At 40.2% G+C, this 51805-nt stretch carries 46 protein-coding genes, 2 pseudogenes and 1 riboswitch; of the genes and pseudogenes, 28 read left to right on the top strand and 20 right to left on the bottom strand.

Annotated features, from left to right (window positions below):
- The first annotated feature begins 1141 nt into the window (after positions 1-1141).
- Positions 1142-1504, top strand: a complete 363-nt coding sequence (locus tag EKM98_RS06035; RefSeq protein WP_164512662.1) for a MerR family transcriptional regulator — start codon at positions 1142-1144, stop codon at positions 1502-1504.
- A gap of 2 nt (positions 1505-1506) precedes the next feature.
- The gene (locus EKM98_RS06040; RefSeq protein ID WP_125981274.1) at positions 1507-2151 is read left to right on the top strand and encodes an NAD(P)H-binding protein; all 645 of its coding nucleotides are present in this window, start codon (positions 1507-1509) and stop codon (positions 2149-2151) included.
- Positions 2152-2492: 341 nt separating this feature from the next.
- On the opposite strand, the gene EKM98_RS06045 is transcribed toward EKM98_RS06040, so the two are convergent.
- The 4 genes from EKM98_RS06045 to EKM98_RS12290 all read right to left on the bottom strand — a co-directional run bounded on the left by EKM98_RS06045 (position 2493) and on the right by EKM98_RS12290 (position 4578).
- Positions 2493-2855: a rhodanese-like domain-containing protein gene (locus EKM98_RS06045; RefSeq protein WP_125981276.1), complete on the bottom strand. Its 363-nt coding sequence runs from the start codon at positions 2853-2855 to the stop codon at positions 2493-2495.
- Positions 2848-3390 (bottom strand): MarR family winged helix-turn-helix transcriptional regulator, encoded by a 543-nt coding sequence (locus EKM98_RS06050; RefSeq protein ID WP_225418532.1) that lies wholly within the window; start codon positions 3388-3390, stop codon positions 2848-2850. The genes EKM98_RS06045 and EKM98_RS06050 overlap by 8 nt, the downstream gene beginning before the upstream one ends.
- A 455-nt stretch (positions 3391-3845) precedes the next feature.
- A complete protein-coding gene (locus EKM98_RS06055) occupies positions 3846-4448 on the bottom strand; it encodes a DUF554 domain-containing protein (RefSeq protein WP_263853842.1) in 603 nt (200 codons plus the stop codon).
- The gene (locus tag EKM98_RS12290; protein WP_404802941.1) at positions 4378-4578 is read right to left on the bottom strand and encodes a DUF554 family protein; all 201 of its coding nucleotides are present in this window, start codon (positions 4576-4578) and stop codon (positions 4378-4380) included. Before EKM98_RS12290 ends, EKM98_RS06055 begins: the two co-directional genes overlap by 71 nt.
- Before the next feature lie 440 nt (positions 4579-5018).
- On the opposite strand from EKM98_RS12290, the gene EKM98_RS06060 reads away from it, so the two are divergent.
- From EKM98_RS06060 to EKM98_RS06080, 5 genes are all read left to right on the top strand, one after another.
- On the top strand, positions 5019-5960 hold the full coding sequence (locus EKM98_RS06060; protein WP_125981279.1) for an alpha/beta fold hydrolase: 942 nt from the start codon (positions 5019-5021) through the stop codon (positions 5958-5960).
- 589 nt (positions 5961-6549) lie between these two features.
- Positions 6550-8370 (top strand): AAA family ATPase, encoded by a 1821-nt coding sequence (locus EKM98_RS06065; protein WP_125981281.1) that lies wholly within the window; start codon positions 6550-6552, stop codon positions 8368-8370.
- A gap of 18 nt (positions 8371-8388) precedes the next feature.
- Positions 8389-8970, top strand: coding sequence for a hypothetical protein (locus EKM98_RS06070; protein ID WP_125981282.1), 582 nt, complete (start codon positions 8389-8391; stop codon positions 8968-8970).
- A 216-nt stretch (positions 8971-9186) separates the two neighbouring features.
- Positions 9187-9582: a hypothetical protein gene (locus EKM98_RS06075; RefSeq protein WP_125981284.1), complete on the top strand. Its 396-nt coding sequence runs from the start codon at positions 9187-9189 to the stop codon at positions 9580-9582.
- 275 nt (positions 9583-9857) lie between these two features.
- A complete protein-coding gene (locus EKM98_RS06080) occupies positions 9858-10511 on the top strand; it encodes an SDR family oxidoreductase (RefSeq protein ID WP_125981285.1) in 654 nt (217 codons plus the stop codon).
- Between the two features lie 341 nt (positions 10512-10852).
- Here EKM98_RS06080 and EKM98_RS06085 read toward each other — a convergent pair whose 3' ends face one another.
- A complete protein-coding gene (locus EKM98_RS06085; protein WP_125981287.1) occupies positions 10853-11062 on the bottom strand; it encodes a helix-turn-helix domain-containing protein in 210 nt (69 codons plus the stop codon).
- A 9-nt stretch (positions 11063-11071) separates the two neighbouring features.
- Entirely contained in the window at positions 11072-11551 is a 480-nt protein-coding gene (locus EKM98_RS06090; RefSeq protein ID WP_125981289.1) for a DUF2975 domain-containing protein, read from the bottom strand.
- A 293-nt stretch (positions 11552-11844) separates the two neighbouring features.
- Between EKM98_RS06090 and EKM98_RS06095 the strand changes: the two genes are divergently transcribed.
- The 4 genes from EKM98_RS06095 to EKM98_RS06110 all read left to right on the top strand — a co-directional run bounded on the left by EKM98_RS06095 (position 11845) and on the right by EKM98_RS06110 (position 17097).
- The gene (locus EKM98_RS06095) at positions 11845-13614 is read left to right on the top strand and encodes a CocE/NonD family hydrolase (RefSeq protein ID WP_125981292.1); all 1770 of its coding nucleotides are present in this window, start codon (positions 11845-11847) and stop codon (positions 13612-13614) included.
- 130 nt (positions 13615-13744) lie between these two features.
- A complete protein-coding gene (locus EKM98_RS06100; protein WP_125981294.1) occupies positions 13745-14653 on the top strand; it encodes a LysR family transcriptional regulator in 909 nt (302 codons plus the stop codon).
- A 310-nt stretch (positions 14654-14963) separates the two neighbouring features.
- Complete coding sequence (locus EKM98_RS06105) at positions 14964-15530, top strand: PadR family transcriptional regulator (protein ID WP_125981295.1); 567 nt, start codon at positions 14964-14966, stop codon at positions 15528-15530.
- The gene (locus tag EKM98_RS06110; protein ID WP_125981297.1) at positions 15517-17097 is read left to right on the top strand and encodes an MFS transporter; all 1581 of its coding nucleotides are present in this window, start codon (positions 15517-15519) and stop codon (positions 17095-17097) included. The genes EKM98_RS06105 and EKM98_RS06110 overlap by 14 nt, the downstream gene beginning before the upstream one ends.
- A 346-nt stretch (positions 17098-17443) precedes the next feature.
- Here the strand turns inward: EKM98_RS06110 and EKM98_RS06115 are convergent, their stop codons facing one another.
- On the bottom strand, positions 17444-18427 hold the full coding sequence (locus EKM98_RS06115; RefSeq protein ID WP_125981299.1) for a choloylglycine hydrolase family protein: 984 nt from the start codon (positions 18425-18427) through the stop codon (positions 17444-17446).
- Between the two features lie 226 nt (positions 18428-18653).
- Between EKM98_RS06115 and EKM98_RS06120 the strand changes: the two genes are divergently transcribed.
- From EKM98_RS06120 to EKM98_RS06130, 3 genes are all read left to right on the top strand, one after another.
- Positions 18654-19094: a MarR family winged helix-turn-helix transcriptional regulator gene (locus EKM98_RS06120; RefSeq protein WP_164512663.1), complete on the top strand. Its 441-nt coding sequence runs from the start codon at positions 18654-18656 to the stop codon at positions 19092-19094.
- Between the two features lie 58 nt (positions 19095-19152).
- A complete protein-coding gene (locus EKM98_RS06125) occupies positions 19153-20127 on the top strand; it encodes an amidohydrolase family protein (protein WP_125981302.1) in 975 nt (324 codons plus the stop codon).
- A gap of 254 nt (positions 20128-20381) precedes the next feature.
- Complete coding sequence (locus EKM98_RS06130; protein WP_125981304.1) at positions 20382-21422, top strand: zinc-dependent alcohol dehydrogenase family protein; 1041 nt, start codon at positions 20382-20384, stop codon at positions 21420-21422.
- 242 nt (positions 21423-21664) lie between these two features.
- On the opposite strand, the gene EKM98_RS06135 is transcribed toward EKM98_RS06130, so the two are convergent.
- From EKM98_RS06135 to EKM98_RS06145, 3 genes are read right to left on the bottom strand one after another with little or no spacing between them, the layout of a single operon-like run.
- Positions 21665-22117 (bottom strand): flavodoxin family protein, encoded by a 453-nt coding sequence (locus tag EKM98_RS06135; RefSeq protein ID WP_125981306.1) that lies wholly within the window; start codon positions 22115-22117, stop codon positions 21665-21667.
- A 12-nt stretch (positions 22118-22129) separates the two neighbouring features.
- On the bottom strand, positions 22130-22504 hold the full coding sequence (locus EKM98_RS06140; protein WP_225418533.1) for a MerR family transcriptional regulator: 375 nt from the start codon (positions 22502-22504) through the stop codon (positions 22130-22132).
- A gap of 5 nt (positions 22505-22509) precedes the next feature.
- Complete coding sequence (locus tag EKM98_RS06145; RefSeq protein ID WP_125981308.1) at positions 22510-23247, bottom strand: SDR family oxidoreductase; 738 nt, start codon at positions 23245-23247, stop codon at positions 22510-22512.
- Positions 23248-23695: 448 nt separating this feature from the next.
- On the opposite strand from EKM98_RS06145, the gene EKM98_RS06150 reads away from it, so the two are divergent.
- The 3 genes from EKM98_RS06150 (at position 23696) to EKM98_RS06160 (ending at position 27965) form a co-directional block, all read left to right on the top strand.
- The gene (locus tag EKM98_RS06150; RefSeq protein ID WP_225418536.1) at positions 23696-24700 is read left to right on the top strand and encodes an NADP-dependent oxidoreductase; all 1005 of its coding nucleotides are present in this window, start codon (positions 23696-23698) and stop codon (positions 24698-24700) included.
- A 109-nt stretch (positions 24701-24809) separates the two neighbouring features.
- A complete protein-coding gene (locus EKM98_RS06155; RefSeq protein WP_125981311.1) occupies positions 24810-27344 on the top strand; it encodes a M1 family metallopeptidase in 2535 nt (844 codons plus the stop codon).
- 99 nt (positions 27345-27443) lie between these two features.
- Entirely contained in the window at positions 27444-27965 is a 522-nt protein-coding gene (locus EKM98_RS06160) for an NUDIX domain-containing protein (protein ID WP_125981313.1), read from the top strand.
- Between the two features lie 156 nt (positions 27966-28121).
- On the opposite strand, the pseudogene EKM98_RS12295 reads toward EKM98_RS06160, so the two are convergent.
- Positions 28122-29148 (bottom strand): annotated as a pseudogene (locus tag EKM98_RS12295) (NAD(P)H-binding protein).
- A 116-nt stretch (positions 29149-29264) separates the two neighbouring features.
- Here EKM98_RS12295 and EKM98_RS06170 point away from each other — a divergent pair.
- A pseudogene (locus EKM98_RS06170) lies at positions 29265-29677 on the top strand (MerR family transcriptional regulator).
- 205 nt (positions 29678-29882) lie between these two features.
- Here the strand turns inward: EKM98_RS06170 and EKM98_RS06175 are convergent.
- Complete coding sequence (locus EKM98_RS06175; RefSeq protein ID WP_125981315.1) at positions 29883-31121, bottom strand: MFS transporter; 1239 nt, start codon at positions 31119-31121, stop codon at positions 29883-29885.
- 336 nt (positions 31122-31457) lie between these two features.
- Between EKM98_RS06175 and EKM98_RS06180 the strand changes: the two genes are divergently transcribed.
- Positions 31458-33041 (top strand): cation:proton antiporter, encoded by a 1584-nt coding sequence (locus EKM98_RS06180; RefSeq protein ID WP_125981317.1) that lies wholly within the window; start codon positions 31458-31460, stop codon positions 33039-33041.
- Between the two features lie 243 nt (positions 33042-33284).
- Here the strand turns inward: EKM98_RS06180 and EKM98_RS06185 are convergent, their stop codons facing one another.
- From EKM98_RS06185 to EKM98_RS06200, 4 genes are all read right to left on the bottom strand, one after another.
- Positions 33285-33983, bottom strand: coding sequence for an ABC transporter permease (locus EKM98_RS06185; RefSeq protein WP_225418534.1), 699 nt, complete (start codon positions 33981-33983; stop codon positions 33285-33287).
- A 45-nt stretch (positions 33984-34028) separates the two neighbouring features.
- The gene (locus tag EKM98_RS06190; RefSeq protein ID WP_125981319.1) at positions 34029-34742 is read right to left on the bottom strand and encodes an ABC transporter ATP-binding protein; all 714 of its coding nucleotides are present in this window, start codon (positions 34740-34742) and stop codon (positions 34029-34031) included.
- Positions 34735-35112 carry a GntR family transcriptional regulator gene (locus EKM98_RS06195; protein ID WP_125981321.1) on the bottom strand — a complete coding sequence of 126 codons (378 nt, stop codon included), beginning with the start codon at positions 35110-35112 and terminating at the stop codon, positions 34735-34737. The genes EKM98_RS06190 and EKM98_RS06195 overlap by 8 nt, the downstream gene beginning before the upstream one ends.
- A 133-nt stretch (positions 35113-35245) precedes the next feature.
- A complete protein-coding gene (locus tag EKM98_RS06200) occupies positions 35246-35815 on the bottom strand; it encodes an LOG family protein (RefSeq protein ID WP_125981323.1) in 570 nt (189 codons plus the stop codon).
- Between the two features lie 1263 nt (positions 35816-37078).
- Here EKM98_RS06200 and EKM98_RS06205 point away from each other — a divergent pair.
- Positions 37079-37399, top strand: coding sequence for a MazG nucleotide pyrophosphohydrolase domain-containing protein (locus EKM98_RS06205; RefSeq protein WP_125981325.1), 321 nt, complete (start codon positions 37079-37081; stop codon positions 37397-37399).
- 307 nt (positions 37400-37706) lie between these two features.
- Complete coding sequence (recQ, locus tag EKM98_RS06210; RefSeq protein WP_125981326.1) at positions 37707-39488, top strand: DNA helicase RecQ; 1782 nt, start codon at positions 37707-37709, stop codon at positions 39486-39488.
- Between the two features lie 178 nt (positions 39489-39666).
- On the opposite strand, the gene EKM98_RS06215 is transcribed toward recQ, so the two are convergent.
- Positions 39667-39945, bottom strand: a complete 279-nt coding sequence (locus tag EKM98_RS06215) for a hypothetical protein (protein ID WP_125981328.1) — start codon at positions 39943-39945, stop codon at positions 39667-39669.
- A gap of 265 nt (positions 39946-40210) precedes the next feature.
- A complete protein-coding gene (locus EKM98_RS06220; RefSeq protein ID WP_125981330.1) occupies positions 40211-41044 on the bottom strand; it encodes an alpha/beta hydrolase in 834 nt (277 codons plus the stop codon).
- 95 nt (positions 41045-41139) lie between these two features.
- On the opposite strand from EKM98_RS06220, the gene EKM98_RS06225 reads away from it, so the two are divergent.
- From EKM98_RS06225 to EKM98_RS06250, 6 genes are all read left to right on the top strand, one after another.
- The gene (locus EKM98_RS06225; RefSeq protein ID WP_125981332.1) at positions 41140-41703 is read left to right on the top strand and encodes a GNAT family N-acetyltransferase; all 564 of its coding nucleotides are present in this window, start codon (positions 41140-41142) and stop codon (positions 41701-41703) included.
- A gap of 123 nt (positions 41704-41826) precedes the next feature.
- On the top strand, positions 41827-42390 hold the full coding sequence (locus EKM98_RS06230) for a hypothetical protein (protein WP_225418535.1): 564 nt from the start codon (positions 41827-41829) through the stop codon (positions 42388-42390).
- A gap of 268 nt (positions 42391-42658) precedes the next feature.
- Positions 42659-43174 carry an Rrf2 family transcriptional regulator gene (locus tag EKM98_RS06235; RefSeq protein WP_068281127.1) on the top strand — a complete coding sequence of 172 codons (516 nt, stop codon included), beginning with the start codon at positions 42659-42661 and terminating at the stop codon, positions 43172-43174.
- Positions 43175-43508: 334 nt separating this feature from the next.
- Positions 43509-45185: an acetolactate synthase AlsS gene (gene alsS, locus EKM98_RS06240; protein WP_125981335.1), complete on the top strand. Its 1677-nt coding sequence runs from the start codon at positions 43509-43511 to the stop codon at positions 45183-45185.
- A gap of 23 nt (positions 45186-45208) precedes the next feature.
- Positions 45209-45928, top strand: a complete 720-nt coding sequence (budA, locus tag EKM98_RS06245; protein ID WP_125981337.1) for an acetolactate decarboxylase — start codon at positions 45209-45211, stop codon at positions 45926-45928.
- A gap of 41 nt (positions 45929-45969) precedes the next feature.
- Positions 45970-46146: riboswitch (Lysine riboswitch) on the top strand.
- Positions 46147-46353: 207 nt separating this feature from the next.
- On the top strand, positions 46354-47805 hold the full coding sequence (locus EKM98_RS06250; protein ID WP_125981339.1) for an amino acid permease: 1452 nt from the start codon (positions 46354-46356) through the stop codon (positions 47803-47805).
- Between the two features lie 63 nt (positions 47806-47868).
- Here EKM98_RS06250 and EKM98_RS06255 read toward each other — a convergent pair whose 3' ends face one another.
- Both EKM98_RS06255 and EKM98_RS06260 read right to left on the bottom strand, forming a co-directional pair.
- A complete protein-coding gene (locus EKM98_RS06255; protein ID WP_125981341.1) occupies positions 47869-49365 on the bottom strand; it encodes a helix-turn-helix domain-containing protein in 1497 nt (498 codons plus the stop codon).
- 187 nt (positions 49366-49552) lie between these two features.
- Positions 49553-50224 carry a deoxynucleoside kinase gene (locus EKM98_RS06260; protein ID WP_125981342.1) on the bottom strand — a complete coding sequence of 224 codons (672 nt, stop codon included), beginning with the start codon at positions 50222-50224 and terminating at the stop codon, positions 49553-49555.
- Between the two features lie 391 nt (positions 50225-50615).
- Between EKM98_RS06260 and EKM98_RS06265 the strand changes: the two genes are divergently transcribed.
- Complete coding sequence (locus EKM98_RS06265) at positions 50616-51293, top strand: Crp/Fnr family transcriptional regulator (RefSeq protein ID WP_125981344.1); 678 nt, start codon at positions 50616-50618, stop codon at positions 51291-51293.
- The last annotated feature ends 512 nt before the right edge of the window (positions 51294-51805 follow it).

A 51805-nucleotide genomic window follows, 5' to 3' on the forward strand; every position in this document is an offset into this window, starting at 1 on the left:
TGTAAATTCAAGGGCCCAAAAAATCCTGTTAATAGTTTACCACTTTGTAAACTATCAACAGGAAAAAGTATAGAGCCATAAAAAAATAAGATTTTAAACAAGTTCAGCCCTGTAGTAACCCGTTAAAAGGTTATTGCAGAGCTGTTTTTTGTTTAAGTAAAAATGATATAAAATGATTGAAATTGGTTATTATCCGGTACATTAGACGGTACATTTTAATTTGCCCGTTTTGTACCGTCTATAACTTTGAGGCTGGTTTTATTTCATTAAAAAGGGTAATGGTCACTGAAAAATTAAATGGCCATTACCTTTTCTATTTTGCGTGTGCCTTAAATGAGTCTATAAAAATGGACCAGTAATAGAGTGAATGCTATTTACAGAGTCAGAAGGTATTCTCGAAAAAATAATTTTACCGCTATTTCTACCGGATTCTGGGCTAAAATCGGCCATCCAATCGGTCTGTTTTATAAATTACAAGTTATGTTCAATGACGATCAGGGTATTTTGCCTAGTTAATATATTGTCGACGGCGGATAAAAGTCCATTCACGTCTGAATTGCTTAAGCCTGTGGTGTGTTCATTAAGAATAATCGATTTATTTCTGAGATTGAGATTTAAAGATAATTTCAATCTTTGCAATTCACCTCCAGAGAGTGAGCTTGTGGTCTGGTCCAAGGTCAAATAATTGAGGCCGATTTGTTGTAAGGTTAGGAGTGGACCTGCAATAGTTGAATTGGACCTAAAGAGATTAAAAGCCTGATCCACATTCATATCCAAAATATTTTTTGGCCCAAAGTATATTTTAAAACCTTAGGATCATATTTACAGCCTTGACAATATTCACAAGTGCTAACGCTATCGTCTGGAAAGGTCATGTTGATTTTGACACAGCCTTTTCCACTAAATAATCCCTACCCAACCTTATTTTATTAACTATAGTACGCCCTAAATTATACCTAAAAGACTGTTACCCTTGGGCATCAAAGCCTGTCAAAATACAGTAAATAAAAATATTGGTTAGGCGTATATTCTTTACCATCTGAATGAGCCAATTTTGGCGACTGGCCGGTGAATGTAAAAAGATCCTTGCGCTCAAGTATACTTGAGGTAGTAGAATGTTTAGTCGAGGAGGACTTTTATTATGCGAATATCCAGAATTGCCAAATTAACTGATACACCAATTTCCACCATTCGTTATTATGATGATTTGGGGTTGTTGTGTTCAGTGCAACGTAATCAACAGCGGCAACGAGAATTTAGCGAAGAAGATGTGGTGTGGTTGAAAAGATTAAAGAAGTTGCATGCCAGTGGTTTAACGCTAAGAACGTTGGCACGATACGTTTGTATTTCAGATCAAGATAAAAGTGCTCGCATTAAAAGACAGAAGTTGTTGTTACAACAAAAAGATAGAATTTCGGCCGATATTGAAAAATTAACGGATGCATTGAACGTGATTGATGCCGAGATTGAGGCTCCAACATTTTTTACAAAAATAGGAGGATAGTTATGGCGGTTTTAGTAATGGGTGGAACGGGTAAAACTGGATTTCAAATTGTAGAACAGTTAGTAAACAAAAAAAGAAAAGTTATAATTGGTAATCACAGCGGAAAAAGTAAGTTAGCGGTATCTCAATTAAATGTGAATCTTCGTAAATTTGATTTGATTAAAGAAGATGTGAGCCAGATTGCTAGTAAGTTAGGCGATGTTGATGTGATTATTTTTGCTGCAGGGGCCAGTCAATCCCATCCGGAACAGGCTGAGTGGTTGGATTTAGATGGGGCCGTTAAGCTCATGGACGCCGCAAAAGAAGTTGGGATCAAACGCTACTTGATGGTCTCTGCTGCTGGAGCGGCGGATCGGGCAACCTGGAACATTTATGATATTCCTGAATATTATATTGCTAAATATTACGCGGAAAAAGAACTCAAAAATAGTGGGTTAACTTATACCGTAGTACGGCCACCAATCTTATCTGATGGCCCGAAAACCGGGAAAGCTTCGTTAAGTAAGACGGGAAATAATGAGATTATTTCACGAGCCGATGTCGCAAATATGGTAGTTTTATCCATTGATGATGTTAGGGCATTAAATCGTTCGTTTGACCTGTATAGTGGGATTGAACCAATGGATGACTTATTAAATCGGTTATAGCTAAAATATGCCCGCCACTTTTAATTGATAACTGTGAATATATTACGGTAAATAAAGTGTTTAGTTAATATTTCTCCATCATTCTCTTCAGTTGGTTTGATGTTATTAACTATGCTGATTAAATACTTTAACAACCACCAAATCGTCTGCCTCACAGATACTTCGTTAATCTAGATTGTGATTTGGGCTTCGATTTATTTTAGTCCGATCGATAACCTTAGTAATGATGCTCGGAACCTGGGCACTCCCGTTAGGCGCGTGAACTTAGACTTTTAGTGCACGTTCTAGAGTAATACTCGAAAAGGGAAAAAGGCTGGGACTTTTGTCCCAGCCTTTTTTTCTTAAAGCTTTTCAATTGGTAAATTCATACCCTTCCAGCCTTCAAGGGCACCAGCTAACTCATATGCTTCAAATCCGTTTGAAAGCAGGATTAACAGGGCCGTTTTTCCGAGTGTTGTTCCGCCAGTCCAGTCGTAAACGACGTATTGCTTATTCTTATCAAGTTCACCCAAATGTTCGGTTAAATCCTTCGCCGGCATTGCAAGGGCGCCCTTAATCTGATCTTGCTTTACTTGAGCAGGTGCATTTCGAACGTCTAAAATGACGTAGGGGGAATCTGGTTTCTCTAAACTGTTAAGTACCTGATGATGGTCAATGTAAAGACTAAGGTAGGTTTTTAGTAATTCGATTTTTTTGTTATTCATCGTGCGCGGACTCCATTTCTTGTTTTAAATTTTGAGTTCCAAGTTTTATTTTTTGAAAAAGTGAAAATAGTTGTTGAATTTCACTAGCAGACAAATTAGCCATAATCGTATTTACCGCGTCAAAGTTTTTAGGTAAGAAGGCCTTCAAAATTTGTGCTCCCTTAGCGGTCATTTGAATGGTTACGCTTCGTTTATCAACTTTTGAATGCTGCTTGGCGACTAAACCATCCTTTTGCATGTGGTTGACAAGTTTAGTGATTGTTGCTCGTGAACTACCTAATCGATCTGCCAACTCGGAAGGGAGATGGGCGTGATTAGGGGCCTTCTCTAAAAACATTAAAATGATAAATTGCGATTCAGATAAGTGAAACTGACCAAGCAGTTGGTTGTACTGTTGCTGCATGGTTCGGTAAGTCCATTGCAGTTCGAGAAATAAACCAACCATCTGGGCATTGGCCGTGTTCTCATCCGTAAATTGCTCTAATGTTTGTTGAATTCGATGCTGGTTTGGTTTGTCATTAAATGTGAAATCCAATATTAATAATGCTCCTTAAAATTTAATTAGCCGGCTAACTATATTTTAAGTATAATAATTCTTTCGGTAAAGTCAATCAAAATATTAAATTATTTTACTTTTTGGGGGTGCTCAAATAAGTAACGTTGGCCGCTTTTTATTAGTTTCAATTGAAAAATTGTCATACAGTCTATTCTTTCATTGAATTTTGCGTAACTAAACACTAAGTTTTGATTGATAAATACGTCAATCAATATTTCTCTGACTAATTTATTCTAAAAATATTTGAAGAGGTCGATTCCTATATTTATAAACTAAGTCCCGACAATTTTGGGTACTTCAAATTATCGAGGCTCAGTTTATTTTAGTTGTAAAGGCCATTTTTGTTACAGTAAGTTAGTTACTTTGTATCCGATTGAAATCAAATGTTTGGCCTGATTTTTATTGAGCCATGAAGTTATATGTAATTGCTTTAATCAAACGTATGCCACATACAGCACAACCACAATCAGCGCCGGCAACATATTGGCCACCCGAATTTTCATATCAAAAAGCAGGTTCACCCCAATACAAAAAATCATCATTGAACCAACTAACGAAATCCCGTTAGTCATGGCAGTTGATAGAAATTGATTGATTAATACTGCTAATAATGTGATTACCATCTGAAAAATAAAAACAGGTAACGCACTGAAAATAGCGCCAAGGCCAAAAGCTGACGCATAGATGGCCACAATCACGGCATCTAAAATTGCCTTTGTAAAAAGCATGGTTGGATCATGCTGCAGTGCATCTTGCAATGGGCCGATGACGGCCATTGCCCCCACGCAAACGGTTAATGAGGCACTGACAAAGCCGTCCACAAATTTAGAATCATTAGCAGAACCAACGTGCCGCCGTAACCATTTACCAAATTTGACGAATTGACTGTCAATGTCGATTAACTCGCCAATTAAAGTCCCTAGTACTAGTGAGATGGTGGCCATAATTGTTCCGGTTGTACTAATTTTAGTTCCGTGAATCACCAAAATTTGGGCCAGCGCACCTGCAAAACCAATAAAAATTACGGCAACGGCCAATAGCCTGCATAATTGCCGTTTTCAGCTTTTCATTGAGTAACCGTTGAAAGATGTACCCAATAATACCGCCACCGACAATTGCGCCTGTGTTGACGAAGGTTCCAGTTCCCACTATGTAAATAACGCTCACTCCCTTTAACTAATAGCGTTATTATACTATACCGTTTGGGATATGGTTTAAAGGCACCACTAATAGGTACCGAAAGTTACAAGGAAAGCGACTACCAAACGAGAATGGAATCGTTTGACCATTGGTGTGATAATAGTGGTGGTTATTGTTAACGGCATTGCCATTTGGCGGCAGGGATTAACTAGTTTTACATCTGGGCTAATGGTTGGTAGCATTTTGTGTGGTGTTTTAATACTGAAATGGGTTCACAATGACGTAGATAAGCAGAAAGAATAATTTATAAATTGTTTTATCAGTGTTAGGCTTCTGAAGTAGAGCCAATCTGACCGATTGATGGCAAAGGATTGGGGCCGTTCACTATTTTTAAGACCTCATTTTATTGTATAATAGCTGGTGTATACAGAAAGGTTTTCTAAAATAAATGGATGGAGGTCATTAACATGACGCAACCAATATTGGATCACGAAAGCAATGTCTTTAAGCAGGCCGAGGCGGCGGAAACAAAACTGCTCAGCGATTACGGGCTGAAGGGTGAAAATCGCTGGCTGACGTATCAAGGCCTTCAAGTACGAATCCTAATTATTGGGGAAGGCACTCCAGTTTTAGTGGTTCCAGGAAATACTGGTGACCCATACCCGTGGATTCCACTGTTTTCTAAACTACCTGGTTATAAATTTTACGTAATGGCACGTCCAGGTGGCGGCCTAAGTGATGGTATGGATCACAATCAAGTGGAAGTCCACGATTTTGCCATCAATCTATTCACTAGTGTATTGGATCAACTAAAATTGGATCGGGTCCCACTGCTTGCTCACTCGATGGGGGCCCATTGGAGTACTTGGTATGCGTTGGCCCACCCGGAGCGGATTACGCAAGTGATCACAACCGGTAATCCAGGCCGCATACTAATGGACAAAACACCAGGATTCTTGAAGGCGATGGCACTACCTGGTGTATCAAAATTGGCGGATAAACTTGTAGTGCCGAAAGATGCTGATCACGCATTGCGCAACCAGAAGTTGATGGGAACTGATCCGGATGCTGTGGCTAAACTGCCGCATTCATTCGCTGAAGCAACTTTTGCTTTTGATCAGTTGCCAAATTTTGGCTTGTCCACTATTAGTTTGCTGCAGGCAATGAACGATCCAAAGAAACATAATGGAATTACTGCTGAACAGCTCGCAACATTGCAAGTTCCTATGACCTTGTTGTGGGGCAGTAATGATACTTTTGAGAAACCTGAACTGGGAGAAAAGATTGCCCAAGCGTCCCCCCATGGTAGGTTGGAAGAAATCAAAGGAGCAGGTCACATGCCGTGGTTGGATCGGCCGGAAGAGGTTGCTAGCATAATTTTGAAACAATTGGCGGCTGTAGCGGAATGAGATTAGATCTGTAGTGTGGTTGTTTTCGGTGATAAATTTGAAAAATTGACTTAGATTGCTAATGTTCTAAAAAATTGAGTACAATATCTTATGAAATATTGATTCAGTGGCATTTTAGAATATAATAAAAATATGAATTAGCTAAAATATGAGGTTTTTATAACAAAAATACTCGTCAAGATTTGGACTACACGCATATGTGCGGCCAGATTTTGACGGGTGTTTTTGTATGGCAATTAGCAGGAGTGAATAGATAAGTAATTGAGTTCCGTTTTTTGTTCAACTGATTACTGTCTTTCAACTATGATTTAGGTCTTTATACCGGTTGATAAAGTATACCGAATGAATTGCAGAAGCACAGCTTTAATGTAAATAATAATTGACTTGTTGATAGTGAATACTTATATTAAAATTAGTGAAGTGCTTAAAATTTAATGAAAAGATTAGGGAAATATAGTCCAAAGTTATTGTCGCGATTATGTGCTCCGACTTATTAAGTCTGAACTGTTGCGGTAAATATGGCCTAAATTTACTCAGTAAATTATCATTTTTAGGTATAAAAGAATAGTCACTATATGTGGGGGACAACATGCAATATAAGATTGGTAGACTGTTAGGTAATAAGCCTAAGGAAGCCGCCTTTATGGCGATAGAGAATAAACTGCAAAACGGCGATACCGTGGTACTGAATTCAGATATTATCGATTCCGTCACGATTAATGCGGCCATTACGCTTGATGGTCAGGGGCACACGTTCCATGTTGAGGATGAAACAGTAGGAATTAATTTACATAATCATTGCCAAATTGTGAATTGTAATTTTGACATTGGTGAAAAGGCAAATGGTATTTCGGTTAGAGAAACAGGTATAGAGTTGTCCTTGCAAGACTGTACATTACTACATCACTCGGGCGATAATGTTTATGAGTCGTTATTTATGAAGTCGCCGCTACATAAGTTAATGGTAGATAACGCAAAGATTGATTATTGCACGTTGAATACAAAACAAATAGAAGGTTCTACTCTGTACTTGGGACATTCGGATCTTCCTAGATTCAATCTCGGATTTCGAGAAAATAGTAAATGGTCGGCAACTGAAATAAATGTTGCTAATCTTTATGCCGTAAATATAAACGCGGCAATTTATGGCAAGATTCAGACGTTGAATGCCCTAGACGTTAGCTTATTTACTTATGGTCGGCAGATTACTATCGCTAATTTCACGATGGATCTGGGACTTGATCCTGAACAAGCTATCACTGATAAGCAGATCTATGGGTTAAAGATATTTGGCAATACGACGCTAAAGAATGTCTTTAGTTCTGAAGCAGATCAAAAATTGCTAGACAGATACGGTAAAGTTGCCCAGTTGTTTATAATTAATCCAAAAGATGCGGGGACTATTGTCAACATAAGTGGTGACTGGCGGATAGCAAACAACTGGTTAAATCAAATTTGGAACGGTAACGTTAATTTTATAAACTATAAAGATGTTAATCAGTGGCGTTTTAAGAGCGAAGAATCAAAAATTACATGGAAAAGCAGTAATTTTAGATACAAAAAAGATTATACGCCGAAGCCTAAACAAAAATCGGCACAAGAGAAGCTTGACGAGATGATTGGTCTCGAAGATGTGAAGAAGAAGGTTAAGGCTTATATTGCTACCAGCATTGTCAACAAGAAACGTAAAGAACTGGGGCAAAATGTTGCTGCGAATAGTTTACACTTAATTTTTAGCGGTGCAGCGGGGACGGGTAAAACACAGGTGGCACGGCTCCTGGCACAAATTCTATCTGACAATGGGATCATTAAAAAAGCAGAACTTAAAGAAGTCACCGCAAAAGATATGGTGGCGGAATATCTTGGCCAAACATCACTAAAAACACACAAATTAATTCTATCGGCTAAAGGTGGCGTCCTCTTTATTGATGAAGCATACGAGTTAGACCCAACTAGTGAAAGTGATGGGTATAAGAAAGAAGCCATCACTACTTTAGTCAAGGATATGGACGACTATCGTTCAGATTTAATCGTGATCATGGCCGGTTATACTGCCGAAATGGAACATTTACTACAAGCAAACTCAGGGTTACCCAGTCGGTTTGTCAATAAAATTGAATTTCCTGATTATAGTGAACAAGAGTTGATCGAGATTTCTAATTTGCAGTTGAAACAGCAGAAACAAAGGCTTGATGATGAAGGTCTTCACGAACTTGGAACCTTCATTAGCCAAGCAAAGAAGGCCGAAAAGGTGGATGGTAATGGTCGCTGGGTCCGGAACGTTTTGCAATTTATCGGCCAGGCCCGCGATCTTAGGATTGTGGCTGATGGTTCAGTGGACTCAAATCCAGAGGCCCTCAACATGATTACCGCCGCGGATGTACGTGAGGGGATTGTAAACTTTAAATAAAAGAGGAGTGGACGAAGAATGGCAACTGGGAAAGTTTATCGCCATGCTGATGGTACAGAAGAATTTGTGGAGGATACGGATACTGGTGGGACAGGTCTGGCAGTTGGTTTAGTGATTTTAATTTTTGCACTGCCAGTTGCAATCCTATGGTGGATTTTATTTCATGTTTCCAAAAAGCGCTACGGCTGGATTCACCACTCACTCAGTAAGTTTAAGCGAGTTGTGCTGTTATTATGGGCAACGGCGCTGTGGTGGACGGTATTGTCTGTTTCGATGGACTCTTGGATGAATAGTTCTAACGTATCAAATCCTGCTATGCACACCCACACCGCACAGGGTTCTGCTTTCGTGGGGTATAGCGTTATTGCTCTTTTACTGATTGGTTTTAATTACTTCCGATTAAAATCGAAAGGCTTGAATCCTTGGAGTGGAACGCGCAAAGTTCGTTCGAAATCGGTCACACATGCCATTGGGATGGCGGTGCTGATTCTTTTGATAGCGTTCAGTATCTTGAGCTTTTTCATGGGTTTAACTGCCTCAATTGGTATTGCGCTGATCATTGCACTTATTGGTTATTTTTTGATTGAGAATTTCTTGTAGTGTACCGACTAAAAATAATGAAGTGTCCCACTCTTAGTAGACTTGGCTGTTGAATAGGGGGCACTTCATATTTGTCTAATGGGAAAAGAGTTCTATATCCTTACTGCAAAAAGCGTTGTATTTTGATGGAAAATAAATGATTTCTATGCATACATTACAACAAAGCTAAACACTTTCTGAATTAACCGACAAACAATTGGAAAAGGATGGTCAAATATGTTTAACTATGACGAATATTTGAAAAATCAGGATAGTTTATCCTTCGAAGAAGCAGTCGCTATTTACAATGAAATAATGAGGAGCGCTGATATCAATGATTCGACCTTTAAAGAGTTATGGAATGATGTAATAGAAAGTGCTAGCAAATATATACAAATTCGGAATGAATGGCTTTTCTTATCACAAGGTGAGAAAGTGGCAAAGGATTCTTTACGCACGGCGCAGCATAATTCGTTTATGGCAACCTTGTCTCCACTGGAAAGATACGTGGAAATGCAAAGTTGGGATACGACATGGGTTGCTGACCTAGGCAAAATCGAAAATGAAAACAGAAAGCGACTTGGCGATTTTGCAGGCTATTTACTGTGTATAGGCTCGTTAAAGGCGCGCTAAGATCAATGTGCCGCTAAACTTGCAATCTACGTTAATGCAATAACTAAATCAAAATATTTCACCAGTGAGTGTAAATTCACTGAACGGTTAATCTAAATTCTTATTTTTTCTTGCTATGGAGTACACACGATGGTTTACACTACAGTCGTAGTCGAAATAAAAAGAACTACTGGCCTTGAGAAAAGTGGATTTTTTAAGGTGATCAGTAGTGAGACGAAAGAAAATAATGGTTATCATCATTATTTTTATTATTCTTAAAAATGGAGGAATTTAAAATGACCAAAAATGTTTTAATTATTGCAGCCAATGGGCAAATCGCTCGGCTAGTTGAAGAACGAATTTTGAATGAAGATAAGTTTGCCGATGTTCGCTTGACGCTTTTCTTACGTAATAAGTCTCGGTTGTCTAATCTGGCCAACAATTCACGTGTTACATTGGTTGAGGGCAGCTTGGATAGTTTAGACGATCTCAAGCAGGCGGTTGAGGGCCAAGACATTGTCTTTGTTGGAGTGGTGGATCACACTAGTGACAACCATCAGACGCAAAACGTTGTTGCCGCAATGCAGGCCGCTGGTGTTAAACGGTTAGTCTACACTAACGTACTGGGTATTTATGACGAAGTACCTGGTGCTTTTGGCAAGTGGAATCAACAAACGATTGGTGCGGGATTGTCGTCGGCATTGAAGTCCGATCAAATCATGGAACAATCAGGATTAGATTACACAACACTGCGTTTGCCTTGGTTAAATGATCGTGAAGTTAAGTATGAGATCACCCATAAAAATGAGCGGTACCTTGGTGTTTCGGGTTCACGGAAAAGTGTTGCCGATGTTGTTTTACGAATAATTACTGAACCAGAATTTCTGAAAAATGATAGTGTTGGGATTGCTGATCCGGCAACCCAAGGAGAAACTCAACCAGTTTATTAAGGCAACTGATAGACTGATTTGTGGTTTAAATTTACTCACTTTTTTACTTATATAATTAGGGGAGTTCGGCCCTTAGAGATACATTGTACAAAAATAATAGCCGCAAAAGGTTAGACTAAATATGAAGCACCTCATAATCACTAGACTTTTGTCTAATAATTATGAGGTGCTTCAATGTCTTACTTTTTGAGGTTATTTTTAGTAAATTCGATAATTTAGCAATCGTGCCTTAAATTCGGCTGTTAAGTGTCTTAGCAAAATTATCGCCAATAATTGCATTACCTGCAACAACAGCATTTTTACCCAGTGGCGCCAAGCAAAATAGCGATCCGGACATTATTTTACTTAGGTGCGCGATATTCGAGAATGTCTCCGGGCTGACAATCTAAAGCGGCACAAATCGCCTCTAGTGTAGAAAAACGAATTGCTTTGGCCTTGCCGTTTTTTAAAATGGAAAGATTGGCCATGGTGATGCCGACGTGCTGCGATAACTCGGTAACGCTCATTTTACGTTTGGCCAGCATGACGTCTAGATTAATAATTATTGCCATAGGCGCACCTCAGACCGTTAAGTCGTTTTCGCGTTTTAACGCGATGGCATGAGTTAATAGTTTTTGTAAAACGGCAGCGAAAACTGCAATTGTACCGGCGGCAATCGCGAACAGGCAACAAACAACAATGATTCCAGGGGCCTCTTGCTCTTGCGCGGCGAGGTAGGACATGGGTAAGCCGAGAAAATACAACCCGCTCATTACTGCCGCACTCACTTTAATTCTACGTAAGGCGTGAATCGACAACTCGGAAAAGGCACTGTCGTTGTCAATGTAACTGAGCAGCAACAAACCTTGCCATAAGGCAACATAAAATGCCGCGGCACTAGCGTATAAGCCAATCGAAGTGGCAGCATACATTAATTTAAGGTTCCAGTGCGGGGCCGTAATCGCGCTAGAAACTAAGGGCAGTGCCACGATACATAGCCCTAAAACGAATAAGGCCATTAAATAAATTACGGATTTAAGAAAAAGTGTTTCACGTTTCATCAGCGTTCACCTCATAATTAAGTTGATTTTATTTTACCATAAATTTATCGTTTATCAATAAAAATATATTCTTTTTCAATATAATTATTGCGCTGATGACAGTTTTAACTAGTGGTTTAGTGACTTAATTGAAAGAATTTAATAAGGGTAACTTTAGTTCGTGCTATTCATTTTATAAATAACACGGTATTCATAAAATGAGTATCCAGAAAAACGATTGTACTTCTACAATGTTGGCCGATATACTTCAAAGTAGTTAATCACTTAGACATATTTAATTGGAGGTAATACGAATGACAGCAAAAATTACTGAAAAAATGAAATTTAGCCCATCTTTTGATTACATTGATAATGGCGTTGAACATGGTGTTCTTAGTCCGTTTGAAACAAAAGAAATGATTTTAAAAAAGGGTCAACAAATTGCTAAAGGATTCAAACCATTGGCTTGTGATATTAAAATGTTAAAGGACGTCCCGGTTAAATTACGCGATGGCGTCACAATTTATACAGATATTTATCTACCAACGACTGGCGAAAAGGTACCAACATTGATTGCTTGGAGTCCTTATGGTAAGAGCGCTGGTACGGCACCACGTTACGTCAATCTTTTCAATATGCTTGGGATGGGCGAAAAATGGAATTCAGGTTTAACTAAGTTTGAAGCGCCAGATCCTGCCTATTGGGTATCGAAAGGCTACGCTGTTTGTAATCCTGACATGCGTGGTATCGCCCATAGTGAAGGTAATACAACTATGCTCGGTTCACAAGAAGCAGAAGATGGCTACGACTTAATTGAATGGTTGGCCGCCCAATCATGGTCTAATGGCAAAACTGCATTGACGGGTACATCTTATCTGGCTTTTTCTCAATGGTATATTGCCGCCGCAAAGCCGCCGCATTTAACTTGTATTAATCCTACTGAAGGACTTGCTGATGGGTACCGCGATTTGGCCTATATTGGCGGTATTCCAGACGAAAACTTTATTGAACGTTTGGCGGTTAATCATGTTAGTGCAACTGGCGCAAAACGTGAAGATTTGACGAAGGAATTGCAGGCCGAACCTTTAGCGTCAGCTGATATTTGGCAAGATAAAGTTGCCCATCCAAGTGAAATTACTGTACCTGCTTTTGTTATTGCCAGCTATTCAAATACTTTGCACACAATGGGAACATTCCGTTCGTGGCGGACATTAGGTTCAAAGGAAAAATGGCTTCGAATTCATGATCGGCAAGAATGGCCATATTATTACGATGAAGCTAATACCGAAGAATTACGTCGTTTCTTTGATTATTATCTTCTTGGCAAAGATAATAACTGGCCAGATACACCTAAAGTTCGTTACACGGTCATTGATTTTGAAGGTCATAATAAAACTGATATACCAGCCGCTGCATTTCCACCGGCCGGTAGCAAAAATACGCGTTATTACATGAATGGTTTAGCACGAACATTGCAAGATCAGCCTGAAGCAAAAGATTTTCCCATTAAATATGTGGCGGGCGGCCTTCCAGGACGGACTTCGTTCCAAATGACCTTTGCTAAAGATACTCAGTTTGTCGGCTATCCTAAAGCGAAACTTTTCATGGAAGTTGACGGTTATAATGATATGGATGTCTTTGTTTGGATTCAAAAGCTGGATAAATTTGGTAATGTTTTAAGTGAATTTGTCGTACCTAATCACGGTGCCGCCCTCCAAGATTTCACGCAAGAAGGGGCATCTGCACTTCGTTATAAGGGTGCGTGGGGTCGTTTACGCGCCTCAGTGCGGCACCTGGATGATCAAGTCGCAACCGATGAGATTCCAGCATACACGTTTGATCGAGTAGAAAAACTTGAAAAAGGCGAAATTGTTTCATTAGACATCGTTCTAAGTGCTATTGGCTTGGAATACAAAGCGGGTGAAACGTTAAGAGTTGTTGTCAGCTCTAAAGATGAACTTGGTGGTGTAATGCCTGGAACACCAGGTGGTCAGGTTGATAATAAAGGTGTGCACATTCTTCATACTGGTGGCGAATATGCTTCATACCTTCAATTACCATTAATGACAACTCCAGCAAATTAGTAGGCCGCAAAAATCTACTTTTTAAGTACGTTATTGTTAAATAAATAATAGATATTGTCGAACTAGTGTGTTTGTAGTAACTTTAAGCTAAAGTTACTACAAACATATTTTTTTGGAATGGAGCTATCTATTGAAGCTATCAACGTTAAACTATTTTGTTGCGGTTGCGACTGAGAAAAGCTTTACTAAGGCTTCAGAAAAGCTTTTCATCTCGCAACCAACGTTAAGTAGACGAATTCAGGAATTAGAAACTGAATTAGGCGTCACATTATTTATTCGCCAGAGCCACGCACTAAAATTATCGCGTGAAGGTGAAAGATTTTTAATTGAAACAACAGATGTTTTAGAACGAGTTGATCATTTAGCGCACATGTTTGACCAGCAAACAAACTCTGGACAGACGGCAGTCATTTTAAAAATTGGTTATTTACCAAATTTTAATTTGGGGCACATGTATAAATTGTTGGATCGTTTTAAAGCTGAGCATTCAAATGTTCAATTTTTAATGAATCAGGATATACCGCTGAATTTAGCAGACGGTCTCGATGATGGGCGCTATGATTTGGTTTTTGGACTAACTTCTTATTTTAAGACCAACAAAAATATTAAGAAGTCGCTCTTTATGAAAAATCATTTACAAATTGCAATACCAATTCAGCACCCACTAAGTCAGCGGCAAAATATAGTTTTTGCTGATTTAAAGCAGGAAACGTTTATTTTACTTGAAAGACAGCAGTCGCCAGTGATTGTGGATTACGTTATTAATCAAGGCCTTAAAAATGGGTTTAACTTAAAGGCAAATTATTACGTCAAGGATCTAGATGAAGGGCTGTCCATGGTTTCAATGGGGAAGGGATTGGCCTTTTTATATTCAGGAATGAATGATGGCACGTTAGAAGAAAAATATCACATCAAAATTAGTGATTTAGAAAACGTTGGCCGCGATCAAGATATTATTAGTGCCATTAATAAAAGTAATGATAATAAACTTCTTCAAGAACTGTTTGCATTTATAAAAAGGAATTCATCTGAGTTGTAAGCAATTTGGCACAACCTGAATTGTTGCTTTTGGGTTAGATTTCAATTACGTAGGATCAGACAGTGATGAGTTAATTGTTTAAAGCTGAAAATAAATAGTCCCTTTATGGTTGCTGGATGAAATAGCGTTGTTCATCCATTAACCATAAAGGGATTTTTATCTGTTTAGCGTTGTTCAATACTACCAAGAAGAAATTATCGCTTTCAGGGGAGTTTAAGACTTTAAATAAAATTACTGAAAATATTTAGCTTGCGTAATATGTCGTACCGACGTATACTTAATCAGTCGTTACGACATATAGGAGGCAAACATGTATGAATTATTGATTTTGGGTATTTTAAGAACCCATAAAATGTCGGGTTACAAGCTTGGCCAAGTGCTGGAGAGTAGCTTGGTGCCGCGACGTGTAATTTCTAATGGGGTTATGTACCCGTTACTTAATCGCCTTACAAAACAAGGTTATATTGAAGAGATAGCCAGCCGGGATGAGTCTCGAAATAAAAAGATGATGCAGATTACTGAATTAGGTAAACAGCGTTTTCAAGAATTAATGTTGCTACCTGTGGCAATGGATGCCAAACGTGAATCGATCTATCGCTTTAAATTTCGGGGAATGTCTGGGGTGGATATCGCAACGCAGCGGGCAATTCTGAATGAATACGCTACGGCAACGCAGACTGATTTAGATGTTTACCGGCATTTTCAGGCACATTTACAAGCCCAGTTAACGAATGAAGAACCCACAATTGCTGCTTCGTTTGAGGCGGGATTGCGGGCGCTGGATTTAAGCATTGCCATTTGTAAAACTACACAGGGTTGGATCAAGCAATATCAGGCTGATCTAAAACAAAAGGAGAATCTTAATGCAACAGAATGAGAGTAAAGTAAGACAGTGGATTGCACTGGCAGCAATGAGTTTAGGTGTTTTTATGGGTCTACTTGATGTGACCGTTGTTAATGTGGCCCTGCCAACAATGGTGCGCAGTTTTAAAACAACTTTTACTAATCTACAGTGGGTGTTGAACGCCTACACTTTGGTCTACGCAGTAACCTTGTTGATTATGTCAAAATTAGGCGATATGTACGGCCGCAAAAAGATTTTTCTTGGTTCATTAATTTTGTTTGTGATCGCTTCGGCCGCGAATGGCATGGCGCCAAGTTTGTTGGCTCTGGATATTGGCCGTGGGATACAGGCAATTGGTGGCGCCGGAATGATGTCACTGTCAATGGCGTTAGTTGCCTCTAACTTTAGTGGGCGCAATCGCGGTTTAGCACTCGGTATTTTAGGTTCGATTATGGGAATCTCAACGGCTTCAGGACCGCTGATTGGTGGTTACTTGGTCGAGCATTTTGGTTGGTCGGCGATTTTTTACGTTAATGTGCCATTTGGTATTTTAGCGGTAATCATGACGATTATTTTTGTCAAGGAAACACCAAGTTATGGTAAGAACCAGCGAATTGATTTAGGTGGAATGCTCCTTTCGGCCGCTGGTTTATTTGCCATTATTTATGGCCTGATTGTTAAAGAAGGACGGCCCCATTTAAGTTGGACAAGCATCCAAGTTAGTGGTTGGCTAGTAAGTGGTGTCGTTTTATTGGTTGTTTTTGTGATCGTTGAGCTGCACGTCGCTGATCCGATGGTTGATGTTGGCATGTTTAAACGGCCCCATTTTATTGGTATTATCCTTGTCGCCTTTGTTTTAGGCGCAGGTCTCTATGCCTTCAACGCTTATTTAACACCATTGATGCAAAATTACATTGGCTATTCGGCCATCCAAACGGGTGTCCGTCAGTTAACGATTAGTGGCTGGTCATTAATTTTGGGTCCAATCGTTGGTATTCTTAGTTCGCGTTATTCTAAAAAATGGATGATTGTCATCAGTTTATTTATTGGTGGGGCTGGCTTTTTATTGATTGCTCGGGCAATCAGTCCTGGAGTCAGCTTTGTTGATCTGTGGCCCGGTATGGTTCTGATTGGGTTTACCAACGGGATGGTTAATCCATTACTGAATACTACCGGCATGGAAGGCGTTATTCCTAGTGAAATGGGGATGGCCTCAGGGCTTTTAAATGTCTTCCGTCAATTGGGCACAACAGTTGGGGTTGTTGGTTTAGGCCTAATTCAAAATTCACAGTATGAAACTTATCTCAATGGCCATCTTGGTCGGATCAACATGCCAGTTGCGGCAATGAATGGTTTGAAGCAGGCGTTGATCAAGGCCGGACCATTTTCTGGTCATGGAATTGCTTTTTCTCATCGTGTCAGTCAAGCACCATTTGCCCAAGCATTTCAGCGTGTTGTGGTCAAGGCTTATGATAATGGGATGGTTGCTGTGTGTGTAACTACAGCTGGAATTGTTATTTTTGGCGGTATCGGTTCTATGCTATTATTGCATAATCATGTCGCCGCACCAGAGATCTCGGAACGGCCAAAAAATCAATAAAAAAGGTCTGGAAAATCAGACTATTTTCAAACGGCAATTGAAAATGGATTTTAAGTAATCGCTAAAATAAAGGTTCTCGCAAACAAAAGTGTGGTTACACTTCTGGCTTGGAGAACCTTTTATTAATTATTAGGTTATTTGGCAGACTAATGGTTACTGGAGTTAATTAAGATTGAGATATAAGCAATCAATTTGAATAAAAATTAATTTAGCAATAAGCCGTGAATAGGATAATAATTGTTTCGGCCACTATCTGGACTTTGGTTCACCTAAGTACAATTGATCGCATCAATAAAGCCAGTAATGATTTTCAATGGTGAAATAGACTCTAAAGTGTTTTTAAACACTAGTTTACTTCATTGAATTGTTGGTGTGCTTGTAATTCAAATTCTACAGGCGCTTCACTGTTCAAAAGGGCCTCTGTCAATTTAACCTTCGTAATTGTTTGGTCGGCGTAAGGTTGCATGTAAAATGTTGGTGTCGCCAAATTCATATAACCGCGGTACTGTGTATAATCAAAGCCGCCATCTGCTTGGATTTTAAGTCCCTTTGGAATTTCAACGTTATTCAAAATGTGGGTCAAAGTATTGATGGCTGAGTCTGTATCCTTTGCAACCTCAGTATGTTGTCGGGTAAACGCAGTCCGAATAAAACGTGAAACGGACGTATAATCACCAGGTAATCCAAGTGCACCTGTTCCTGCACCAAAACCGTTGGCAACGAGCGTACCGTATGATTTATCACTGTGTAATGCAGGGTTTAATTGAACATAGTTGTTTAAATTTTTTAAATGCCAATCGAATTCCGGCGAATTGGCCATCACACCAACTGGATTATCGGTAATTTTTACCCCATCCGCTTGTTGTTCAATGACAACGCTAGCCCCGGTGTTATCGGCAACGATCCAGTGAAGGGGAACAACAATTTTTAAGAGACTATTGGGCACGGCCATAATGTTGATTTTTTTAAATTTCTCCTTTAAATCGAGAATGCTGGTTACATTACCCAAAATCCAGTTAAGGACTTCGTGAGAAGCAAGGTTAGTTGCACCATTTTGGGGCTGATCAGCATAAACAGATTCGTTGAAGTATAGGGCCGCCGCGCCAACACCTTTTTCGTTGACGCCATCCACGAGAATATAACCGTTTAGATTTCGGCCTGCGCCGACAAAACCGTAGTTAGTAGTAAAACCCTCTGCAGAAGCATCACTTGTAAAATGATGCCGGCGGGGAATCGCCACCGGCCGGCCACCCAGTTCAAATCCGAAATCCATTGTTCGCGCTAAAAACCAATCATCATTGGCATTTTTGTAGGTTAGACTTGTACACACACTGCATCACACTCCCTAATAATTTGTTTAAGTTTAGCACGCAAAATCAATATAAAAAAGTCCTTACCTTATGCTGGTCCATGATTGTTGGACAATTAGATCGACTGAGCATCGGTTTTTATGATCAAATTGAATGGTTGGGTTGATTTATTTTTAAGCCAACTAATTAGTTGCGTGCGCAAGTATTATGGTACATAATGTATTTTACCTGCAAGGAGGTGAAACTTTGTCAGGATCACGTGAAAATTCAATTCATAAATGGCTGCTAATTGCCGGCCGCCAAGTTAGTCGGCAGCTTGATCGGCAATTGGCCAGAATTGGACTTAGTACCAGCCAGTATTTTTATATTCTGAAGATCCATGATCATCCGGGACTGACGCAGAAGGCCCTTGGGGAAACAGAGTTTATTGATCCTAGCAATGTCACGCGGGCAGTCAAACAACTTATTGGCCAAGGTTTGATTGAACGACGTCAAAATTTGCAGGATAAGCGAGCCTATCAACTTGTTTTGACCGCAAAAGGAAAAGCAATCTACCCACAAATTCTTCAGATTCTTGATGCTGAGGAAGTTGCGTTAACTAAGATCGTTACGGCACAAAAAGATAGTTCTGATCGGCAAAATTTTGTTAATTCATTGCACAGTATGAGTCGGATACCAGATAAGTGAGACGATCACTAAGTTATGTCCTTGTGTCTTTAGTAAATAAATTAGAGGAGCTAATATTTTGAAAATAATTACAGTCGAAGAGCATTTTGATACACCAGCCAATATTAAGCAGTTTAACGCCTATTCAAAAGTAAAAAATAATAATCCGCAACAAGAAAAGTTAAGCGCCGTTTTAACTAATTTCGACAAACGGATTGAATATATGGACAAGTATGGTATTGATATGCAAGTAATTTCTGACGCCGGTAATTCACCACAGGTATTACCTGATGAACTTACGGTGGATGCCTGTCGTGCGCAAAATGATACGTTGGCGGAAGCAGTGGCGGCACATTCGGATCGTTTAGCCGGTTTAGCCGCCTTACCAGTTAACGTGCCGGATGCCGCGGCCAAAGAACTTGAAAGGGCCGTTAAAACACTTGGTCTAAAGGGCGCAATAATTAGTGGTACGGTGGACGGTCAGTTTTTGGACGATCCGAAATTTGAAACAATTTTTGCTATGGCTTCTAAATTAGATGTGCCATTGTATTTGCATCCTGGTGTCATTAAGGATGAACAAAAGGCAATTTTATATGACAGTAAAGCATATTCGCCTGCACTTGCCACATTTATGGGCGGTGCTGCTTGGGGCTGGCACATGGAGCAAGGTATTCAGATGGTACGTTTAATCATTTCCGGTTTACTGGAAAAATACCCAAATCTTAAATTAGCTTCTGGTCATTGGGGCGAATTTGTGCCAATGTTTATGGAACGGCTAAGTGAGTTTTTACCTTTTTCTGGTTTAGATCTACCGCACTCATTTGAGTACTACTACAAGCGTAACGTCTACGTGACGCCATCTGGTATGTTTACTGATCCACAATTGAAATTAGTACTTACTGAGATGGGCGCCGATCATTTAATGTATTCGGAGGATTACCCGTACATTAATCGCAAGGACAAAGTTGGTCAATTCATCACCCAAGCTGACCTCAGTGACCAGGAACGTGAACAATTTGCCCACGGAACGGCCGAAAAATTATTTAAACTATAAAATATTCCAAGAAAAATATTTTTCTAAATTAGGCGTTGCTTACCACTAAAAATGGACATTGCGTGTTTACTTTCGGTTGAGAAGGTAAATAACGTAATGTCTATTTTGGCTTAACGAGTTTCGCGCAAACAATATGAATCATTGACGGAGTAATAGCTCGCCAGGGAAAGCTTATTTAATAAAATACTTGCTATGAAGTGCACTTCAAGGTTTAGAATAACTTGGGTGAAAAAATAAATTTAGGAGATGTTTCTTTGAAAGCAGCAGTATTTATGGAACCTGGCAAAATGGCAGTTCAAGAAGTTGAAAAGCCTAAAATTGAAAAGGCAACTGACGCTATTATTCGTATCGTTAGAGCATGTGTCTGTGGTTCCGATTTATGGTGGTATCGTGGAATTTCAAAACGTGATCCGAATTCGTTAGTCGGTCATGAAGCAATTGGGGTCGTTGAAGAAGTTGGTGCCGAGGTGACTGATATCAAAACTGGTGATTTTGTGATTGCGCCATTTACGCATGGCTGTGGTCATTGTGCTGCTTGTTTAGCAGGCTTTGATGGCGACTGTATGAATCAGGAGGCGGGTGGAAACGCTGGGTACCAAGGTGAGTACTTACGCTTCATTAACGCTAATTGGGCTTTAGTCAAAATTCCTGGTGCTCCCAAATCTTATTCTGATGAGATGTTAAACTCATTGTTAACCCTGGCTGATGTTATGGCAACCGGCTATCATGCAGCTGCAAGTGCTGAGGTTAAAAAGGGCGATACAGTTGTTGTTATGGGCGATGGTGCGGTTGGCCTATGTGGTGTGATTGCCGCTAAGTTACGTGGCGCTAAACGTATTATTGCAATGAGCCGGCATGAAGATCGGCAAAAACTTGCCCGTGAATTTGGTGCAACCGATATTGTCCCCGAACGTGGTGCTGAAGCGGTTGAAAAGGTTATGAAATTAACAAATGGCGGCGCTGATGCCGTCCTTGAATGTGTTGGAACAGAACAATCGGTTGCGACAGCAGTTAAAGTTGGTCGCCCGGGAGCGATTGTTGGCCGGGTAGGTGTTCCGCAAAAGGCCGAAATGAATACCAATGATCTTTTCTGGCGTAATATTGGGTTACGCGGTGGCGTTGCCTCGGTACCCACTTATGATAAAAAAATATTACTAGATGCCGTGCTGAGTGGCAAAATTAATCCAGGCAGGGTCTTCACACAACGGTTTGATCTTGATCATATTCAGGCTGCCTATGAGGCAATGGATCAGCGAACGGCCATCAAGTCATTGATTACGGTTAGCGCGGTTTAAATAAAAAAGCAACGGAAGTAGGACAAAAAAGTCGGTTTTGGGATTAGCTGTAGTTGGCACGTGAACTCAGACTTTTGGCGTACGTTCTAAAGTAATGTTCGAAAATAATGAGCGGCTAGGACAAAAGTCCTAGCCGCTCATTATTTTATTATGCAGGAATCGTTGGCCGTGATCTTGTTTGGGAACCACTTTTGCCAATGTTTTTAACCTCTTACATTTAACTTTAAATTACTTTATTAGTACTATTTACCGTTTAGTAATTGTTTATGCAACTGCCTTGCTTCTTGATCTGAGGTCGCGACACCAACAAATTGCATTTCAAATACATCACAAAAACGTTGAATAACGTGAGTGACTGGTTGAAGGGCATCGGTTGGGTCACTGCCTTGTAAAATTAGATAGAGTTTTTTACCACGTAATTTTTCGACCTGATCGCTAGCGGAAAGACGTTCAATTAAAGTTTTAAGCGTGGCGCTCATATCGTGCCAATACACTGGCGTTCCCCAGATCAAAGTATCGTTTGTGATAATCTGGTCTAAGATTTGCCCAAATTGGTCAGTTGGAAAAGTTTGCCCGACCTGATTAATTTGATAATCAATCATATTAATTTGGTCATAGGGAAGATCATTTAATAATATTTTTGCCATGGCATTTGTATTTCCAGATTTGCGTTTACTGGTGTTAATAAATAGCATATTTATACTTCCTTATATTAGATGCTTGGCATCACTCATATGATCATCATAGTGTGCTATTTTGTAGTCTAATTGTTCAATTGCGGATTGGGTCACCGCTACTTTTTGCTGTAATAAATCACGCTGTTCTGTTAGAAGCGCTATTCGAGCAGCGCGAGTTTGATCGCCTTGTTGAATTAACGTTGCGTATTCGAGTAGTGCAGAAATGTTTAAGCCGGCCGTCCGCATGTGCCGCATAAATTTAATTCGGCGAAGATCACGTTCTGAGAATTGGCGAAAACCATTTTTATCACGCTTAATTGGTGCAATAATACCAATCTTTTCGTAATAGCGAATTGTATCCGGCGCAGTATTGGTTAATTGACCGGCCCGTTTAATATTGATCATCTTAATTAGGCCTGCTGTTTACTTGGTCGAATAATTAATTCATTGATACTTGCGGCTTCAGGAGTATTGATTGCGAACGCAATGGAAGCGGCAATTTGGTCAGGATTAATGGCAACTTGGTCGTAAAATTGTGCCGTTCCCTTTTTCACATTTGGATCAGTAATACTATTGACCAGCTCTGTATTAATTGCGCCAGGTGATACTACGGTTACACGAACATTACTTTGCGCCTGGACCTCTTCTTGCCGTAGTGCATCACTGATCATTAAAACACCAGCCTTAGTAGCACTATAAACACCACCACCTGGATGGGTTGCGTGGGCGGCAATTGAGGCCGTATTGATAAAATGACCGGCTTTTTGTTTACGCATTGTCGGTAATGCGGCATCAATACCATTTAAAACGCCACGTAAATTAACATCAATCATGCGATTCCAGTCATCAACCCGGCCATCAATGAAGTTTGATTGAGGCATTAAACCAGCATTATTCATCCAAACATCAATCCGACCGTAGTGTTCAATTGCAGTTTGGGCCAGGTTTTTGACGCTTGCTAGATCTGTTACATCGGTCACTGCATAGATTGCGTCACCATTTGCGGCCTTAATTCTTTTAACGAGATCTTGAAGGCGCGCTTCTCTGCGTGCGCCTAAGACCAATTGATTGCCTTGTTGGGCCAATAGTTCGGCCGTTGCTTGACCGATACCGCTTGAAGCACCTGTAATTACGATTACTTTACTCATAAATAAAACCTCCATTTTTGATCTGCCCTGAGTATATACCCTGGAGTGCACTTCAAGCCAAGCTCTTTATTTTTTATTTTCTAAAAATTGTTTTTAGTCTAATAATTATTCGGCCGATCATCCGCTGTACGTTTCTTTTCGCCTAGCTGCCATGTTTCTTGCGGTGACCGAGACAAGCTTAGTCGAGGAAACACAGTTATGGACTTTATAACTGTGCTCCCTAGCCTGCGCCACAAGAATGGTCAATGTCCGTAGCATCAAAGAATATTAGCGTTCTTTGCTGCGATTCGGACTTCGGTTCATCTTAGTCCGATCGACATCGTAAGCGAAGCTAGTAATATTCCTCTTCTGTTGCGGAGTAGTAGGCTATCCACCATAATCTAACCGCTTTTTCAAACACTCTCTATGTTAACCTTAAGTTGTTAAAGGGGGACTAATGATGAGTAAAATGATGCAAGCCATGCAGATTAAAACATACGGCCAAGTGCCTGTGCAGTTGGTCTCAGTTCCAGTACCAGCAATTGACCCAACCGATGTTTTGGTGGCAGTTAAGGCCGCCGGGGTAAATCCAATCGATTTTAAAACGCGAAACGGAGAAGTTAAATTGCTGGCTAAACACCAAATGCCCTTGACGTTAGGTCATGAATTTGCTGGTGTGATTGTGAAAGTGGGTGGCCAGGTCAAACAGTTTAAAGTTGGGGATGAGGTTTATGGTCGGCCACGGGATTCGCGAATTGGGACGTTTGCCGAATATTTAGCAGTGGATACTGGCGACATTGCGCTAAAACCACGGAATTTATCATTCATTGAGGCGGCAGGTTTACCATTGGTTAGTTTAACCAGCTATCAGGCATTGGTAGATATTGCCCAAATCCAGTCGGGTCAAAAGGTTCTGATCCAGGCCGGTGCCGGAGGAGTAGGTTCAATTGCCATCCAATTGGCCAAAAGCTTAGGAGCTTATGTTGCCACCACGGCCAGTCCCACCAGCACAACGTTAGTGAAACGGCTTGGCGCAGATAAGGTGATTAATTATCATCAGCAGGATTTCAGCCAAGTATTACACGGCTATGATTTGGTTTTCGATACTTTAGGTCACACCAATTTAAAGAAGGCCTTCCGTATTTTAAAATCAGGTGGTCGGATTGTCTCGGTCAGTGGACTACCCAATGCCCGCTTTGCCCTCCAGACACACCGCAGTTGGTGGAAGGTGCTACTTTTTGGACTGGCTACGTTGAATTTGACTTGGTGGGAACGGAAATATCACGTTCGTTATGATTTTTTGTTTATGAAAGCTAACGGAGCGGAGTTGACCAGACTGACAAATCTAATTGAGCAGGGTAAAATTAGGCCGTTGGTCGACCAAGTATTTCCGCTGGCGAAAACGCAGGCGGCACTAGATTATTCAGAAAAAGGTCGGGCTCACGGCAAAATCATTGTGAAAGTGGCTGATTAGGCGTTGAATTACTTCAATTTAAAATACGTCCTAAATTTCAGTAGGAAAACATTTTTATGTTTCAAAGTCGTATAATGACCTTATTAATAAGATGATGAGAGGTAAATTTATGACAGAATTAACACGTTTCTACAATACGTTTCAACCAAGCCACTATGATATTTTTTTGGACATTAACCGTAAAAGTAAACAATATACTGGTAAGACAACGATCAGCGGTGACGCCAAGACGCAAACAATTGCTGTGCACCAAAAAGATTTAACGATCGAGTCCATTCAAGTAGACGGGCAAAACAGACCTTTTACGATTGATGCCAAGACCGATGCCATTCGAATTGAACTGGCAAATACAGGTGACGTGACGTTAACAATCAATTATAAGGCGGCGTTAACGGATTCTATGATGGGCATTTATCCGTCCTATTACGAATTAAACGGGGTAAAAAAACAAATTATCGGGACCCAGTTTGAAACTAATTTTGCCCGGCAAGCCTTTCCATGTATTGATGAACCGGAAGCCAAGGCAACTTTTGCTTTAGCCATCAAATTCGATGAACATCCTGGTGAAACAATCATTAGCAATATGCCAGAAGTTCGGAATGAAAATGGGGTTCACTATTTTGACACGACGGTGCGGATGTCAACGTACCTGATTGCTTTTGCCTTTGGTGAGTTGCAAAGTAAGCAAACAACTACTAAAAGTGGTGTGCAAGTTGGTGTTTTTGCGACCAAGGCACATCAAGCCAATGAATTGGATTTTGCGTTGGATATTGCTAAACGGTCGATTGAATTTTATGAGGATTTCTATCAAACGCCATATCCGTTACCACACTCTTGGCAATTGGCCTTACCAGACTTTTCGGCCGGAGCGATGGAAAATTTGGGCTTAGTAACTTACCGCGAGGCGTATCTATTACTTGATCCTGAAAACACGGCACTAGATATGAAACAACTTATTGCAACGGTAATTGCCCACGAGTTGGCTCATCAATGGTTTGGTGATTTGGTCACGATGAAATGGTGGGATGATCTATGGTTAAACGAAAGTTTTGCCAATATGATGGAATACGTTGCCATTGATGCGCTTGAACCAAATTGGCATATTTGGGAGATGTTTCAGACATCAGAGGCCTCGGCCGCTTTGCAACGAGATGCTATTGATGGTGTGCAGTCAGTGCACGTTCAAGTTGAGAATCCAGCAGAAATTGATGCGTTATTTGATAGTGCAATTGTTTACGCAAAAGGGGCACGAATGCTGGTCATGGTACGGGCCTTAATCGGTGATGATGCGCTACGTGCTGGCTTAAAAGATTACCTTGGAACTCATAAGTATAACAACGCAACTGGCGCCGATCTATGGTCTGCTTTAGGAGCAGCATCTAAGATGGATTTAGGCACCATTATGAAATCATGGTTGGAACAACCTGGCTATCCAGTAGTGACCGCGGCGGTTGTTGCTGGTAAATTGACTTTAACCCAACAACAATTTTTCAGTGGCAAAGGTCAGGAAGTTGGCCGAAAGTGGCAAATCCCGTTGAACAGTAATTATGTTGCTGCACCGGCAATAATGGCCGAAAAGACTTTAACGCTGGGGGACTACGCACAATTACGGGCGGCCAATGGCAAACCGTTCCGCTTAAATTTAGGTAATAATTCACACTTCATCGTTAAATACGATCGTACATTATTGACGGATATTTTGAACAATCTTACGACGTTGGACGCTATTTCACAGTTGCAAGTATTACAGGATCTCCGTTTACTAGCGGAAGGACGCCAAATAGCATACGCTGATATCGTGCCGCTGTTGGCCCGGTTTGCGGACAGTCATTCGAACGTCGTCAATGCTGCCTTATACCAAGTTGCAAGTAATTTGAAGAAATTCGTAACGCCTAATTCTGTTGAAGAAAAAGACTTACAAACCTTCTTTAACCAATTAAGTAGTGCGCAAGTTACGCGTTTGGGGTGGGCACCTAAGGCTAGTGAAGTAAATGATGATCAGCTAACGCGGCCAGTTGTTTTAAACGCGGCGTTATACGCACAAAATAAAAATGCAGTTAAAACAGCACATGATTTATTCACGGCTAGTAAGGATCACCTTGCAACTTTACCGGCTGCGACGCGGGTTTTCATTTTGAAAAATGAAGTTAAGAATTTCGGTAGCGCCGAATTGTTTGATCAATTGTTGGCGGCGTACCGACAAACCGCCGATGGGAGCTATAAGTCTGATTTGTGTGCGACCTTAACAAGTACACCAGATGCGAGGTTAATTGGACGGTTAATTGAGAAGTTTGAAGATGCAGACACGATTAAGCCCCAGGATTTGCGTGCTTGGTTCCGTGGCGTTTTAGCAACTAATGAGGGTGAACAGGCTGCCTGGGACTGGATTCGCCGTGATTGGCAGTGGCTAGAAGAGACTGTTGGCGGTGATATGGAATTCACCACGTACATCACCGTTATTGCTAGTATTTTCCGGACGCCTGAACGTTTGGATGAATTCAAAGCTTTCTTTGAACCTAAGTTAAACACGCCTGGATTAACCCGGGAAATCACGATGGATACCAAAATGATTGAAAGTCGTGTTGATTTAATTGAGGCAGAGAAAAATGCCGTAAATGGTGCTATTACTGAGGTTATTGGGTAATTCAGTCAATTAACAAGGAAGCAGCAGTTATTTTGATGCTGATTTTCCAACACTCTCTAGTTTCACGGGATAATTTAATAATAAGGAAGTTCATAAATTATGGTATATAAATATTGTCCCACTTGCGGTACAAAGCTAACCAAGAAAATGGCCGGCGATGATGGGTTAACGCCATTTTGTCCAAACTGTGAGCGTTACTGGTTTCCGACCTTTTCGGATTGCGTGATTGTTCTAGTTGCAAATGAACTTAACGAGATTGTTTTGGCAAAGATGCCTTATTTATCACATCAATATGCTTCGTTGATTTCTGGTTACATGCAGCCAGGCGAGTCCGCCGAAACAAGTGCAAAACGAGAAGTTGAAGAAGAACTGGGCATTACTTTGGGCAACATTGAATACGCAGGGACTTACTGGTTTGGAAAAAGTGAGGCCTTGATGCATGGTTTTATTAGTCGGACGACCAATCAGGATTTGAAATTATCTAGGGAGTTAGCTTCTGCAAAATGGGTTTCAGTCAGAGAAGCGCCTAAATATATGTTTCCCGATAGTCCCGGCAATGCAGCTGCGGCCGTTTACCATAAATTTGTTCACGAAATTACTGGTCAACAGACTAATCGTTAGGCTTATGGGTAATGGTTTAAAATTTTATTGTAAAAGTATAATTAAGTGTGAAAAAGGAGCCAAATGAGTTAGACAAAAAGCTAACTCATTTGGCTCCTTTTTGTGTAGATTTTATGTTTGACTATTTTTTTAGATTCAGAGTTGACGATCCTCAAATCAATGTAAAAGGTCGTATTTTAAAAAGGTATCAACTGTGGCTAAAATGGCAGTTTCATTATTACTTAGTGGTTGCCAGCCCAATACCTGTTTAGCTTTTTGATTACTAACGTTGCGGTTGATATCCAAGAGCAACTTGCCTTCTTGTGCTTGCTTATTGACCAATGCGCCAGTCCGAATTATCCAATCGGGCAGCACTTTTGTGGAAATTTGGTTGGCAAGTTGCGGCCGTTTTTGTCTGATCAGGGCACCAATTTCGGGTAGTGAAATTTGACCATCTTCACTAGCAATGAATCGCTGGCCCTTAGCCTGAGGAGTGATCATTGCCCGAATGTGCAGATCAACAACATCCCGGACATCAACAACATTTAAGGGAATGTTAGGAATTCTTTTAAGTGACCCATCGATTAGGTTTTTGATCAAACCAAAGCTGTCGGAAACGTGCTCGTTAAGCGCTGAACCTAAAATGGCCACGGGATTAACGGTTGTAAATTCAAGCCTACTGTTTGCAGTTTTGAGGTATTGCCAAGCTGCTTTTTCAGCAAGTAATTTTGATTTTTCGTAGGCGGACAGGCCTTTTTGGTTTGGGTTCGTCCAATCTGCCTCGGTAGTTAATGACTGTTTATCGTTTATCTTTATTACTGAAACCAACGGCGCCAAAATTGGCAGTCATAACGACACGTTTGACGTGAGCAGTTTGGGCCTGCTTAAGGATTCGTAAAATGCCTTCCGTTGCACCGCCTTTATTCTTTGAGCTAGCTGAAAACATGGGTGAAGCGACACTTAAAACGTAGGTCACGTTGCGCATTGCTTCTTCCCAACCAGCATCACTTGTTAGGTCGGCCTTCACAAAACTTAACTTATCAAGATTAATACCGTTATTGGCTTTGAGTGTAGTGACAATCGTTGCCTTCTTTTCTAAAGTACGTAAAGTCGCCCGTACATTGTAGCCCTGTTTTAAAAGTTGCAGAATAAGTTGCATGCTTAAAAAACCATTACCACCAGTTACTAAGACGTTATTATTCATAATTGCCTCCACATGATTGCTTAATTGTTGTTATTTGTTCATAATGATCACAGTAAACTATCGACAATACTCTAGGGCAAGAATAAATCATTAAAAGTTTAGGAAAGAGTTGGCATATGACTTATACAATTAAAGAGGTCGCACAGAAGGTAGGTTTATCGATTTATACGTTGAGGTTTTATGATAAGCAAGGTTTGTTACCGTTTGTTATGCGAAATACGGCTGGTTACCGCACCTTTACGGACTCGGATCTTAGCATTATCCATACGATTTGCTGCCTAAAAAATACAGATATGAAGATTAGTGATATTCGGCAGTATTGATGGCGGGACCGGCCACAATTGATAAAAGGGCCAAGTTGCTTTCAGAACAACGCAATAAAGTTTTGGTCAAACAAAAGCAATTAACTGAAAGCCTGGGGGAAATTGACTATAAACTTAATATTTATAATTCTCCGGAGGCCGAACAAATCATTAAACAGGCAAGAGCATACGTCAAAAATGAAAAACAACTTAGTGATCATTTTTAGTTGTAGAGTAAAGGGCGCACGTTCTAGAGAGTGTTTAGAAAAGCGCCGAGGAGCACAGTTATGGACTTTATAACTGTGCTCCTTGGCGCTTCAATTCGTCTCAGTCACTGTAGAAAGCTGCCTTTCAAACACGTTTACACAAAAGTGGCCAGAGGAGAAACTAGTTAAGGTATTTTCCAAACATAGTCCCTTGGATTATTTCCCCTTAATTTTCAGTTTTAGGGTGCAACCACTTAGTCACAAGTGGTCTATTTTTGATTAGGACTGGTGCCAGTAGCAGCAACGCTAGAAAGCCACAGGCAGGAAAGCCCCAGAAACCTGAGCTAACATCCATAATGCCACCAACAAATAGACTGCCCACCGGGGTTGTCCCTTGATTAAGTAGAACGTAAACGCTCATAATCCGGCCGCGTAATTCATTTGGAATTGAGAATTGGAACGAAGCATTAGATTGATTTAAGAAAATCATATTACAAAAGCCGATTAATACCATCATCAGCATTGCCATCCAATACGTGTGTACGAAGATCATTGCGGCCTGCAAAGCGGCCGTACCAACGCCGACGTACAAGTAGATGTTACGTTGCAGGCCAAAGCGGGAAAGGTAACTCATTAAAAATGCGGCAATTAACGAACCAATTCCGGTTGCCGATAGTAGATTGGCGTAAGTTTGTGCACCGGAATGGAGTACCGTCTTCGCAAAAATGGGAATGATGACGTTATTATTATAGTTCAGTGTACAAACAACCAACATCAACTCCGCACTTAGTCGGACCGCACTATGACGCCAAACATAAGATAATCCGTCTTTGACATCACTCCAAATGCGTTCGTGGGAGTGTGAAGCAACGACATTCTTTTGTTGAATTAAAAATAAACCAAATAAAACGGCAACGTAACTGATCGTGTCAACTAAGAAGCAAAAACTAACACTGAATTGAACCATGAGCAGACCCGCCAACGATGGTCCGGCAATTTTTGCCAGGTTAAAGATGGTTGAGTTTAGCGAAATACCGTTCATTAGGTTTTTCTGGCCCACTAATTCAACCACAAATGACTGTCGGGTTGGGGTATCAAAACTTTGTAGAATTCCGTAGCCTAACGCGATCAATAAAATTTCCCAGTATTGAACAATTTTAAGGTAAACCAAGGTAGTCATGATGGCACCTAAAATTAGAAAACCAAATTGAGTGACGAGCAAAATTGTACGTTTGGGGAAACGGTCGATTAAAGTTCCCGCTACTAGCGTTAGCGCGAGAATGGGGATGAACTGAAAGGCTGATGGAAGACCAACCTTGAAGGCAGATTTGGTCATTTGGTAGACTAGCCAGGTCTGCGCGGTCCGTTGTACCCAAGTTCCCATAACGGAGATACACTGACCAATCCAGAAGTAACGAAAATTTTTCTCACTTAATGATGAAAAGGTACTGCGTAAAAAATTCATAGCCAGACGTCCTTCAAAAAATTTTTCGAAAAAATATAACTTTACCTACTTTAGACTTTATTTATCGGTTGTCAATTGAGGTAAACAGTGAAATTATTGCTACTATTTTAAACTGGAAATTTCAAAAAACAATTCTAAAATACTTCTAATTGGCGGCCCAGATGTCCATTGCGTCACATGCTAATAATAGTTAGTATAATAACTATGGAAGATTTATTAACAAATTCGTGTTTAAAAATCACTTTTAATAGTGTGTATCTGACTAATTCAGTGTGAACGTGGCAAGCACAGGAACCTGGGCGCTTTTCCAAACATTTTTTAAGGGAGGCTTGATCTATGGGGCTTTTAATCTCGTCGTTTGTCATTTTGGTGGCAGTAGCCGCCAGTAATATTATTGCTAAATATATTCCTGGTATTTCGCGAACCTACATTAACCTTGCTGTTGGTGTACTCGTGGGATTAATTCCAATGACTAATCACTTGGTTTTAGATTTTAACGATAACGTCTTTATGATTTTAATTTTAGCACCACTATTATTTTTTGAAGGACAAACAACACCATTACTAACGGTGCGAAAAAAAGTTAAAAGCATTGTGGGAACGGCGGTTGTTTTGGCCGTTCTGTCAGCAATTTTAGTGGCAATTGTCATTCATAAAACATTTAATTTGATTATTCCAGTGGCCCTTATTATTGTGGCCATTAGTACACCAACTGATGCAACGGCTTTTGATTCGGTGGTTGAAGGACGTAAAATATCACAATCATTAAAAAATAATTTAAAAATGGAATCACTATTTAATGACGCTACTGGCATTATTCTCCTTCAGGCAGCAACTTTGTGGTTAAGCACCGGCCATTTATCCTTGTGGGGTAACGTGACTGCCTTTTTGGTTTCGGCAATTGGGGGAATTGTTGTTGGTTCAATTCTGGCCTTTGCGTTTATGGCCTTTCGCCAATATTTTGTTCGTTCAACCAACAATGTCATTTCGTCACAAACCTTGATTTACATACTCACGCCATTTTGCATTTATTTTTTGGCCGAGAAATTAGGCGTGTCTGGGATAATTGCCGTTGTTTCGGCCGGTTTAGTCCATAATAGCGAGGCCAATCGTAGTCGTTTTTCCTCGCCGCGGCAAATGCATTTAGGGCTTCAAATGATTAATTTTGCGAATGAAGTACTAAATAGTTTTGTTTTTGTGGTCCTAGGAATCAGTTTGGAGCGAATCTTTTTCAGTCGCTATAATATAATGATCAGTTCATTAAAGTGGCTTGCAGTGGGGATTGTCGTCTACGTTTTGTTACTGGGCTGTCGTTATGTTTACGCGCGTTTCTTCATTGGTGATAAACGGCGCCTAACTGCGAGTCTGTTTGCGCTAGGTGGTGTTCACGGGACCGTTACCTTGGCAATGACTTTTTCGATTGGTAGTGAAATTCCGCGTTCAACCTTTCATTTCATTATTATTGTGGAAACCGTTGTTATTATTTTGAGTATGCTAGTACCAACTATTGTCTTTAAATTTATTTTACCAATTGATGCGGACGAGCAAAATCGTGCTGATGAATTGCAAAGATTACGTCACGAAATGGTTATTGTTGGTATCAATCAAGTAAAATCAATGACGTTGACGGCAGAGGTCAGTGCTAGTGTCATTTACGACCTGCGCGATCAAACACAGAAAAACACGCTTAAATCCTTTTACCGCCAATGGCATGCAGTAACCTCGAATAAGGCAATGCTAACGGGATTACAAAGCGTTGAAGAACGCCGTGCTTTGATGCATGCTTTGGATGCTGAACGGCAATATTTGTACACTTTAGCAAAAAGGCACATGGTTAGTTCAGATTATGTTTATGAAATCTATAGTGAAATATTATTGTCTGAATCACTAGTACTTGATCCTAAAAATCAAATGATTTGATTCTTTTCAAGCATCGTCCAATTGAAAGGTGGCAAGCTGGGAGTGGGACAAAAGTCCATTTTGAATTGGCCGTAGTTAGATACGTGAACCCAGGCTTTTGGTGCACGTTCTAGAGTAATAATCTAGAATCTGAACGCTTTTTCCGGCACGCTAGATTTAAACGTAAAAAAGTCCACTGTGTATCCGGCAATTAAGTCTGATACGCAGTGGACCTTTCAATTATAATCGTGACTGTTTTTATAATTAAGCGTTTTGTTTGGTTTCCACCCAATTCTTTAACAAGTAGATGTTGATTAGTGAGAAGACGATTGTTATTAAGAAAAGTATCCCGCTAAAGCTTAGTAAGCCCGGATTAATGGTCGCATTATATTGACCTGTGAAGAGTGGGGCAACAAATTTACCTAGCAAATTGCTCACCATGGATAAAATCTTCAAAAGAAGAATACCAACTACAACGTACAACACGAAGTAAATGAATCTGGAGCGCATTTCGGGTAGCCAAGTGCTAATCGTTATCCCTAACAAATGGACTAAACTAATGAATGCCCAGCCGTATAAGGTCAGTGCCAGAATGGTCGTTAGACTAGTGGCGATATAGGGGAAAATTTGTTGGAAAGAGGAGTGGATGTCTGATAAAGCACCGATACTGCAGATTCCGCCGATTATTAGTTCCAGTACAAAAAAGTAAACAAAACTGAGTAACGTTGAACCCAGATTAGCTAAGTATAGTTTGGTGTCAGTGGTAGGTAATAACCGCGCTGAACTGCTGGTCCAAACGTGTTCGGTTCGGCGTGCCAAGAGGATAAATAAAATTAAACCGGCAAGAAAACCATAAGAAAGCGTTAGTCCGAATGGGTCCATTCGGTCAAAAGTGTGCTTCCATAGTGAGTTGATCAATGTGATCACTAATGCCAGTAGCTGCAGGCCGACAATGGCGTGCACGCTGTTACTTTTTTGCGAAATAAATTTGTCGTTAATGCCAATATTTTAGTCATCATTCTCGCCTCCCGTATAAAGATTTTCGTAATAGTCCTCGATACTTTCGCCGTATTTTTCACGAATGGTGTCGGCCTGTTCTTGAGCAACAACGTGCTTATCTTTGACAATAACCACTGAGTCCAATAAATTAGCGATATCGTTAACGTGATGATCACTGATGAGAATTGTGGCCGTTTCTGATTTCCACTTTAGAATACTGGCAATAATCTTTTTGCGGCTCATGACGTCAATACCATCAAATGGTTCATCCAACAAATAAAGGGGAACTTGACGTGCCAAAGTTAATGCAACGATAAATTTGTTGCGGTTACCCTTAGATAACTTACTGAGGCGTTGGTGCAAATCAAGCTCAAGAAAATCTGCCAATTGTTGAAATTGCGTCGCCGAGAAATCAGGGTAAAGTAACGTGTAGTCATGGACAATTTGTGCTAAACGAGCTCGTTTATCGCTACCATCTAATTGATGACTAAAGCTGATCTGTTGCTTTCGATTAACGACACTGGTTTGTTGATTAACACTGATTTCACCATGGAAACCTTTGGCAACACCACTAATCAAACGCATTAACGTTGTTTTGCCGGCACCATTTGCACCCAATAAACCAACAATGCTGCCTGCCGGTATAGTACAGGTGAGATCGTCAAGAATGCTAACTAGATTTAATTTATAAGTTAGATTTTTAATTTGTAGAACTTCAGTCATGTTGTACTTCCTTTCGTTGGTCAATGTAGTTTTTTAAATATTGCACCATTTCTGCAGGAGTGATTTTGAGGGCAAGCATTTTATCATACAATTCACTAAATTGTTCCGTAACTATGCGTTTTTTTAACGCCTGCAGGAGCTGAGTATCGTTAGTCACAAAATTACCCTTACCACGTTGGGTGATAATGATACCTTCCGTCGTTAACTCACTCAGTGCTCGTTGGATCGTGTTGACGTTAACCGTCAACGTTACCGCCAATTGCCGAATTGCTGGCAGCTTCTGCCCGGCCTTGAGATGTCCTAGAATAATTTCCTGATAAACGTACTGTTTAATTTGGTAATAAATTGGTACCTTATCGTTGAATTTCATGTGGCCCTCCTTAATAGTGTATTAGCTTTCTATTACACTATAGGACGTTTCGGGAAATTTGGCAAGGAATTTTTTGATAGCCGTTGTACGAATATCCGCCCAGTTTACCGAGTTGGTAGTGGCACTGGGAAAATTAATTTTGATAATGACGAACCTTAGGCGGAATATAAGCGGTCATGAAGGCTAAAATCTCAGTTAATGAGTCAGAGAATAACAGCTTTTCCCGGTCAATTTGGGTAAGAAAATCATCCTGCACCATTTCATCGAACATAGCTTTCAATGGGTTATAGTAGCCATTAATATTGTAAAAAACGCAGGGATTATCGTTATCACCAATTCGCGCCCAAGAGAATGCTTCCACAATTTCCTCCAAAGTTCCGGGGCCACCGGGTAAAGCAATACAGCCATCCGCTATCGTTAACATTTCCTGTTTGCGAATGGACATATTGGCTACCACTTCTAGGTCAGAGAGTTCGCTGAAAGCAGCGCCGTGATCGACCAGTTCTTGCGGCATAACGCCGTGTACCTTACCACCATTATGAAGCACTTCACTTGCTAGTATGCCCATTAAACCGACGCCGCCACCGCCATAAACTAGTTCGAGATTTTCACGCACTAACCAGCGGCCTAATTTGCGAGCGGCAGCCTGATAGATTTTATTATTACCGGAGGAGGCACCACAGTAAACGGCAATTTTTTTCATTTTAAAACCAACTTTCATTTTTAAATTTAATCAAGGCGTGTTGAAAAAGGATTAAGTTTCTACGCCGTAATTGGTGGTCAAGTAAGGGAAGTTGAGTAGTTTTTTAAACACTCTCCTAGTGGCGTGTAGCGCTCATATTTAAAACTATTAGCTAGTTTTTAGAACGCCAAAACCTAACTGGAACGAGCCAGAACAGATTAGATTCCATTCCGGGGCGCGAGGACGGAACACGTGCGACTTGGACTTGCCGGGCTTCAGCTTAAGTCCAATCGACAACGGGAAACAAGTTCTGTTTAGTGAATATGTTCTAGTAATTAATATTTGCTAAAATTGGGTGTTAAGAATGAGCGACAGTGGCGGGTTGGCGAGCTAACTTTTACCAGATAAAAGCAAAGCTGGAGTAAAAATGGATCTCGCCAAGCCCGCATGGCTCTACTCCACAATAGTGGATGATTTTCGAAACGAGAATCTTAGATGTTACGGACGATGACCATTTAACTAAGGCATAAGGCGCCAAGTTGAAACATGGCTCTAAATGGCCCAAACCGCCATTAATAATCATCGACACAGCTGACCCTCGCGCCCCTTCACTCCATCAGGCCGCGTGGAACATTCAAGCGTTGTTTGTGTATTCGGCAGCTACTGTAAAACAGCTTGTTGCAAGTAGGTGAAAATTACTTTCATCAGTGTTGATAGCTAATTAAGATCACTTATAAAGTGTAAAGTCTTAAGGCCATGGTTCCGACTCAATTGTACTAACTAAACGATTAAATTAATTAATAATCAGAGCTCAACCACTGCCAAGGTGAAATGGAGGCGCTGGCGTATCAGCCGTGTCGAAGGTACTTGATGACCGAATTGTGGTCATTTAGTACCTTGCGTGATTGACAAGATCCATTTTCTTTTCCGGTGGGTTTAATCGGAAAGAAAATTAGCTTGTCAACGCGCCACGCGTTCCATACGCCAGCGCCGGAATGGAACCTAACCAAATCTGACCAGTGCAATTCAGTGGCCAAGCGGCATAAGCATTATTTTTAGTAGCGATATAATTTAATTTAAATATGGGCGCTACGATGCACTAGGATTGTCTATCTACAGTGAAATAATAGGTTATAACCAAACTAACGCTTTAATTTTACAGCAATAAATTTCAGAAAGAAGAATAGAATTTAAATTAAGAACTATTTTTTTAATATCGTCCGAATTATTTTAGCGATAGTTTATACTTGTCCTACAAAACTAATAGAAACTAAGGGGCTTAATATGACTTTACAAGAACACCAACAATGGTTAGTCGCTTTTTATAAACAGCGTAATTGGTACCAGTATTCGCCGTTTATTCGGTTAAATTTTCTAATTGAAGAAGTAGGAGAACTTTCCTGGGCGATTCGGGCGTTAGAAATTGGGCGCGATCATCCCGGGGAGAAACCAGGAACAGATGCCAGTAAACGCGCAAATCTACAAGAAGAATTAGCGGATATTTTAGATCAAGTGTTGATTATTAGTGCAAAATACAATATTGCTCCAGAAAATCTGTTAACTGCTAGTGAAACCAAATTAAGCCAACGATTTAAAAATAGTTAATGATCGGTTATTTTTGATGATGCGCTTTAGATTAGATCTTAAAGTTAGAAACGCATTGCCTAATAAATCATGTGGTCGACTTGTCGACTAATTTTCGTAAATTATCCGGATTGTTCTGGGTCGTATTTGAAAAATACTTTTACTAGTATTTCCCTAGCCAATTAGTCCAAGCCGTCATTTATCTAACTAATGCGGCGGATATTAAATGAAATTTGGCGGAGTTTTTAAGTAGTGTCATTGGCAGTTGAAACTTAAATGGTTGCCGCTTAAAATAGAGGGATCAGTAAAAACGGAAAGTGAGCGAAATATGCAACTAACAGCAACGACTCTTTTAAAAACAAAATTTGGTTATGATCATTTTCGCCGCGGGCAAAAGACAGCAATTGATAAAGTACTTGCTGGTGAAAATAGCTTAGCGTTAATGCCAACTGGTGGTGGTAAATCCCTTTGTTACCAAATACCAGCGTTATTGTTGCCGGGTATCACTTTAGTAATCTCGCCACTGATTTCGCTAATGAAGGACCAAGTGGATGCCTTACATGAAAATGATATTCCAGCGACCTTTATTAATAGTACTTTGGATTATGCTGAAATTAATGAGCATTTGCGCCTGGCGGCTAGTGGTGAGGTTAAGCTGCTCTACTTAGCACCAGAGCGCTTGGATTCCAGTTCTTTTTTGGCCGAACTTGGTCGACTTAATATTTCATTAATTGCAGTTGATGAGGCTCACTGTATTTCGCAGTGGGGTCACGATTTTCGGCCTAGTTATTTAAATTTAACGACAAGTTTGGCACAACTACCAAGTCAGCCACCAATTATAGCCTTGACGGCTACCGCCACCGTCCAAGTTGCAGACGATATTTGCCAGCGCTTAGAAATTCCGACCGAAAATGTTATTCGAACTGGGTTTGCCCGGGATAATTTGGCTTTTCAGGTAATTAAGAACCAAGATCGTGATCGTTTTTTGCTAGATTACTTAAAATTGAATCATGATCAGTCTGGCATTATTTACGCGAGTACACGTAAAGAAGTGCAACGCCTGACTCACTTACTGCAACAGCGCAAAATTAAGGCAACGCAGTATCATGGAGGTCTGTCAGAGCAAGAGCGGCGCCAGAACCAAGAGGATTTTTTGTACGATCGGGTTCAAGTGATGGTAGCAACCAATGCTTTTGGTATGGGGATTGATAAAAGTAATGTTCGCTTTGTGATTCACGCCCAGGTGCCAGGAAGTTTAGAGGCTTATTATCAAGAGGCTGGTCGGGCCGGGCGGGATGGTCTGCCTAGTGAGGCCATTCTAATCTTTAGAGCACAGGACACACAAATTCAACATTTTTTCATTGATCAGTCAGAAATGGACGATGAACATAAACAAAAGGAGTACCGCAAGCTACAAGAAATGGCGCAGTACGCCAATACACAGACGTGTTTGCAACAATTTATTTTGCGTTATTTTGGGGACGAACCTGGTGAGCCGTGCGGGCGTTGCAGTAATTGCCTAGATCAACGAGAAGAACAAGATATTACTGTTGATGCACAAAAGGTATTATCTTGCGTGATTCGAATGCACGAGCGTTTCGGTAAAGCCGTAATTGCGCAGGTTTTAACGGGTGCCAATACGTTGCGCGTTCGGCAGCAACATTTTCAAGAGCTATCTACTTATGGACTATTAAAACGGCAGTCACAGAAAAATGTGATTGGGTTAATTGATTTTTTAACGGCGTCCGGCTTTTTACGCGTTAGTGGTGGAAAATTTCCGCTAGTTCAGGTGACGGCGGCGGGGGAGCAAGTCTTACGTGGAAAGCAGCAGGTGTTGCGTAAAACGGCAGTGAAAGCACAGCAATCCTTACCCGAAGATGATGAATTATTTCAAAAATTACGTCAGTTACGGCGTGAGTTGGCTGAAAAACAGCAAGTTCCCCCGTTTGTTATTTTTTCGGATAAGACGCTTCACGCTTTGGCAGGCGAGTTACCAACTAATTTAACCGAAATGCTGGAGGTCAAGGGGATTGGCCAAAATAAGCTAGACAAGTACGGGCAACAATTTCTTGATGCGATTAATGCTGCAACGACAACTCAAAAAGGTTAGGTATAATTTTCGCGACTATAATATTGGAAGATACAAAAAGGGTTGACGCTTTTGCGTCAACCCCTACTATTTCCGTGCATTACTTCAAAATGTGTGCCAAAAGCCTGGGCTAGCTGTAGTTATGTAGTAAACCCAAAGCGAACTTTTGTTCCACGCTAAAGTGGTTAATGAATTTTAATTAAAAATAAGCATAATCTTTGTAGTCTTGATCATCGACAACTTCGAAATGACTCGGATCAATTCCGGTCTCCTTAGCAATAACTGCTGTAAAATCAGCCTTACTAATGTGACTCCAGAAACGGTAATCAGTGTCACCGTAAGCCATCCAGTCACCTAATTTAGTGACACGTGGAAAAGCCTTTAGATCTGGTCGTGGGATATCAATAAAATGGAGAACAAAGTCAGAAGCATCATCATTAAATGCTGGTCTGAGTTGAAAATAGTTGCGTACTGCCATGGTCGTTTCCCTCTTTCTAAATCGTGGCGGAAATACGAAAGTAACCTTTAACACTGTATTAAGTATACCGTAAAATGAGAATTTGACAAGTAATTAGCATCCTAGATAACGTAATCAGGCTATACCATTTCATTTAAAAAGGGCTTGAACTATGATTAGTAGTCTATTTTGTAAAGAATTTATAATGATTAGTTGCGGTCAGTTAGCTAGACCATTTAGTGATCGAAATTAATGTGCCTTTAAGTCATTAAGTGGGCCTGCAATTTTAGGAAAGGTTTAAGGCTAAGGTTTCATTTAACCATTCAATCGTTAAGTCAACCCAATGTGCGACGTGTGGTTGATTAGCGTCTGTCTTCCAGGCCGTTTGCCGATTAGCAAGTGCTAAACCGTGGGGACCATGATGGAAAAAGTGGGCCTCAACGGGAACCTTTTGTTGATAAAGTGCAGCTAAATAACGCAGACTATTACTTGCGGGTACCATTGGGTCATCCATCGTGTGCCAGATAAAAGTCGCGGGGTTAGCGGTAGTAACTGCTTCATCGGCCGCAAACTTTGTCGGCTGATCAGTTATTTTGGCCAACTGTTCTTGACTGGTCGGAAAGCCTGTATCTAAACGAATAACCGGATAACTAAGAATGGCCGCCGCTAATTTGAGTTGTTCTGGTTGGGCATTGAGTGTTTGCGTTAACCACTTTGATTGCCAATAATCAGCGTAAAGGCTGACAATGTGGCCACCTACAGAGAAACCGGCGGCAATAATTTGTGTAGGATTGATCCGAAACTCGCTAGCGTGCTGGCGTAAGGTCAAGACGGCGGCCCCTAAATCAATAATTGGTTGAGGTAATAGTGGTTTTGGTGCGACATCTTTTATAAAGTGGTACCGTAAATAAAAGACTTGTAGGCCGCGGGCAGCAAATGTTAGCGCCATAGTTTCTGCCTGTTCTTCAGGAATATGGGTATACGAACCGCCAGGAACGATTATCAAGGCTGGGTACGCCGGTTGGGTTATTTTTGGATCTAGCTCACGCACGTACCCGCGTAAATACGCACTGGCCACTCGTTCACCTATCTGAGGTAAGGGTAAAGTTAGAGTTTTCATAAGATCATCTCCCACAAGTAAGTTTATAATGATTAAATTGATTTTACAGCGCAAAATAATGAATTTAAACTAAAAATAAGAAAGAGGTTAGCAGAGTGGCACGTTTAGAAACGAAACGATTGATTCTTCGCTCGTTTGCAGAAAACGATCTGGATGATTTACATCATTTTGCACAGAATCCCAAACTAGGTAAAATGGCTGGCTGGCAACCACATAGTGGGCTTGGTGAAAGTCAGGCAATTTTAACGTTATTTATTCGTAGTGACGAGGTTTTTGCACTTGAATTAAAGGAAACGCACCATGTAATCGGTAGTATTGGCCTACACCGCAGAGCACCGTCAGGTTCAACACCTGAGGATAGTGAGCGTGAGTTAGGCTTTGTTTTGGATGAAGACTATTGGGGGCAGGGCATAATGCCGGAAGCCATCATGGGTATACTTGCTTTTGGGTTTAATCACTTACATTTAATGACAATTTGGGTGGGTCATTTTGCAAGTAACCGCCAGTCAAAACGTGTAATTGAAAAAACAGGTTTTCATTTTGAATATGAATTAGAACGACCAAAGTTATTTGCCGATGATGCACCGGTAACGGAATGTTATTATAAATTAACGGTGACTGATTACCGCTCCCAACAGGCCAAATTAGAGAATTCTTAGTTTTGAAGTAATTCTAATGGGGCTTTGATGAAAACAGTATGAAAATCTCTCTCCCATAATGATTATCCATTAAAGACGTAGTTGGTTATGGTATAATAAATTTGATTATGGATAGGGGGAACTATGATGGATGAGCAAAAAGAGCGTGAAAATGCAATAAAAAAGGCTTACACTGAACGCTTAACCGCAATTGAAGCTGATGCTGATTTAACGATACTTGAAAAACAAGATAGAATTGATGCACAACCGAAGAAAATTACGCCATATATTGTTTACACGAATCTAAATCGTGAACGATTTAATGAACGGAGCTGTTCGGTATTTGTGTATACCCCGTACGCAAATGTTGATAAGTACGGCCACTCTAAAACAGATTATCAAAGTGAGTTACTTTTTGAATATAGCGCGTGGGACAATGAGATTCACATGACCGTTTTAGAGACGCTTGGTTCCGAGAGTCAACTTGCTTTTTACGATTTTCAAAATCACGGGATGGCACAATTAGCAATTATTAATTTACTTAAAATTGCACGCAAAATAAACGTTACTGAAATTGAGGGTAATGTCAGTTCCTTTGATGGTGAGGGTTTAAAAAAGGTTATTTACCTATTGAGTAAGTTTGGTTTTACGTTTGATATTCAAGATAAAAAGCAAGGCCTAGCCAGTTTTAAGTTGAAACTCGAATAGGCAGTTGGCTTGGCAGTTAGTTTAGATTGCAGTACAATTGAGAAACACCCTTGGCAGGAGGAACGTGTTGTAATGGGTCTAGCAACCTTTTACAAGCGTTCTTTTTTGATATGTTGGCAAAGTTGATGATGAATATGCTATGATAACTTTGAGTGGCAATCTAGGGAGTGTCCGAAAAAGCGTTCAGATGCGATTTCTTAATTATGGGGAAAATTCGAACGCCCTTTTAGGACACACTCTAATTTTGTAGAAAAAAGGTGTATCAGTCATGCAATTGACGCGAGGCTTCGAACAGGCGGCTTGTATTATTACATTATTAGCAACGCAAGACCCAGACTTTCCGATCTCATCAGAAGTTATTCATCATCGGTTAAACGGCTCCCAAACGTATTTACGTAAAATTATGCGCAAATTAGTGGTAGCAGGGTTAGTGAAGTCGGTTTCAGGGAATAATGGTGGTTTTACAATTGCTCGGCCTGCCAAGAATATTAGTCTTTATGACGTTGTCCAAGCGACTGAAGGGGATATTCATACTTATCCTGATTCAGGCCTAATTGATATTGTTTTTAAAGATTTTCAACCAGTCGCAAGGCAGGGAACATCGGTGGTTAATTCAGTTTTTAGCCGTGCGGATTCGCTGTGGGAAGATTCATTAAAAAAACAGAGTGTTTACCAACTGATTAGCGAGACTTTAGGTGAATCTGAAATTCCGTTGATTAATTGGAATGAGACTGATGAAAAGCGTGAACTATTGATTCAACGATTACTGCATAATCTTCATTAAAATCCAAATTAAAGCTGAAGCCCAGTGGCCTCAGCTTTTTTAGATGAATCTTTGTCAGGTAAAAGAAGATTCGGCATAAAACCGTGCTTAAAAGGACTCCCAAATTAAATGCTGCACACATGTGGTGTAATTTTACAGTTTGTGAAAAGAAGCCAAGCATATAAAGAGTGATTTAGCAAGATTGAAATTGAATTCACAAAATAAATTGCACAAGCTTTTTGCGGTTAGATATGCTATGATAAAAAACGGTTTTTGGTACACATTAGAGTTAGATACGTTTGATAAAACTTGGATCAAAATATAATAGACCTTAAAGAACCGAGGAGGAGACTTTTTGACAGAAAAACGATATGGTGCGGATATTATTTTAGAAAGCCTAATTAATCATGATGTTAAGTACGTATTTGGGATTCCGGGGGCTAAGATCGACCGTTTATTTGATCGCTTGAGTCATAGTAAAAACCCGAAAACGCCACAATTAATTGTTACCCGGCACGAACAGGATGCCGCTTTTATGGCCGCAGGAATTGGCCGGATTACTGGCAAACCTGGTGTAGTCGCAACAACGTCTGGTCCTGGGGTAAGTAATTTGGCCACTGGGCTAGTAACGGCAACTGCTGAAGGTGATCCAGTATTGGCCATTTCGGGGCAAGTTCAGCGAACCGATTTACTGCGCCTGACACACCAAAGTATGGCCAACGCCGCTATGATGGCACCAATTACTAAATATAGTGCTGAGGTTCAGGAACCAGAGAACGTTTCTGAAGTTTTGGCCAATGCCTATCGAGAAGCAACTTCGGCTAAGCAAGGCGCTAGTTTTATTAGTGTGCCGCAAGATGTAGTTGATTCTGAGGTTAAAAGTTCCGCAATCATGCCATTGCAGGATCCAAAGTTAGGCCCGGCCAGCCCGGCTAATATCACTGTTTTAGCTCGGGAAATCAAAGAGGCTCAGCTACCGGTTTTGTTAGTTGGTATGCGTGCCTCCTCGGAAGAAGTAACCCAAGCAATCCGAAATATTTTAGAAGTTTCAGATTTACCAGTTGTTGAAACCTTCCAGGCAGCGGGGATTATTTCGCATGATTTAGAGAAAAATTTCTTTGGTCGGGTAGGGTTATTCCGTAATCAACCTGGTGATATGTTGTTGAAACACAGCGATTTAGTCATTGCGGTGGGCTACGATCCAATCGAGTATGAGCCGCGAAATTGGAATGCCGAAAGTGACGCCCGAATTATCGTTATTGATGATATGAAGGCACAAATTGACCACAACTATCAACCTGAGCAGGAGCTTGTTGGTGATATTGCCCAGACGTTGGAATTCCTGTTACCCTATTTGAAGGGGCTCAAGATTAAAGAAACTTCGCAACATTACTTGGCGCAATTACACACAAAATTAGAACAACGTGATTTACCGCCAGTTGTGACACCAGAAACAAAATTAATCCATCCGTTGGCAGTTATTTCAGCCTTACAGAAACGGGTTGATGATTCAATGACGGTCACAGTTGATGTGGGAAGTCACTATATTTGGATGGCCCGCCATTTTCGCAGTTATGAACCACGTCATTTGTTATTCAGTAACGGAATGCAAACGCTGGGAGTGGCTTTACCCTGGGCGATTTCTGCTGCGTTGTTGCGGCCAAATACTCAGATTATTTCAGTTTCCGGTGACGGTGGTTTCTTATTTTCTGGTGAAGAATTGGAAACGGCCGTACGACTTAATTTGAATATTGTTCAACTGATTTGGGATGATGGCCATTATGATATGGTTAAATTCCAAGAGGAAATGAAGTACGGCGAGTCCGCCGGGGTTGACTTTGGTAAAGTTGATTTTGTGAAATATGCTGAAAGCTTTGGTGCAACTGGGTTACGGGTTAACCAATCCAGTGACCTGAATCAAGTCTTGGATCAGGCATTTGCAACTGAAGGGCCTGTGATTGTTGATATTCCAATTGATTACAGTGATAATAAAAATTTGGGTGAGACGATTTTACCTGATCAGTTCTATTAAGATTTAATCAAAGGAGCAAAAAAATGGCAGTAATAGATAAATCAGTATTGTACCAACACGGCACGTTGAGTTTATTAGTTCCCGGTCTATTTGAAGGGACAATGACTATCGGTGAATTGTTGCAACACGGAGATTCCGGCATTGGAACCGTCCAAGATTTTAATGGTGAAATGGTTGTTTTGGACGGCCGCGCCTATCAAGTTGTTGAAACAGGTGAGGTACATGAGTTGACGGCCGAACAATCGGTTCCTTTTGCAACGGTCCACTTTGATAATCCCAAGGCAACAACTCACGAAACTGGGCTAACCAAGGCTGATGTTGAACAAAAGTTATTAACGGATTATCCTTACAAAAACGTTTTTTACGCGGTTAAAATCCAAGGCACATTCAGTCACATGTTGACCCGAGTTGTTCAAAAACAGGAAAAGCCGTACCCTAATTTAACTGAATCGACGAAAACGCAGCCAAAATTTAAGCAAGAAAACGTTAAGGGAACGTTAATTGGTTATTACGCACCAGAATTATTTCAGGGGGTTGCTGTTGCCGGTTACCACGTCCATTTTTTGAGCAATGATCATTCTATTGGCGGCCACGTGCTTGATTACACTTTGGCCGAAGGGGACGTTTCGATTCAGCCCTTTGCATCATTGCAGCAACATTTCCCGTTAGAAGATCCAGCTTTCTTGAAGGAAGATTTTAATTACGCCGGAATGAGTACGTCAATTAATAAGGCAGAAAAATAAATGAACTTGTTTCTAGCGTAGAAGTTAGCTATAATAAAACAATATAAGATTGAGGTTGCGGAGATCAAGAGTCACAAACTGGAAGCGAAAAGCGCTGGTGAAGGTTTGTAAAAGGGTGATCCGCCGAAGTCATAACTTGCTTTTTCAAGTTGTGGTTGGGACTTGGTTTAAAAGGCCAAGAACTGTCGTAACAATAGTTACGGAGCGCTATCGACTGACTGTGAAGACTAATCGTCTTTTTTGCCGTTGTAGTAGCTTGGGCAAAAAGGGCGTTTTTTATTTGTTCTAAAGTGTGGGTAAGAATGAATGACGCAACAGGAGAAAGCGACCTCTAAAAATTTAAAGTCTAGCTAGTGACACTTGGCCAGTAGTTTAAAGGGTATTGGTTTTGGTGTGGTTAGGTTAGGCAGAGGAGGATTTTTTAGATGGCGCAGGAGAATAATGGTGGGGTTAAGCGTGAGCTAAAGACGCGACACCTATCGATGATTGCTTTAGGTGGTAGTATTGGAACTGGGCTTTTTGTTGCCTCAGGGTCAGCTATTTCTACCGCTGGACCAGGTGGTGCCTTAGTTGCCTATATTGGCATTGGGTTAATGGTTTACTTTTTAATGACGAGTTTAGGGGAGATGGCAACTTACATTCCAGTTTCCGGTTCGTTTGCCACTTATGCTGGGCGCTTTGTTGACCCAGCGCTAGGCTTTGCAATGGGGTGGAATTATTGGTTTAACTGGGCAATTACCTTGGCAGTTGACGTTTCTACCACTGGGATTGTCATGCATTTTTGGTTGCCGCACGTTCCTGGTTGGATTTTTAGCGCTTTTTTTCTGGCAGTGATTTTTGTGATTAATGCGCTGTCCGTGCGAACTTTCGGTGAGACCGAGTATTGGCTGTCGATTATTAAAGTTGTCACGGTAATTGTGTTCTTGATTGTTGGTTTCTTAACTATCTTTGGCATTATGGGCGGTAATGGGCCAGCGATTGGGCTGAAAAACTTCTCAATCGGTAAGGCACCTTTTGTTGGTGGAATCCCTAGTATTCTCAGTGTTTTCGTTGTAGCCGGATTTTCTTTCCAAGGAACGGAATTGATTGGGATTACTGCTGGTGAGTCAGAAACACCAGAGACAAGTATTCCCAAGGCAATTAAACAAGTATTCTGGCGGATCCTATTATTCTATATTTTAGCTATTTTTGTGATTGCCGCTATTTTACCTTATACAAGTAAAGACTTATTAGGTTCAAGTGCCAGTGATGTTGCTATTAGTCCCTTTACGCTAGTTTTCCAGCGAGTTGGGTTAGCATCTGCAGCTAGTGTAATCAACGCAGTTATTCTAACGTCAGTTATTTCGGCCGCAAATTCAGGAATGTACGCATCAACACGGATGTTATGGGCAATGTCAAAACAGCACATTGCGCCAAAAGCATTCGGGCGGGTTAATAGTCATGGTGTTCCGATTCCGGCTTTGTTGTTAACAACAGTTGTTGGGCTATTTACCTTTATGACCGGTATCTGGGGACCACGGATCTATATGTTTCTTGTGTCGGCTTCTGGTTTAACCGGCTTTATTGCCTGGTTAGGGATCGCCATCTCGCATTATCGTTTCCGTAAGGCCTTTATTGCTCAAGGCCATTCGTTGAGCGAGTTAAAATATCACGCCAAACTATTTCCGTTTGGTCCAATTTTGGCAATGGTGTTAGGTGTTTTAGTTATTGTTGGCCAGGATTTAAACGCTGTAAAAACGTTAGATTGGCAAGCACTTGGCATTAGTTACATGAGTGTGCCCCTGTTTATAATTTTGTATGGTTATTATAAAATTCGACATAAAACACACGTTATTCCGCTAGAAAAAGTTGATTTAAGCAAAATACGGGATGATTAAATAAAAAAATAAAAAGGTTGTTGGCAAAAAATATTTTGTCAACAACCTTTTTTAATTTTAATGCTAAGTAAGCTTATTAAGGTAAGTATGTTTGATTTTCGTATATAAACTATAAAAATCGCTGTCTTGTGCGTCTAAATTCCAGTGCACAATTTCCGTACCGGCCGGAAATTTAAAGCCAAGGTAATGAGAAACGTCATCAATAGTTGTTACAATAAGATCTGCGTCGTTAAAATTAGCCCGATTGTCCAAGACTTGGACAATACTGATATCACGTAAAAAAATCGACATATCGCGGGTCAGTAAATCGTTATTTTCCATAAGCAGTTTGATTTTAACAATTTGTTTTTCCTCAAATTGGCGTAGATAAGGGATTAACAGGTAATAGAGGTAATGTGCCAAGCTCTTATGGCAGCTATAGATAATTTTAAATTCTGGGTTTGTTTTAATCGTTTGGAAAAAATCCTTAATAATCTGGTATAGGTTGGATTGCTCGTATTCGGGATGTTCATGGGAATAAAAATCCATCAATTTTGGATGATCTTCTTGTAAAACTTCCGCTGCAATGGCCAAGCGTAAGACGTTGGTTGTCAATTGGCGGTCGTTTATAATTTTATCCTGTTTGTCAGGCGCTAAATATTGAATCAAGTAGGTCATGAAGCTTTGAGTGAATTTCCAAACTGTATTGTTTTCGGTTGCGAAGTGTTTATAAAATTCCTGCGATTGATCGCTGAATTCTGAAGAAAATGAAATCGTGATGTATCGTGAAAAAAAGAAAAATTTATATTCGTTTAATGACTGATTTTTTGAAAGCCCAGGAATTACATCTTCAGTGAAAGATAATTTTTCAAAAGTAGCATTGTTGTGGGTTAGTGGGTCGAAATCAGAGCCATTATGGATTAAATAGCCATGTTCAATACGGGTGCGGCAAATACCTAACATCAGAACTTCTTGCAGTTCAACAATGATATCATCACTTTCAAGCCCCATTTTTTGGTAGCTATGGAACATATCTTTAAATGAAAATTCATTAATCGGCCACTCGATACCGTGAAAACCAATCCAATAAAAAGTAAATAGAAGTAGGCGAATATTACGTTCATCACCAATGATTCTTAGATGTGTGTAAGAAAAGCGTAATGAATAACGATTCATGAATTTTTTAAGTGCCGCCGTTTTACGCAGTAAAGTTGATTTACTGACAAATTGTGTCTCACAAAAATTGTCGATTGTTGGATTCGCCTGTTGAACTAGATAGTCAACAAATTGAAACACCAATGAGTGCTTTAACAAAAATAAGCGATAGCGATCAAGTGTAACGTGAAAGGAATCCTGGGACATTAACTTATGCCGACCAACATTTTTATCAATGTTTTTATCCAGAACTCGCATATCCGTCAATAAATCTTGAAAAGCATTGTAGGTTTGTTGATAAGATAGATTTAACGCAGTGCTAATATCGTTTATCGTAAACGAATTGGCGTCGATGGTCTTTAGAACACGAAACATTAAGAATTTTTGGAGGTCCGTTTTTTCTAAAAATAACTCTTCGAATAACATCCGCTTACCCCCATTTATAACCTGTTTAATTTTATTTTACTATTATGGCAAAGATTTGCAACAGCAATAATCTTTTAAAAGTCCGTTAAACCAACTGTTTTGATTAGATTGGTGCACTTTTTGGCGAAAAAAGACCCGCTCAAAATCTAGAAGAAATCCTTCAAAATTTAAACGGGCATTAAGTTATTTAATTGTGGTTACCAACGGCGTCCAATTGATTTAACTGTGGTAAAGTACTTAATTTTTGTTCAATGAGCGTTAGGACTTTTTTGCGTGCTAACTCATCTTCAACAAAATCAAGACGATCACCATTAATCTGCATCTTCGGGCTTTCATGATAGTCCTCATACCAGGTGTTGTAGCGCTGATTTAGTTTGAGATAGTAATTATAGAGGGTAGGATCTTGGTCAATTTGTTCGTAAGGACGATTACGTTTTTGAATCCGCGTTAACATTGTTTCGAAAGAAATGTTGATGTGAATCAGTAGGTCCGGTTTCTTCTTATAAGTTGTGTGCGGTAATTCCTGCATCATGTTTTTCATCAGTGAATCATAGACACCAACCTCTGTTTCAGTAGCACGCCCTAGATCTGCGTTTAAGTGAAAAAGCAGTGAATCTTCAAAAATAGAGCGATCCATTACACTCTCACTTTGTTGATCTGCCAATTTAAGCTGAGCAAGACGTTTATTTAGAAAGTAAATTTGCAGTAGAAATGCATACTTTTTAGGATCCTTATAAAAATATGGTAAAACGGGGTTGTCATCGACAGATTCATAAAATGCTTTAGTGTGGAGACGTTGAGCCAATAGGGTAGTAAGACTAGTTTTACCCGCTCCAATAGTGCCTGCTAATACAATCATAATTGCTAAACTCCTTAATTAATTGGTGTGCTACTAAAATTAGAATACTATATATTGTACCATCAACTGCGATGATTGCAATATGTTGCTATTAGTATAATATCTAAGGTTGTGTTTGGTACATCCGTTTATGCGTGTTTTCCAAATACTCCTCCAGACAAATTTAGTGATGAAACTTGATTGAAATCAATTCACTTTGATAATTAAATGTGTAAAATGATAATTAAACACTAGTGGTTAATGTAAAGTAGGCCAGTAGTGTGTGGTTAAACAAAGTAGATTTTTAAAAATTTAAGAGAAGCGGGTACATGATTGGTGCTAGGAATTATTTTGCAGTAGCAACATTTTGTGATGATGTGAAGTAGGTCTTTAAGAATGAAGGAGGATAAAAATGCATGCAACCCATGATTACACAGCGTGTTTAAGTTTAGTACCAATTTTCGAAGCATTACCGCATGCTGATTTAAAAACAATTGCAACAGTGATTCGACCAATGAAACAACCACGCGGAACCATTCTATATCAAGCGACTGATTTAGCCGATACACTTTATATTGTTGATTCGGGGCAAGTTAAAATCTATCAGCTGGCCGCGAATGGCCGTGAGCAGTTACTGCGTTTACTGAATCCAGGTGATTTTGATGGTGAGTATGCTTTGTTTAAGGAAAATCAGGCCCACCAATCTTACGCGGAAACTTTAACTGAGGCCACAGTTTGCGAGATTCGTCGGCAAGATTTTCAAAAGCTACTATTAGACTATCCGACAATTGCGTTACGTATTTTAAATATATTAGCAAAACGAATTCAACTTTTAGAAAAACAAACAACACGGGTAACTACAGAAAGCATTGAAACCAGATTGGCGCTTTATTTATTGGATACGGCAGATGCAGATAAAACGGATGAGTTTAAACTACCAATGAAGAAAAAGGAATTGGCCACTTATTTAGGAACCACACCTGAAACGATATCACGAAAATTAACGGCCTTTGAAGATGCAGGATACATTAAACAGGTACCGCAGCGAATGATTCAAATTATTAACCGTGATGGCTTATTATTTGTTTGACCTTAATGTTATTTTAAATGATGAATAAATGAATATTTAGCGATTATTATACTGGATTTAAAATCGAAATCCGAATCCTAATTTTAAGTATAACTATAATTGTTCGTGCATAAGCTTTTTCCTGATTTATTTGTAAGATATGCTTGACCGTGGGATGTATTGTTGGTATAGTTATTTCTGTTGTTATAGCTGTTGTGAATCAATTCTGATTTACAGAAAAGTTCTTGACAACAAATTAGATTCTTGCTAAACTATAAAAGTTGTCGCGTTAAGTAAACTTGAATATTGATTGAATAAAAATTCAAATTACTGCTTGACAAACAACCGCTTAATCTGCTATACTGACTGAGTTGTCGCTGACAATGATTTAACAGAGTAGACCTTTGAAAACTGAACAAAGTTTCGACAAATCAAATGTGTAGGGTCTTTTTTTAACCGTTCTTCGGACCGGTTGGAAGAAGCAAACATTTGCGAAGTCAATTCAATTTGAATTATAACTCGCTAGCAACAAA

Source organism: Loigolactobacillus iwatensis (assembly GCF_003950295.1).
In the GTDB taxonomy this organism is placed as follows: Bacteria; Bacillota; Bacilli; order Lactobacillales; family Lactobacillaceae; genus Loigolactobacillus; species Loigolactobacillus iwatensis.

What these genes read in the sequence shown, in the direction of transcription:
- EKM98_RS06080 (WP_125981285.1), top strand. Translation starts at nt 9,858, where the DNA reads ATGACCAAAAATGTTTTAATTATTGCAGCCAATGGGCAAATCGCTCGG.
- EKM98_RS06230 (WP_225418535.1), top strand. Translation starts at nt 41,827, where the DNA reads ATGATGGATGAGCAAAAAGAGCGTGAAAATGCAATAAAAAAGGCTTAC.
- recQ (WP_125981326.1), top strand. Translation starts at nt 37,707, where the DNA reads ATGCAACTAACAGCAACGACTCTTTTAAAAACAAAATTTGGTTATGAT.
- EKM98_RS06160 (WP_125981313.1), top strand. Translation starts at nt 27,444, where the DNA reads ATGGTATATAAATATTGTCCCACTTGCGGTACAAAGCTAACCAAGAAA.
- EKM98_RS06265 (WP_125981344.1), top strand. Translation starts at nt 50,616, where the DNA reads ATGCATGCAACCCATGATTACACAGCGTGTTTAAGTTTAGTACCAATT.
- EKM98_RS06260 (WP_125981342.1), bottom strand. Translation starts at nt 50,224, where the DNA reads ATGATTGTATTAGCAGGCACTATTGGAGCGGGTAAAACTAGTCTTACT.
- EKM98_RS06095 (WP_125981292.1), top strand. Translation starts at nt 11,845, where the DNA reads ATGACAGCAAAAATTACTGAAAAAATGAAATTTAGCCCATCTTTTGAT.
- EKM98_RS06215 (WP_125981328.1), bottom strand. Translation starts at nt 39,945, where the DNA reads ATGGCAGTACGCAACTATTTTCAACTCAGACCAGCATTTAATGATGAT.
- EKM98_RS06065 (WP_125981281.1), top strand. Translation starts at nt 6,550, where the DNA reads ATGCAATATAAGATTGGTAGACTGTTAGGTAATAAGCCTAAGGAAGCC.
- EKM98_RS06190 (WP_125981319.1), bottom strand. Translation starts at nt 34,742, where the DNA reads ATGACTGAAGTTCTACAAATTAAAAATCTAACTTATAAATTAAATCTA.
- EKM98_RS06035 (WP_164512662.1), top strand. Translation starts at nt 1,142, where the DNA reads ATGCGAATATCCAGAATTGCCAAATTAACTGATACACCAATTTCCACC.
- EKM98_RS06235 (WP_068281127.1), top strand. Translation starts at nt 42,659, where the DNA reads ATGCAATTGACGCGAGGCTTCGAACAGGCGGCTTGTATTATTACATTA.
- EKM98_RS06140 (WP_225418533.1), bottom strand. Translation starts at nt 22,504, where the DNA reads ATGATCAATATTAAACGGGCCGGTCAATTAACCAATACTGCGCCGGAT.
- EKM98_RS06200 (WP_125981323.1), bottom strand. Translation starts at nt 35,815, where the DNA reads ATGAAAAAAATTGCCGTTTACTGTGGTGCCTCCTCCGGTAATAATAAA.
- EKM98_RS06150 (WP_225418536.1), top strand. Translation starts at nt 23,696, where the DNA reads ATGATGCAAGCCATGCAGATTAAAACATACGGCCAAGTGCCTGTGCAG.
- budA (WP_125981337.1), top strand. Translation starts at nt 45,209, where the DNA reads ATGGCAGTAATAGATAAATCAGTATTGTACCAACACGGCACGTTGAGT.
- EKM98_RS06145 (WP_125981308.1), bottom strand. Translation starts at nt 23,247, where the DNA reads ATGAGTAAAGTAATCGTAATTACAGGTGCTTCAAGCGGTATCGGTCAA.
- EKM98_RS06205 (WP_125981325.1), top strand. Translation starts at nt 37,079, where the DNA reads ATGACTTTACAAGAACACCAACAATGGTTAGTCGCTTTTTATAAACAG.
- EKM98_RS06045 (WP_125981276.1), bottom strand. Translation starts at nt 2,855, where the DNA reads ATGAATAACAAAAAAATCGAATTACTAAAAACCTACCTTAGTCTTTAC.
- EKM98_RS06040 (WP_125981274.1), top strand. Translation starts at nt 1,507, where the DNA reads ATGGCGGTTTTAGTAATGGGTGGAACGGGTAAAACTGGATTTCAAATT.
- EKM98_RS06195 (WP_125981321.1), bottom strand. Translation starts at nt 35,112, where the DNA reads ATGAAATTCAACGATAAGGTACCAATTTATTACCAAATTAAACAGTAC.
- EKM98_RS06060 (WP_125981279.1), top strand. Translation starts at nt 5,019, where the DNA reads ATGACGCAACCAATATTGGATCACGAAAGCAATGTCTTTAAGCAGGCC.
- EKM98_RS06220 (WP_125981330.1), bottom strand. Translation starts at nt 41,044, where the DNA reads ATGAAAACTCTAACTTTACCCTTACCTCAGATAGGTGAACGAGTGGCC.
- EKM98_RS06135 (WP_125981306.1), bottom strand. Translation starts at nt 22,117, where the DNA reads ATGCTATTTATTAACACCAGTAAACGCAAATCTGGAAATACAAATGCC.
- EKM98_RS06105 (WP_125981295.1), top strand. Translation starts at nt 14,964, where the DNA reads ATGTATGAATTATTGATTTTGGGTATTTTAAGAACCCATAAAATGTCG.
- EKM98_RS06085 (WP_125981287.1), bottom strand. Translation starts at nt 11,062, where the DNA reads ATGGCAATAATTATTAATCTAGACGTCATGCTGGCCAAACGTAAAATG.
- EKM98_RS06110 (WP_125981297.1), top strand. Translation starts at nt 15,517, where the DNA reads ATGCAACAGAATGAGAGTAAAGTAAGACAGTGGATTGCACTGGCAGCA.
- EKM98_RS06090 (WP_125981289.1), bottom strand. Translation starts at nt 11,551, where the DNA reads ATGAAACGTGAAACACTTTTTCTTAAATCCGTAATTTATTTAATGGCC.
- EKM98_RS06255 (WP_125981341.1), bottom strand. Translation starts at nt 49,365, where the DNA reads ATGTTATTCGAAGAGTTATTTTTAGAAAAAACGGACCTCCAAAAATTC.
- EKM98_RS06180 (WP_125981317.1), top strand. Translation starts at nt 31,458, where the DNA reads ATGGGGCTTTTAATCTCGTCGTTTGTCATTTTGGTGGCAGTAGCCGCC.
- EKM98_RS06070 (WP_125981282.1), top strand. Translation starts at nt 8,389, where the DNA reads ATGGCAACTGGGAAAGTTTATCGCCATGCTGATGGTACAGAAGAATTT.
- EKM98_RS06155 (WP_125981311.1), top strand. Translation starts at nt 24,810, where the DNA reads ATGACAGAATTAACACGTTTCTACAATACGTTTCAACCAAGCCACTAT.
- EKM98_RS06175 (WP_125981315.1), bottom strand. Translation starts at nt 31,121, where the DNA reads ATGAATTTTTTACGCAGTACCTTTTCATCATTAAGTGAGAAAAATTTT.
- EKM98_RS06250 (WP_125981339.1), top strand. Translation starts at nt 46,354, where the DNA reads ATGGCGCAGGAGAATAATGGTGGGGTTAAGCGTGAGCTAAAGACGCGA.
- EKM98_RS06075 (WP_125981284.1), top strand. Translation starts at nt 9,187, where the DNA reads ATGTTTAACTATGACGAATATTTGAAAAATCAGGATAGTTTATCCTTC.